This is a genomic window from Nonomuraea sp. NPDC052129, from assembly GCF_040680095.1.
Classification (GTDB): Bacteria; Actinomycetota; Actinomycetes; order Streptosporangiales; family Streptosporangiaceae; genus Nonomuraea.
This window is the reverse complement of sequence record NZ_JBFAVX010000030.1, coordinates 1-54,844: the sequence shown is the minus strand read 5'-3', so window position 1 is coordinate 54,844 and position 54,844 is coordinate 1. Positions and strand designations below refer to the sequence as shown.

The 54,844-nt window shown below is 67.3% G+C and carries 55 protein-coding genes and 5 tRNA genes (1 of these 60 cut by a window edge); 30 read left to right on the top strand and 30 right to left on the bottom strand.

The window, feature by feature from the left end:
• Positions 1-535 carry the 3' portion of an endolytic transglycosylase MltG gene (mltG, locus tag AB0L53_RS43830; RefSeq protein WP_364007885.1) on the top strand. Its footprint begins 410 nt before the window's first position, so 535 of the gene's 945 nt are visible here — the last part of the coding sequence; its start codon lies off the left edge, out of view; the stop codon is at positions 533-535.
• Positions 536-821: 286 nt separating this feature from the next.
• Here the strand turns inward: mltG and AB0L53_RS43825 are convergent, their stop codons facing one another.
• Genes AB0L53_RS43825 through AB0L53_RS43815 form a run of 3 tightly spaced genes read right to left on the bottom strand, consistent with a single transcriptional unit; the run spans position 822 to position 4,580 of the window.
• Positions 822-2,165, bottom strand: a complete 1,344-nt coding sequence (locus AB0L53_RS43825; protein ID WP_364007882.1) for an MFS transporter — start codon at positions 2,163-2,165, stop codon at positions 822-824.
• Between the two features lie 43 nt (positions 2,166-2,208).
• Entirely contained in the window at positions 2,209-3,972 is a 1,764-nt protein-coding gene (locus AB0L53_RS43820) for a sulfatase (RefSeq protein WP_364007879.1), read from the bottom strand.
• Positions 3,969-4,580: a PadR family transcriptional regulator gene (locus tag AB0L53_RS43815; protein WP_364007876.1), complete on the bottom strand. Its 612-nt coding sequence runs from the start codon at positions 4,578-4,580 to the stop codon at positions 3,969-3,971. Before AB0L53_RS43815 ends, AB0L53_RS43820 begins: the two co-directional genes overlap by 4 nt.
• 241 nt (positions 4,581-4,821) lie before the next feature.
• On the opposite strand from AB0L53_RS43815, the gene AB0L53_RS43810 reads away from it, so the two are divergent.
• Positions 4,822-5,370, top strand: coding sequence for a hypothetical protein (locus AB0L53_RS43810; RefSeq protein ID WP_364007873.1), 549 nt, complete (start codon positions 4,822-4,824; stop codon positions 5,368-5,370).
• Positions 5,371-5,595: 225 nt separating this feature from the next.
• Here the strand turns inward: AB0L53_RS43810 and AB0L53_RS43805 are convergent, their stop codons facing one another.
• Entirely contained in the window at positions 5,596-5,790 is a 195-nt protein-coding gene (locus AB0L53_RS43805; RefSeq protein WP_364007870.1) for a hypothetical protein, read from the bottom strand.
• A gap of 359 nt (positions 5,791-6,149) precedes the next feature.
• Between AB0L53_RS43805 and AB0L53_RS43800 the strand changes: the two genes are divergently transcribed.
• The 3 genes from AB0L53_RS43800 (at position 6,150) to AB0L53_RS43790 (ending at position 10,879) form a co-directional block, all read left to right on the top strand.
• A complete protein-coding gene (locus AB0L53_RS43800) occupies positions 6,150-6,680 on the top strand; it encodes a pyridoxamine 5'-phosphate oxidase family protein (protein WP_364007868.1) in 531 nt (176 codons plus the stop codon).
• Positions 6,681-6,827: 147 nt separating this feature from the next.
• Positions 6,828-9,356 carry an excinuclease ABC subunit UvrA gene (locus tag AB0L53_RS43795; RefSeq protein ID WP_364007865.1) on the top strand — a complete coding sequence of 843 codons (2,529 nt, stop codon included), beginning with the start codon at positions 6,828-6,830 and terminating at the stop codon, positions 9,354-9,356.
• A gap of 119 nt (positions 9,357-9,475) precedes the next feature.
• The gene (locus AB0L53_RS43790) at positions 9,476-10,879 is read left to right on the top strand and encodes a M1 family metallopeptidase (RefSeq protein ID WP_364007862.1); all 1,404 of its coding nucleotides are present in this window, start codon (positions 9,476-9,478) and stop codon (positions 10,877-10,879) included.
• On the opposite strand, the gene AB0L53_RS43785 is transcribed toward AB0L53_RS43790, so the two are convergent.
• Positions 10,851-11,108 (bottom strand): hypothetical protein, encoded by a 258-nt coding sequence (locus tag AB0L53_RS43785; RefSeq protein ID WP_364007859.1) that lies wholly within the window; start codon positions 11,106-11,108, stop codon positions 10,851-10,853. The genes AB0L53_RS43790 and AB0L53_RS43785 overlap by 29 nt on opposite strands.
• Before the next feature lie 51 nt (positions 11,109-11,159).
• Between AB0L53_RS43785 and AB0L53_RS43780 the strand changes: the two genes are divergently transcribed.
• The 4 genes from AB0L53_RS43780 (at position 11,160) to AB0L53_RS43765 (ending at position 13,771) form a co-directional block, all read left to right on the top strand.
• Positions 11,160-11,510: a hypothetical protein gene (locus AB0L53_RS43780; protein WP_364007856.1), complete on the top strand. Its 351-nt coding sequence runs from the start codon at positions 11,160-11,162 to the stop codon at positions 11,508-11,510.
• A gap of 520 nt (positions 11,511-12,030) precedes the next feature.
• Positions 12,031-12,270, top strand: coding sequence for an SRPBCC domain-containing protein (locus AB0L53_RS43775; RefSeq protein ID WP_364007853.1), 240 nt, complete (start codon positions 12,031-12,033; stop codon positions 12,268-12,270).
• A gap of 44 nt (positions 12,271-12,314) precedes the next feature.
• The gene (locus tag AB0L53_RS43770) at positions 12,315-12,968 is read left to right on the top strand and encodes a DUF998 domain-containing protein (protein WP_364007850.1); all 654 of its coding nucleotides are present in this window, start codon (positions 12,315-12,317) and stop codon (positions 12,966-12,968) included.
• A 158-nt stretch (positions 12,969-13,126) separates the two neighbouring features.
• Entirely contained in the window at positions 13,127-13,771 is a 645-nt protein-coding gene (locus AB0L53_RS43765) for a DNA alkylation repair protein (protein WP_364008114.1), read from the top strand.
• Between the two features lie 161 nt (positions 13,772-13,932).
• On the opposite strand, the gene AB0L53_RS43760 is transcribed toward AB0L53_RS43765, so the two are convergent.
• From AB0L53_RS43760 to AB0L53_RS43750, 3 genes are all read right to left on the bottom strand, one after another.
• Entirely contained in the window at positions 13,933-15,384 is a 1,452-nt protein-coding gene (locus tag AB0L53_RS43760) for a sulfatase (RefSeq protein ID WP_364007847.1), read from the bottom strand.
• A 16-nt stretch (positions 15,385-15,400) separates the two neighbouring features.
• Complete coding sequence (locus tag AB0L53_RS43755; RefSeq protein WP_357939546.1) at positions 15,401-15,577, bottom strand: hypothetical protein; 177 nt, start codon at positions 15,575-15,577, stop codon at positions 15,401-15,403.
• A gap of 377 nt (positions 15,578-15,954) precedes the next feature.
• On the bottom strand, positions 15,955-16,155 hold the full coding sequence (locus AB0L53_RS43750) for a hypothetical protein (RefSeq protein WP_357653769.1): 201 nt from the start codon (positions 16,153-16,155) through the stop codon (positions 15,955-15,957).
• 62 nt (positions 16,156-16,217) lie between these two features.
• Between AB0L53_RS43750 and AB0L53_RS43745 the strand changes: the two genes are divergently transcribed.
• The 4 genes from AB0L53_RS43745 to AB0L53_RS43730 are packed head-to-tail and all read left to right on the top strand — an operon-like array spanning position 16,218 to position 19,870.
• Entirely contained in the window at positions 16,218-16,925 is a 708-nt protein-coding gene (locus tag AB0L53_RS43745; protein ID WP_364007842.1) for a DUF5994 family protein, read from the top strand.
• A 58-nt stretch (positions 16,926-16,983) separates the two neighbouring features.
• Positions 16,984-17,289: a circadian clock KaiB family protein gene (locus AB0L53_RS43740; protein ID WP_357653770.1), complete on the top strand. Its 306-nt coding sequence runs from the start codon at positions 16,984-16,986 to the stop codon at positions 17,287-17,289.
• Complete coding sequence (gene kaiC, locus AB0L53_RS43735; RefSeq protein ID WP_364007838.1) at positions 17,286-18,815, top strand: circadian clock protein KaiC; 1,530 nt, start codon at positions 17,286-17,288, stop codon at positions 18,813-18,815. Before AB0L53_RS43740 ends, kaiC begins: the two co-directional genes overlap by 4 nt.
• Entirely contained in the window at positions 18,815-19,870 is a 1,056-nt protein-coding gene (locus AB0L53_RS43730) for an ATP-binding protein (RefSeq protein WP_364007836.1), read from the top strand. Before kaiC ends, AB0L53_RS43730 begins: the two co-directional genes overlap by 1 nt.
• 469 nt (positions 19,871-20,339) lie before the next feature.
• On the opposite strand, the gene AB0L53_RS43725 is transcribed toward AB0L53_RS43730, so the two are convergent.
• From AB0L53_RS43725 to AB0L53_RS43715, 3 genes are all read right to left on the bottom strand, one after another.
• On the bottom strand, positions 20,340-20,543 hold the full coding sequence (locus AB0L53_RS43725; protein ID WP_364007833.1) for a hypothetical protein: 204 nt from the start codon (positions 20,541-20,543) through the stop codon (positions 20,340-20,342).
• A 302-nt stretch (positions 20,544-20,845) separates the two neighbouring features.
• A tRNA-Lys gene (locus AB0L53_RS43720) sits at positions 20,846-20,921 on the bottom strand.
• Positions 20,922-20,980: 59 nt separating this feature from the next.
• Positions 20,981-22,135 carry an acyl-CoA dehydrogenase family protein gene (locus tag AB0L53_RS43715; protein WP_364007830.1) on the bottom strand — a complete coding sequence of 385 codons (1,155 nt, stop codon included), beginning with the start codon at positions 22,133-22,135 and terminating at the stop codon, positions 20,981-20,983.
• 91 nt (positions 22,136-22,226) lie between these two features.
• Here AB0L53_RS43715 and AB0L53_RS43710 point away from each other — a divergent pair, with 91 nt between their 5' ends.
• Complete coding sequence (locus AB0L53_RS43710) at positions 22,227-22,526, top strand: PspC domain-containing protein (protein ID WP_364007827.1); 300 nt, start codon at positions 22,227-22,229, stop codon at positions 22,524-22,526.
• Here the strand turns inward: AB0L53_RS43710 and AB0L53_RS43705 are convergent, their stop codons facing one another.
• Both AB0L53_RS43705 and AB0L53_RS43700 read right to left on the bottom strand, forming a co-directional pair.
• Entirely contained in the window at positions 22,527-23,792 is a 1,266-nt protein-coding gene (locus AB0L53_RS43705; protein WP_364007824.1) for an MFS transporter, read from the bottom strand.
• Between the two features lie 109 nt (positions 23,793-23,901).
• On the bottom strand, positions 23,902-24,243 hold the full coding sequence (locus AB0L53_RS43700; protein ID WP_358532519.1) for a metallopeptidase family protein: 342 nt from the start codon (positions 24,241-24,243) through the stop codon (positions 23,902-23,904).
• A 42-nt stretch (positions 24,244-24,285) separates the two neighbouring features.
• Between AB0L53_RS43700 and AB0L53_RS43695 the strand changes: the two genes are divergently transcribed.
• The 7 genes from AB0L53_RS43695 (at position 24,286) to AB0L53_RS43665 (ending at position 28,810) form a co-directional block, all read left to right on the top strand.
• The gene (locus AB0L53_RS43695) at positions 24,286-25,848 is read left to right on the top strand and encodes a metallophosphoesterase (RefSeq protein ID WP_364007820.1); all 1,563 of its coding nucleotides are present in this window, start codon (positions 24,286-24,288) and stop codon (positions 25,846-25,848) included.
• Positions 25,849-25,921 (top strand) — tRNA-Glu (locus AB0L53_RS43690).
• A gap of 87 nt (positions 25,922-26,008) precedes the next feature.
• Positions 26,009-26,083: transfer RNA gene (locus AB0L53_RS43685), tRNA-Asp, on the top strand.
• 4 nt (positions 26,084-26,087) lie between these two features.
• Positions 26,088-26,164, top strand: a tRNA-Phe gene (locus AB0L53_RS43680).
• 737 nt (positions 26,165-26,901) lie between these two features.
• Complete coding sequence (locus AB0L53_RS43675) at positions 26,902-28,206, top strand: hypothetical protein (RefSeq protein ID WP_364007817.1); 1,305 nt, start codon at positions 26,902-26,904, stop codon at positions 28,204-28,206.
• A 290-nt stretch (positions 28,207-28,496) separates the two neighbouring features.
• A tRNA-OTHER gene (locus tag AB0L53_RS43670) sits at positions 28,497-28,569 on the top strand.
• 127 nt (positions 28,570-28,696) lie between these two features.
• Positions 28,697-28,810, top strand: a complete 114-nt coding sequence (locus AB0L53_RS43665; RefSeq protein ID WP_364008112.1) for a serine dehydratase beta chain — start codon at positions 28,697-28,699, stop codon at positions 28,808-28,810.
• 219 nt (positions 28,811-29,029) lie between these two features.
• Here the strand turns inward: AB0L53_RS43665 and AB0L53_RS43660 are convergent, their stop codons facing one another.
• Positions 29,030-29,410, bottom strand: coding sequence for a peptidase inhibitor family I36 protein (locus AB0L53_RS43660; protein ID WP_364007814.1), 381 nt, complete (start codon positions 29,408-29,410; stop codon positions 29,030-29,032).
• Positions 29,411-29,456: 46 nt separating this feature from the next.
• Here AB0L53_RS43660 and AB0L53_RS43655 point away from each other — a divergent pair, with 46 nt between their 5' ends.
• The 3 genes from AB0L53_RS43655 (at position 29,457) to AB0L53_RS43645 (ending at position 30,826) form a co-directional block, all read left to right on the top strand.
• Entirely contained in the window at positions 29,457-29,720 is a 264-nt protein-coding gene (locus AB0L53_RS43655; protein ID WP_364007811.1) for a DUF664 domain-containing protein, read from the top strand.
• A gap of 582 nt (positions 29,721-30,302) precedes the next feature.
• Positions 30,303-30,569 (top strand): type II toxin-antitoxin system prevent-host-death family antitoxin, encoded by a 267-nt coding sequence (locus AB0L53_RS43650; protein ID WP_363992925.1) that lies wholly within the window; start codon positions 30,303-30,305, stop codon positions 30,567-30,569.
• The gene (locus AB0L53_RS43645; protein ID WP_364007808.1) at positions 30,566-30,826 is read left to right on the top strand and encodes a Txe/YoeB family addiction module toxin; all 261 of its coding nucleotides are present in this window, start codon (positions 30,566-30,568) and stop codon (positions 30,824-30,826) included. Before AB0L53_RS43650 ends, AB0L53_RS43645 begins: the two co-directional genes overlap by 4 nt.
• Positions 30,827-30,874: 48 nt before the next feature.
• Here the strand turns inward: AB0L53_RS43645 and AB0L53_RS43640 are convergent, their stop codons facing one another.
• The 5 genes from AB0L53_RS43640 to AB0L53_RS43620 form a co-directional block, all read right to left on the bottom strand.
• Positions 30,875-31,864 (bottom strand): hypothetical protein, encoded by a 990-nt coding sequence (locus tag AB0L53_RS43640; protein ID WP_364007805.1) that lies wholly within the window; start codon positions 31,862-31,864, stop codon positions 30,875-30,877.
• A gap of 51 nt (positions 31,865-31,915) precedes the next feature.
• Entirely contained in the window at positions 31,916-32,779 is an 864-nt protein-coding gene (locus tag AB0L53_RS43635) for a bile acid:sodium symporter (RefSeq protein WP_364007802.1), read from the bottom strand.
• A gap of 67 nt (positions 32,780-32,846) precedes the next feature.
• Positions 32,847-34,166 carry a Dyp-type peroxidase gene (locus AB0L53_RS43630; RefSeq protein ID WP_364007799.1) on the bottom strand — a complete coding sequence of 440 codons (1,320 nt, stop codon included), beginning with the start codon at positions 34,164-34,166 and terminating at the stop codon, positions 32,847-32,849.
• Positions 34,167-34,187: 21 nt separating this feature from the next.
• Positions 34,188-35,204 (bottom strand): hypothetical protein, encoded by a 1,017-nt coding sequence (locus AB0L53_RS43625; protein WP_364007796.1) that lies wholly within the window; start codon positions 35,202-35,204, stop codon positions 34,188-34,190.
• 27 nt (positions 35,205-35,231) lie between these two features.
• On the bottom strand, positions 35,232-35,765 hold the full coding sequence (locus tag AB0L53_RS43620) for a hypothetical protein (RefSeq protein ID WP_364007793.1): 534 nt from the start codon (positions 35,763-35,765) through the stop codon (positions 35,232-35,234).
• A 159-nt stretch (positions 35,766-35,924) separates the two neighbouring features.
• On the opposite strand from AB0L53_RS43620, the gene AB0L53_RS43615 reads away from it, so the two are divergent.
• A complete protein-coding gene (locus AB0L53_RS43615) occupies positions 35,925-39,014 on the top strand; it encodes a BTAD domain-containing putative transcriptional regulator (protein ID WP_364007791.1) in 3,090 nt (1,029 codons plus the stop codon).
• Between the two features lies 1 nt (position 39,015).
• On the opposite strand, the gene AB0L53_RS43610 is transcribed toward AB0L53_RS43615, so the two are convergent.
• The 4 genes from AB0L53_RS43610 to AB0L53_RS43595 form a co-directional block, all read right to left on the bottom strand.
• Complete coding sequence (locus tag AB0L53_RS43610; protein ID WP_364007789.1) at positions 39,016-40,014, bottom strand: hypothetical protein; 999 nt, start codon at positions 40,012-40,014, stop codon at positions 39,016-39,018.
• The gene (locus AB0L53_RS43605; protein WP_364007786.1) at positions 40,011-41,504 is read right to left on the bottom strand and encodes an AMP-binding protein; all 1,494 of its coding nucleotides are present in this window, start codon (positions 41,502-41,504) and stop codon (positions 40,011-40,013) included. The genes AB0L53_RS43610 and AB0L53_RS43605 overlap by 4 nt, the downstream gene beginning before the upstream one ends.
• Before the next feature lie 250 nt (positions 41,505-41,754).
• Positions 41,755-42,948 carry a serine hydrolase domain-containing protein gene (locus AB0L53_RS43600; protein ID WP_364007783.1) on the bottom strand — a complete coding sequence of 398 codons (1,194 nt, stop codon included), beginning with the start codon at positions 42,946-42,948 and terminating at the stop codon, positions 41,755-41,757.
• A 40-nt stretch (positions 42,949-42,988) separates the two neighbouring features.
• Positions 42,989-43,366 (bottom strand): hypothetical protein, encoded by a 378-nt coding sequence (locus AB0L53_RS43595; protein WP_364007780.1) that lies wholly within the window; start codon positions 43,364-43,366, stop codon positions 42,989-42,991.
• 395 nt (positions 43,367-43,761) lie between these two features.
• On the opposite strand from AB0L53_RS43595, the gene AB0L53_RS43590 reads away from it, so the two are divergent.
• Entirely contained in the window at positions 43,762-44,544 is a 783-nt protein-coding gene (locus tag AB0L53_RS43590) for a hypothetical protein (RefSeq protein ID WP_364007777.1), read from the top strand.
• Positions 44,545-44,595: 51 nt separating this feature from the next.
• Here AB0L53_RS43590 and AB0L53_RS43585 read toward each other — a convergent pair whose 3' ends face one another.
• On the bottom strand, positions 44,596-45,609 hold the full coding sequence (locus tag AB0L53_RS43585; RefSeq protein ID WP_364007774.1) for a hypothetical protein: 1,014 nt from the start codon (positions 45,607-45,609) through the stop codon (positions 44,596-44,598).
• A gap of 166 nt (positions 45,610-45,775) precedes the next feature.
• Between AB0L53_RS43585 and AB0L53_RS43580 the strand changes: the two genes are divergently transcribed.
• Positions 45,776-46,165: a TraR/DksA C4-type zinc finger protein gene (locus AB0L53_RS43580; RefSeq protein ID WP_364007771.1), complete on the top strand. Its 390-nt coding sequence runs from the start codon at positions 45,776-45,778 to the stop codon at positions 46,163-46,165.
• A 15-nt stretch (positions 46,166-46,180) separates the two neighbouring features.
• On the opposite strand, the gene AB0L53_RS43575 is transcribed toward AB0L53_RS43580, so the two are convergent.
• Positions 46,181-47,368, bottom strand: a complete 1,188-nt coding sequence (locus AB0L53_RS43575; protein ID WP_364007768.1) for a hypothetical protein — start codon at positions 47,366-47,368, stop codon at positions 46,181-46,183.
• Here AB0L53_RS43575 and AB0L53_RS43570 point away from each other — a divergent pair.
• Positions 47,355-48,173 carry a hypothetical protein gene (locus tag AB0L53_RS43570; RefSeq protein WP_364007765.1) on the top strand — a complete coding sequence of 273 codons (819 nt, stop codon included), beginning with the start codon at positions 47,355-47,357 and terminating at the stop codon, positions 48,171-48,173. The two genes, AB0L53_RS43575 and AB0L53_RS43570, sit on opposite strands and share 14 nt — an antisense overlap.
• Before the next feature lie 47 nt (positions 48,174-48,220).
• On the top strand, positions 48,221-48,826 hold the full coding sequence (locus tag AB0L53_RS43565) for a hypothetical protein (RefSeq protein ID WP_364007763.1): 606 nt from the start codon (positions 48,221-48,223) through the stop codon (positions 48,824-48,826).
• 12 nt (positions 48,827-48,838) lie between these two features.
• On the opposite strand, the gene AB0L53_RS43560 is transcribed toward AB0L53_RS43565, so the two are convergent.
• Positions 48,839-49,426: an NAD(P)H-dependent oxidoreductase gene (locus AB0L53_RS43560; protein ID WP_364007760.1), complete on the bottom strand. Its 588-nt coding sequence runs from the start codon at positions 49,424-49,426 to the stop codon at positions 48,839-48,841.
• Between the two features lie 85 nt (positions 49,427-49,511).
• Here AB0L53_RS43560 and AB0L53_RS43555 point away from each other — a divergent pair, with 85 nt between their 5' ends.
• Complete coding sequence (locus AB0L53_RS43555) at positions 49,512-50,000, top strand: MarR family winged helix-turn-helix transcriptional regulator (RefSeq protein WP_364007757.1); 489 nt, start codon at positions 49,512-49,514, stop codon at positions 49,998-50,000.
• 239 nt (positions 50,001-50,239) lie between these two features.
• Here AB0L53_RS43555 and AB0L53_RS43550 read toward each other — a convergent pair whose 3' ends face one another.
• From AB0L53_RS43550 to AB0L53_RS43535, 4 genes are all read right to left on the bottom strand, one after another.
• A complete protein-coding gene (locus AB0L53_RS43550) occupies positions 50,240-52,279 on the bottom strand; it encodes a cellulose binding domain-containing protein (protein ID WP_364007754.1) in 2,040 nt (679 codons plus the stop codon).
• Between the two features lie 212 nt (positions 52,280-52,491).
• Positions 52,492-53,628, bottom strand: a complete 1,137-nt coding sequence (locus AB0L53_RS43545) for a CU044_5270 family protein (RefSeq protein WP_364007751.1) — start codon at positions 53,626-53,628, stop codon at positions 52,492-52,494.
• Positions 53,625-54,146, bottom strand: a complete 522-nt coding sequence (locus AB0L53_RS43540) for an RNA polymerase sigma factor (RefSeq protein ID WP_364007748.1) — start codon at positions 54,144-54,146, stop codon at positions 53,625-53,627. Before AB0L53_RS43540 ends, AB0L53_RS43545 begins: the two co-directional genes overlap by 4 nt.
• Positions 54,147-54,266: 120 nt before the next feature.
• A partial coding sequence (locus AB0L53_RS43535; RefSeq protein ID WP_364007745.1) for a sensor histidine kinase occupies positions 54,267-54,844 on the bottom strand: 578 nt, incomplete at its 5' end.

The window sequence follows — 54,844 nt, the reverse complement described above, 5'->3', positions numbered from 1 at the left end:
CTTTCCCGGGACCTACGAGGTCTCGCCCACGTCGAGCCCCGCCGAGATCCTCGCCGCGATGGTGACACGCTTCAATCGCGCCGCCGAGGAGAGCAACCTGGTGAAGGGTGCCAGGCGGGTCGGCCGTACGCCACTGGAGATCCTGACCATCGCCAGCATCGTCCAGGCCGAGTCGATCGACAAGCGCGCCATGCCCAAGATCGCGCGGGTCATCGAGAACCGGCTGAAGCACAGGCCCGAGATGGAGCTGCGGATGGACAGCACGGTCCTGTACGGCCTGAACAAGCTCGGCGCCAGCGCCTCGACCGAGGACCTCAAGAGCCGGTCGCGGTACAACACCTATGCGCGCCTCGGCCTGCCGCCCGGTCCCATCTGCAACCCGGGCGCCGACGCCATCGAGGCCGCCCTGAAGCCGGACGCCGGGCCGTGGCTGTACTTCGTGACGGTCGATCCGAAGACGGGCGTCACGAAGTTCGCCGGCTCCCCATCCGAGTACGACACGCTGGTCGAGGAATACAGAAAGAACACCGGGTGAGGAGCGTCACGTCAGCGGAGACGATGGCGGGCTCGGCTTGGGTCGGCGGAAGTAGTCGGCAACCAAAGGCCTAGGAGTTCGCCTTCTGGACCAGGGCGTCGATGGACGGTGGGAGTTGCCCGGTGGGAGAGGCGCCCATGCTGAGGAGGGCGTCCGCGACGGGGTCGCTGACGTACACCTGGAGGACCGCTCGACGACAGAACGTCCGTCGGTCATGTCGTGACCTTCCTGGTAGGGATTGCCGGGGGTGCCGCCGCCGCAGGAGGCGACGGCGCCCTTCTACGCGTCAGTCCGAGAGCGTCTGCCGGCGGCGGACGTCGAGCGTCTCGCTGACCCGGCCGACGTCTCGGGGATAGGTGAAGTACAGGACCGAGAGCAGAAGACCGTTGACGATCATCAGCACGACCAGGACCCAGAAGAACACGCCCTGGATGCCGATTGCCGCCGCGAGCGCGCCGGCCAGGAGCGAGAACAGCGCCCACCCGATCGTCTCGAACACCGTCAGCCAGATCGCGAACGCCTGGCCGCGCAGCTCGGGTAGTACGACGGCGGTCACGATGGGGCGGTTGACCGGCGGGTTCAGCCCTTGGCAGGCGCCGAGCAGCGCCCAGAAGACCGCGTAGACGGTGATCGTCTCGTACCGGAACTGAGTGCCGAAGAAGGCGATGACGCCGAACGCGATCTGCGCGAATTGCAGCATCATGACCCGACCTCTACTCGGCATGAGCCGGTCGAGGCGGGGGAGGATGAATCCGGCGCCCAGCGTGGCGACGCTGTAGCCGATGCCGAACGGCAGCGCCACCAGGATGGCGGTGGAGTTGGGGATGCCGCGCTCGGTGACGAGGAACTGGACGCCGAAGATGAGAATCAGCAGATGCCCGGACAGGAGCCGGCTCAGCATCATCACGGCGTAGGTGGGGATGCGGAACAGTCCGATGACGGAGACGAAAGTGACCTTCGCCTTCGCTCGGTCCTCACGCGTGAGGTCGGCGAGTTGCTGCTCGGCGGCCCCGATGCCCGGATCCTTGAAGAATGCCAGGACGACGAATCCGGCGACGATGCAGACGCCGCCGAGTGTCCACAGGGCCCAGCGCCAGCCGTCCGGCATCGCGACGAAGGCCGCCATGATGGGGCCGAGGACGATGCCGGCGAGCTGGATCGAGCTGAAGAAGATGCCGTTGGCCCGGGCGCGCTGCTCGTCGGGGAAGGAATCGGCGATGACGGCCATGGCGATGGGAGAGCCGCCGATCACGGCGGCGGACATGAGGGTGCAGCAGATCAGGAGCTGGACGAAGTTCTGCGAGAAGCCGGCGGCGATGCCGAACAGGCCGCCGGTCACCGTCGTGGCGGCCAGAGCGGCGCGTCGGCCGATCCTGCCGGACAGCCAGATCCAGAACGGTCCGGCGGGTACGCTTGCGATCTTGCCGAGGGCGGCGATGAGGCCGAGGTGTCCGCTGTTGAGCCGCAGCGCGGCTGCCAGCGTGGGGAAGACGGTGTTGATGAGGCCGGCTTCGGTGCCGTCGACGACGCTCACGCCGGAGACGACGGCGAGATTGCGCCAGCGGTGGGGGACGTTGGCGGCCTGAGCCGCTCCTGGCTGGACGGACGTGGTGGAGGCGCTGGCATCCATGGGGGGGTCCTGTCTGCAGTGGTGCGATAAAGCAAACGCCGTCTCAGGGGGCTGAGACGCCGGGTGGTGCCGTGAGAAGGGCGAATTGCTCGTCGATACGGCGCAGTACCGCGGCGGGTATGTAGCCGTAACGGGCGAGGTCCAGCAGGGTCATGGAGATGGGGGCTGACAGCAGCTCCGACTGCACCAGCGCGGGCGCCTCCTGCGCGAGGACGTCCTTGGCCCCCGTGATCCGCAGGAGCTCCAGGAGCGGGGCGCGGAGCAAAGCCGGGGCGCGCAGGTTCTCCATCGCGGGAAGGGGCGCGGCGACGGCCGTCGCGCGCTCGCGCTGTTCGCGGACCAGGAGGTGCTTGGGCTCGATGTCACCGTCGCGCGGGATGCCCAGGCGCTCGTACTGGCTGGGCGGCGCGTCATTGTCGAGCATGAGGCGGCGCAGCAGCTCGACCATCCGCAGCTCCACGTCGTCGTCGACGATCGGCGTTTCCTGCGCCGGATCCTCCTGGAGGTCGAACAGGAGGGTGCCGTGCTGCCACGGGTTCATCCACGAGGGCGAGGCGGGGATCCGCATGGTCCGCACACCCTTGGTGAAGGTGAACGGCTCGGCCGGTTCCCACTCCTTGAGTTCCTGCGTCGAGAAGCGGGCGCGCATGTGGGTGGGCATGAGGGTGAACTCTTCGAGCGGGCCGTTGGCCTGCTCCTTGGCGGCGCGCATGTAGACGTAGCGGCCGTCGGTGACGTTGACGTGTCCACCGTGGATGCCGAACAGGGCGCCCTCACGGACGGGCTCGTCCTGGGTGAGGTCCGCGCCTTGCATGTCAGGGGTCGGCTCGATGCCGAAGTAGCGCAGCACGGTCGGCGCGATGTCGATGGTCTGAGCGAGCGCGCCCCTGCGCTGGTCCCGGCCGCCGGCGCGTGGGTCCCACAGGAACATCGGCAGGTGCACCAGTTCGTTGAACCACGGCATCACCGACTTGGCCCACCAACCGTGCTCGCCGAGCAGGAAGCCGTGGTCGGTGTTGACCAGCAGGAGCGTGTCGTCCCACATGGCGTGCTCGTCCATGAAGTCCAGGACCCGGCCGAGCGAGCGGTCGCACATCGAGACCAGGGCGGCGTACTCGTTGCGGGCGTGCTCGACCTGGTCACCGGGTTCGAGGACCTTCTGGTACGGCGGCCAGTCGAACTCCGGGCCGTCGTAGTCGTGCGGGTAGAGGTCCTTGTAACGCTGGTGGGTGAAGAACGGCTCGTGCGGATCGAACATCTCGATCTGCAGCAACCACCGGTCGGCGTCCACGTTGGTCTCGAGAAAGTGCAGGCCCGCGTCCACGGTCCGGGTCTGCGAGTGCTCCGTCTCGGTCGGCATGTACGTGCGGTTGACCGCGTCCTGCCGCTTCATCGCGTCGCCCGGGCCCTTCGGGGGGTCACCGACCACGCCCTTCCACGGGTCGCCCTCCTGGCCGCGGAAGAACTCCCAGGTGCTGTAGCGGGTGTGGTAGGTCGCGCCGCCGTCTTCCCAGTAGTGCGGGTGGTCGGAGGCCAGGTGCGTGTGCACCCCTGCCTGCTTGAGCAGCTCCGGCATCGAGTCGTCGAACGGCTCCAGCGGGCCCCAGCTGCGGTGCAGGAAGTTGTACCGTCCGGTGTGCATCTCCCGGCGCGCGGGCATGCACGGCATCGAACCGGCATAGAAGCGGTCGAACGTCACCGCCCTGGACGCCAGCCGGGCGAAGTTCGGCGCGTCGATGAACGTGTCGGCGTACGGCGAGAGCAGGTGCCGGTTCAGGCTGTCGAACATGACGATGATCGCCCTCATCGCGACGTCTCCTCCGTCCGCACGATGGTGGGCGGGGCGTCCTGATTGAGCGGCTCCCCGTCGAGCAGGCGCCGGCGCAGCTCGATGAGGGAGGCGATGTGGTGGTCCATCGCCTCGGCACCGCGCCGATGAAGCCACTCGTCCATCTGGGCGCCGAGCTGGACGTCGTAGCCGGGCGGGGGCTCGTCGAACCGGGTGCGGTCACGGTGGCGGTAACGCGCCACCTCCGCCACCCGAGTGTTGATCTCGATCTCGAGCAGGGCTATCACCTGCTCGACCGTCATGAAGCCGGCGTAGCCGAGACGCGCGTGCAGGTCGGGATCTCCGAAACGGGTGGGCGGGTTGTATGGGCGCGTCAGCCAGTCGATGAAGACGGTGTAACCCTCTTCGGTCACGTGGTAGCGCTTGGCGTTGCTCGCCCCGGGGCGCTCCTCGATCGTGTGCTCGACCCAGCCGCGCTCCTCCATCGAGGCCAGCGTCCGGTACGCCTGGCTCATGGTCGTGTTCGAGCGCGCGAACCGGCCGTGCGTGTCGAAGAACTTCTTCAGCTCATAGCCCGTGCTGGGACGGTTGAGCAGCGCCCCGAGGAGAAGGATCTCAAGCTTCATCAAATGTGCCCGTCGTCGTAACGAAGTTAACCGTGCCACAAATGGAATGGTGATACCATGACATAAGTGTCATGCTCTGTCGAGAGTCTTCTTGCGCAAGATTTCGCCTGATCAGGCCAGAGCAGGAGATCTTCTGGACCGAGCTCGGCGGCTCGGCCACGATGAGGAGATGACGGGGAGTGGATCAACGCAGCCGCCGACGGCGGGCGGAGGAGCAGGCTCGCGCCTGAACTGGACGGCAGTGAGCGCTCTGGCGGCCGCGATCGCCGCCGTCGTCGCGCTGGCCGCGTACCTGGCGCCGCCGACCCCGCCTCAGCAACCCCAACCCCAGGCCCAGCCCGATACCGTGGCCCCCACCCCGGTCCCGGAGTCATCGTCACCAGAACCGGTCATTACCCGGCACGCACGACGGACCCCGAAACCATCGCCCGAGTCCAGCACGCCCGAACCACCGAACCCCACGCGAGAGGCCCCGGTTTCCTCTTCACCGCTGTCAGCGGTCCGGCCCGGCGGCTGCGACGAGGCGGCGGCGGCGCTGACCGCATACCGCCGGAACGCCGGGACCGTCCGCAGCAGTCAGACGGCCGCGGCTCAGCAGACGTACAGCGACCTGATGGGTGCGGCCTTCCACGCGGAAGGAGTGGTGGGGGCGAAGATCACTCTGCTGGCCCGCGAATTCCAGGAACTGAACTTTCGCCTGACCGGCATGACCGGCGGCGATCCCAACCAGGTGATCGCGGATATAGACACAGACGCCGCGGAGCTCAACAGGCTGTGCGAATCCCCCTGAGGCTGCTCGACCGGGTGCTGTGACCTACCTGCGCGATCACCGATTAATTTTTCCGGGTTATTGACGATATATCGCCATCTGGGAAAACTCACCCGCAAGCTGCGCACCGAACGGACCGCGCGCTGATGCGGAGGACGTAACTGATGACTGATTCCAACAACGGATTGACCGTCGGCCGACGCTCCCTGCTGGCGGGAGCCGCCGGCCTTCTGGGGGTCGTCCGATCTACGTCGCCACCGGCACCACCCGGGCGCCCGGGGTCGCGGCCGCCGCCCCGTGGAACGACGGCATCTTCATGTGGGTGTCCCCGTCCCTGCGCGGGCCGTGGAAGCTGGCCGACACCACCGGCATCCGCCCCGGCGCCGAGAAGGGCAAGGTCTGGTCGCCCGAGTTCGTCGACGAGAACCGGCCAGGCCGCATGGTGGTCGCTCCGTGGCAGGGGGTGGTCCGCGGGCCAGCGCAAGTGGCTCGCGCTGTCCAGCCGCAGCAAGCTGAACACGGCCACCGGCAGCGGCCACTACATCTACGTCGACCAGCCTGACGTCGCCGTCCAGGCCATCCAGCGCGTCACCTCGGCTGCGGAAGACAGCGCCTGAGCCCAGATCCACCGGATTCCCGCAACGATGCCGCGGAACCAGGTTGCTACTCGTCGATCCAGGTGATGTCCGCGCAAGCGATGAAAAACATGACACAAGATGTCGGGTTTTGGGACGAGCATGGTTTCGCCGGCCGGCGCTGATGGAGGACGTGGGCCGCGCCCTACATAGATGAGGACAGCAATGCGCGAAACCCGAGAAGATCTCAAAGAGCTGCAGGTCCTACTGGATGCTTCTCTCTCCGTTTCCACCTCGCATCTTCGCTCGATCATCAGTACCGAGCGCACGCTGACCGCGGAGCAGCTCACCGGCGTCCTCACCGGGATGTGCACCCTGGCCCTGTCCACCGTGACGGCCAAGGGCGAGCCGCGGATCAGCGGAGTGGACGGGCACTTCCTGCACGGCAAGTGGCACTTCGGCACGGCGCGCAAGGCCGCCAAGGCCCGCCATCTGGCCGCCCGCCCCGCCGTCAGCGCCGCGCACATGCGCGGTGAAGACCTGGGCGTGTTCACGCACGGCACGGTGGAGATCCTCAACCCCTTCGGTGGCGAGCCGGCCGTGGACTGGCCGGACCTGCTCGCCTACTTCAAGGACTTCTATGGCGCCGACTTCTTCGACTGGGACAACGAAGTGGTCTACTACCGGCTGCATCCGCACTGGATGAGCGCCTACGCCCCCGACGTCGCCAAGGTCACTGCGATGTCTCGGTCCTGATCCGCGGCACGTGCCGCATCGGGGGACCGGCCACGTGCTGAGAGACCTGGTGAGAGCGGCCGCCGCGTAGTGGCGTGATCGGTTCATTCGGCATGGGCGGGGCCTGTTCGCCCATGTCCTGCTGTGTTGCGAGAGGGTGGGCGAAGGTTGACGGCATTCGTACGGGACGTCGAGGGTATGGGGCGCGAGACCATCGACGTGGTGGGGGCTCGTACCAACAATCTGCGGGACGTGTCGGTGAGCATCCCCAAAGGGCGGCTCGTCGCGTTTACAGGAGTGAGCGGCAGTGGCAAGACCTCGTTGGCCATCGACACTCTGCACAATGAGGCCCAGCTGCGGTATCTGGAGGGGCTTTCGCCGTTCGTACGGCAGTACATCACCCAGCGCAATCGACCGAAGGTCGACCGCATCCTGGGACTCGGCGCGACGCTCGCGGTCGATCAGCGTCGCCTGAACCGCAACCCCCGCTCCACGGTCGCGACGATCACCGGCATCGACGGGCACCTGGGGCTGTTGTACTCGCGCCTTCCCGGGATCGGCGCGGACCCGGCGGCGGAGAGTGTGGACGGGCATCTGACGACCGCTCACTTCGACCGCAACACGCCGGAAGGGAGCTGCGCGGACTGCCATGGGGTGGGCGGGCGCTGGCAGGCGCAGGAGGACCTGGTCATCACCCACCCGGAGCTGCCGCTGTTCGAGGGGGCCTCGCCCTGGTACGCGAAGTGGCGGTCGGGAGAGCACGCGTTCGTACCGGCGCTTGCCGACAAGCGGGGCGTGGACCTCGGCCGGCCGTGGCAGTCGCTGCCTGAGGAGTTCCGTCACTGCGTGCTGTACGGCACGGGTGACGAGAAGATCGAGGCGACCGTTGACATGACGAACAAGAATGAGACGGCCCAGGTGACCTACACCTTGAGCGAGCCGCTGCGGGGGGCGCTCGCCGAGGTGGAGCGGGTGTTCATGAACGCCCAGACCTCCAGCGCCAAGCAGCGCTACCTGCCGTACATGCGCAAGCGGCCCTGTGGCACCTGCGGTGGCAGCGGGTACGACCAGGTGGCCCTGGCCGTGCGGCTCGGCGGGCTGACCTATCCCGACCTGCTCGAGGTGGAAGTACGGGAGGTTCGCAGGTGGGTGAGGCGCGTGGCGGACGACCTGGGCTCCCGGCAGCGCGAGGTGGGTGAGCCGCTGCTGCAGGACCTGGGCCGCAGGCTCGGCATCCTTGACCGGCTCGGCCTGGCCCATCTCCAGCCGGCCCGGAGCGCGGCGACGCTGTCCGGGGGTGAGTTGCAGCGGACCCGGCTCGCCGCGCAGCTCAGCACTGAGCTGAGCGGCATCATCTTCGTCCTGGACGAGCCCGGGGCCGGGCTGCATCCGGCGGACAAGGCACACCTGCTCGACATCGCCCTGGAAGTGCGCGCGGCCGGCAACACGGTGCTCCTTGTCGAGCACGACCCTGAGTTGATCGCCCGGGCCGACTGGGTGATCGATATGGGGCCGGGCGCGGGCCGTCTCGGCGGTGAGGTTCTGGTGTCGGGGCCGCCCGCCGACGCGGCCGCCCACCCGAAGTCGCTGACCGGGCGCTATCTGGCCGGTGAAGGTCCGCGGCTGCGCCGGACCCGCCGCCCCGCCGGGGACGACACCGGCTGGGTGGAGCTGCACGGCCTGCGTGTGCACAACGTGACCGCGGACCTGGTGCGTTTCCCCGCCGGTCGGCTCACCTGCCTGACCGGGGTGAGCGGCAGCGGCAAGAGCAGCCTGCTAGGCGTGCTCGGGACGAGCGTGGAGGCCGCCCTCAACGGGGCGGCGACCGACACGGTGCGGGAGGTGACCGGCTTCGAGGGATTCGGCTGGGTCGCCGTCGTCGATCAGGAACCGCTCGGGCGGACGCCGCGGTCGAACCCTGCTACGTATAGCAAGGCATTCGACATCGTCCGCAAGCTGTTCGCCGAAACCGACATGGCGCGCGAGCACGGGGTCAGTGCCTCCTGGTTCAGCTTCAACACCGCGGGTGGCGGCCGCTGCGAGACCTGCACCGGTTATGGTCGCAAGCTGGTTGACATGCACTTTCTGCCGGATGTGTGGGTCGTCTGCGACGCGTGCGAAGGGCGGCGCTACAAGCCGGAGGCCTTGGACATCAAGTATCAGGGGCTGGCCATCGACCAGGTACTGGAGCTGACCGTGGCCGAGGCCGTGGCGCGGTTCCGCGAGCCCCGGCAGCTCACGGAGACGCTGGAATCCTTGAACCAGGTCGGACTCGGCTATCTCCAACTCGGCCAGAGCGCCACCGAGTTGTCCGGCGGCGAGGCACAGCGGCTGAAACTGGCGTCCGCGATCCAGCGCGGTGCCGCGAGCCGCAAAGCCGGCCTCGTCGTTCTCGACGAGCCCGTCTCGGGCCTGCACCCGTCCGACATCCAGCGGGTGGTGGATGCGCTCGATGTGTTGCTCGACTCGGGCAACACCGTAGTCGTGGCCGAACATGACATCCCCGTCGCCGCGTCCGCGGACTGGGTGATCGACCTGGGGCCGGGAGCCGGTCCGGACGGGGGTGCGGTGGTCGCGGAGGGCACCCCGGACGCCGTCGCGACGGCGGACACCCCGACAGCCGGCTTCTTCCGCCGGTACGCGGCGGGCCTGCCGCTCCTGGAGATGCGAGAAGTCGTTTCGGCGTCTTGTTCGTGAGCGTGGGGTGTGGGCCGTGGTAGCGACGGTCGTCGACGCGGGTGCCGAATTTTGGGTCCGGACAAGTTCCGGTTTTTCCTTCACTCTCGGGCTAATGACCTACCCCACGGAGGCTTGCGATGGTGCTTGCCCAGATCGCTCGCTGGACCGCCGCTCTCAGCATGGCGGCGGCCATGACCTTCGCAGTCGCCCCGTCCGCTGCCGCGGCCGTGCCGCCCGACTCCCGGCCGGGTGCGCCCGGTCTCGGTGACCCCTACTTCCCCCTGGAGGGAAACGGCGGGTACGACGCCCAGCACTACTCCCTCAACCTTGGCTACGACCCTGCCACCAAGGTGCTCAAGGGCACGGTGCACATGCTGGCTCGAGCCACCCAGGACCTGTCCAGCTTCGATCTGGACTTCCAGCAGCTCACGGTGAGGTCGGTCACGGTCAACGGCCGCCAGGCGGCCTACGTGCGCGACGGCCAGGAGCTGATCGTCACGCCCAGGTCGGGCCTGCGGCGTCAGAGCGTGTTCGACGTAGGCGTCACCTACGACGGCATCCCGCAGCCGCTCGGCGGCCCGATCGTGTTCGGCCTGCCGTACGGGTGGATCGCCACGGAGGACGGCGTGCTCGTCGCCTGCGAGCCGAACGCGGCCAGCACCTGGTTCCCCTCCAACGACCACCCGAGCGACAAGGCGACCTACTCCATCTCGGTGACCGTCCCGAAGGGGCTCACCGCCGCGGCCAACGGCGTGCTGGCGGCCCAGGTCACTCACGGTGACACGACGACCTTCCTGTGGAACGAGCTGCGTCCGATGGCGTCGTACCTGGTCACGGCCACGATCGGCCGGTTCGACGTGCAGAAGGGCAGGACGCCGGACGGCCTGCGCGAATGGGTCGCCACCGATCCGACCGTGCCTGGGACCGAGGTCGTCTTCCAGCAGACCGCCGACATCACCGACTACTGGAGCGAGCTGTTCGGGCGCTACCCGTTCGAGGAGACGGGCGCGATCGTGGACAACGTCCCCATCGTCGGCTTCTCACTGGAGAATCAGACCAAGCCGCTGTACTCCGCCGTCCGCAGCGAGACCACGGTCGCGCACGAGCTGTCCCATCAGTGGTTCGGCGACAGCGTTTCGGTGCGGACATGGCAGCACATCTGGCTCAACGAGGGCTTTGCCACCTTCGCCCAGCGCTACTGGACCGAGCACACCGGCGGCGAGACCGTCCAGGCGTGGTTCGACCGGCAGTACGCCACCAGGCCGGAGGCGTTCTGGCTGTCGAAGGTTGCCGACCCGCAGCGCGACACCATGTTCGACACCGCCGTCTACAACCGTGGCGGCATGACGCTCCAGGCGCTGCGTGTGAAGATCGGCGACGAACCCTTCTTCCGGCTGCTGCGGACGTGGGCGGCCGATCATCGCTACGGCCTGGCCGACACTGATGAGTTCATCACGCTCGCGGAGAAGATCTCCGGCCGGGACCTGACCGAGTTCTTCAACGTCTGGCTGTTCACCCCGAGCAAGCCCGTGACGTGGTGACGACGTTCTGCTGAGCCTCTGAACAGTCCTTGCCCTCCGCGATCTCGCTCAGTACCTGCGCTGCGACCAGCTCGTCTCGCGCGGCGAGCTGGTCGAAACCGTTGACGGCGGGATAGGCGTAGGGGCCCAGGGACCCGATGAGGATCGCGCCGATGACGAGGATGCCCATCAGCACAGGGATGACCGGGTCGTACGAGCCCAGCACGTCGTACCCCAGGCCGAGGAGCAACGGTCCGAAAGCGGTGCTCAGCAGGAACGCGGCCTGGACCGCGCCGAGCGGTTGAACGATACGCCCGCGGAGATCGTCACTGAACTCGGCGAGACCCTGCGGCAGACCCCGATGGGTGTCGCCCTCAGCGGCGACACGACCCACTACACCGGACCGGCGCGCAGCACGGGGTACCGATGGTTCACCGACCCCGCCGCCTGGCAGATCTACGCGCCAGAAGAACATCCGCACGAGGTCAAGCACTTCATCCACCCCGAGGTCGGCGCCCTGGAGCTCACCTGCCAGAGGCTGGTCGATCCGGGCCAGGCGCACTCGCTGCTCGTCTACACCGCCATTCCCGGCAGCGAGAGCCACGAGAAGCTGCAGGTGCTGTCCGTCATCGGAACACAGACGCTTCGCTGACGCCCAATGTGCGGGTTTTGGCGCGGTACAGGGCCTGTCAGCGGGAGTGGCCGGTCGCCTTGCCCGCCTCGTTCATGAAATCGACAGGGAAGCCGACGATCGCCCCCAGGAGCAGCGCGTTCATCAATTGCAAGCCCACGAGGCTTCGGTTGACCTGCCAGGTGGACTGCGGGGTGACGGCGGCGGGGAACGGGGGGAGTCTGTCCAGTGATCGGCTCTGTCTCTCTTTCCGGCGGTAACGGAGCGTTAAGCCGCATGCCTGCCCCACCGTACGGGCGGAACGCTCCCGCCGAAGGCCCGTATCAACCTTAATAAGACTTGACTTATATAAGTACTGAGTGAAATTGTTGGCCCCGTTCACGCACTCGACGTGCTCGGCGGCGCGGTCGGCACCCGGCGCCTGGACGCGCTGGCACCGAACTCGCGAGCGCCGCCACCCGCTTGACGAGACGCCCCCGCTTGACGAGACGCCGCCCGCGGAGGAACGACCAGGCTCGAACGACGAGGAGGAAGAAGAGGAATGATCGACATCGTCAACCAGATCAACGCCACCCACCGGGAGATCGGCAACCAGCCGGTCGCCGCCGGTGCGGGACGCTCGCTGCTGCGGCGCACGTCCGACGCCTCGACCGAGGACGTGTGGAGCACCTGCACCGACCCTGACCGGATCAGACGATGGCTCGCCCCGATCGACGGCGACCTGCGGCTCGGCGGCACGTTCCAGCTCAAGGACAACGCCGGCGGGGACGGCAACAGATGACACGCCGCGCGGTGAATCGTCCCGTTCTCCTGAGAGAAGTACCGATGACCGACAGCCTCACTGGCGGGGCGACGCGAACGCTGTTGGGCTGCGGCATCGTCGCCGGCCCGCTCTACATCGTCGTGGTGCTGCTGCAGATGCTCACCAGGGACGGCTTCGACATCAGCCGGTACCCGGCCAGCATGCTGAGCAACGGTGACCAGGGATGGATTCAGATCGCCAACTTCGCGGTCAGCGGCCTGCTGTTCGTGGCGGGGGCGGTCGGCCTGCACCGGACACGCGGCCCGGCGAGCTGGGGAGGTATCTGGGGGCCGCGGCTGGTCGGTGTCTTCGGCGCCGGGATGGTCGCCGCCGCCTTCTTCTCCGCCGACCCCGCCGATGGCTTCCCGCCTGGGACGCCCCTCGGCCCGCCCACGAGCATGAGCACGCACGGGATGGTGCACTTCCTCGTCTCCGGGGTCGCCTTTGTCGCGCTGATCGCCGCGTGTTTCGCCTTCGGCCGACGGTTCGCGGCGGCCGGCCGCCGCGGCTGGGCCGCCTTCAGTACGGTGACCGGCACGCTCTTCCTGGCAGCCTGGATCTCGATCTTCGCGTCGCAGGGCTCACGGGTGGCCAATGTCGCCTTCGCCCTCGCCATCGCGGTCGTCCTGGCATGGACATCGCTCCTGGCGGCGCAACGGCTGACCACCGGCCGCTAGGAGTGAAGACAAGGGTCAGGGCGCGAAGATGCGGGATCCCGTGTCGGTGGCTGCCGCCGAACCAGCAGGTACGGTACGAAGCGGCCTCCCGTCTAGGCTGAATCTCGCAACGTGAGGGACAGGAGGCAGAGGTGGCCGAGACGACGCTGGGCCAGGTGATGGCCGAGCTGGCCGGATTGGAGGACCCGAAGGCACGCGAGGTGAACGAAAGGCACGGTGATGATCACGGTGTGAACCTCGGCAAGCTGCGCGCGCTCGCCAAGCGGCTGAAGACGCAGCAGGAACTCGCGTGCCGGCTCTGGGAGACGGATGACACCGCGGCGAAACTGCTGGCGATCCTGATCTGCCGCCCGAAAGCATTCGAGCGTGACGAGCTGGACGGCATGCTGCGCAAGGCGCGCACACCCAAGGTGCACGACTGGCTCGTGAACTACGTGGTGAAGAAGAACCCGCACGCCGAAGAGCTGCGCCTGGCCTGGTTCGCCGATCCGGACCCGGTGGCCGCGAGCGCCGGCTGGGCGCTGACCGCCGAACGTGTGACGAAGCAACCCGAGGGACTCGACCTCGCGGGACTGCTCGATGTCATCGAGGCGGAGATGAAAGACGCCCCGGATCGCCTGCAGTGGGCGATGAACAACTGCCTGGCTCAGATCGGGATCGAGCACGCCGAGCACCGCGCCCGTGCGATCGACATCGGTGCGCGCCTGGAAGTGCTCAAGGACTACCCCACTTCCCCAGGCTGTACGTCTCCGTTCGCGCCCATCTGGATCAACGAGATGGTGGGCCGGCAGCACGACAAGTAGGGAGGGCTTACACACCTCGTTCACACGCAGCCCCCACGAGAACCTGCAGGTGCTGTCCGTCATCGGAACACAGACGCTTCGCTGACGCCCAGAGCCGCGCGGCAGAGGCGCCCGGCCAGGGGCGGCGGATGTCGCGCTGCCCCTGGCAGGGATTGCCCGGGTCAGAGGCGGGCCGCGGTCCAGCAGTCCGGGGCGCCCGCCTTGCCGCACTTCGCCAGTGCGTCGAGGACCTTGGCCAGGTCGGCGGTCTTGGCGTTGTCGGGGTCGTTGGACTCCTGCTTCGGGTCCGACACCGTGTCGTAGTACTCGGGCTTCGACGCGCCCTCGTATTCGACGTACAGGTCCCCGGCAGTACGTACGGCCGCGTAACTGGGGGGCTGGGAGTTGCCCGCCTGGAGGGGTTCGGCGTCGGGATCCGGCTCCGGCTCTCCGGGTGCGGCCGGGTTGGGTTTGACGTGCTCGATCAGGGCCGACTTACGCCAGTCCCCGACCTTGTTGCCCTGGATGAGCGGCAGCAGGCTGCGGCCGTCGCGGCTGTCGCGGGTGGCGGCGCCGATGCCGGCCATGTCGAGGAAGGTCGCGAACAGGTCGACGTTCTGGGCGATGGCGCTGGTCACGAGGTCGCCGTGCCGTCCCGCTGTAGGACGCTTGACCAGCAGCGGCACGCGTACATCGTGGTCGTAGGCGGTGCTCTTGCCGCGTACCAGGCGGTGCTGGCCGAGGTGGAAGCCATTGTCGCTGGTGAACACCACGTACGTGTTGCGCTTCTCGGCGGCCGTCAGCGTGCCCAGGACGCGGGCCACCATGTCGTCCACCGACTGCACCATGCGGATCCGGTCGCGGAAGTCCGTACGCAGCTGCTTGACCAGTGCGGGAGCGAGCGGTTCGCGGCGTACCCAGGAGGGCTTGTCGGCGGTGTCCTCGTCGAAGGTGGGCAGCTTGCTCACGTCGATGTCATTGCAGTCGGGCCCGCCGCAGTCGCCGTTCGGGAACTCCCCGGCCGGGAACCGGGTCTTTGGCCGGTCGCGGCGGGCGGGCGGGAAGCGCGGCTCCTTTTCGCCCGGCTTGACGTTGAGCCTGGCGTGCGGCGCGAACGGCGCGACCTGCAGGAAGAACGGCTTGCCCGGGGCGCGCTCGCGGGAACGTGCGATGAAGTCCGTAGCCCGCTTGCCGAGCAGGTCCACCAAGTACGTGCCGTCGGAGGAGTCCAGGCCGGGCGTCTCCCCCTTCACATAGTTGGTGAGCTGGTACTTGAACTCGCTGTAGCCGCTGCCGGTCGCCACGTGCCACTCGTCCCAGCCTGCCGGTACGTGATAGTCGGTGCCTGTCACCGGGTACTCGTTGATGTACTTGCCGAGATAGCCGGTACGGTATCCGGCCTTTTCCAGCGAAGCGGCGTACGTCCTGGGCTCGTACGGCGCGAACGCCTTGTAGCCGCCGCGGTCGGAGTTCAGGTTGGTGGCCACGCCGGTGTTGTGCGGGAACTGGCCGGTGAACATCGAGGCGCGCGACGGGCAGCACAACGAGCGCCCCGTCGCCCTGGTCTGCTCGGCTTGTCCCGGGTCGATGGCGGGCGGGATGATCAGGCTTCCACCTCGGCCATCTACGGCCATCCGGTCTACGCGGCGATCATCCCGGAGCCGGAGCGCCCCCGCCGGAGGCGGGCCCTTTACGCTGCTCCTGGTAGAACTCAGTCGCGTCCCGCATGCTGCACTCGAACAGTTGCATGGTGAGCTGAATGCTTCGGATGATCTGCTCATGGGCGATGAGGTCGTCAAGCTGGGCTAGCTGCTCCTCGTCGGTCATGGCGGCATCCTGGCAGGCGGCGGCGTGTCGGCGGTCGGTGAGCTGGCTGGGTGTGGCGCGGTGTGACTACGGCGATGCCCGCGCGGCGCCCGCGCCGTGACCGGCCTCCAGGCCGCAGCGCGGCGTGGCGCATCACGGGCCTGGACCGCGTTGCCGTGCCGACCGGCGTCACGGTGAACATGGGCTCGCTGGACGCGAAAACGACCCCGGCGTGTTCGCGCCGGGGTCGCCCCTTCCAGGCCGTTGCACATGAGAGTGCACGACCTTCATACAACACTACAGCCGACCGAACCCGATTCCTCGTCAATCGAGTTGCCGATTCCAGGACGGCCGCAAAGGTGCCAGGAGTGGTGTCAATCGCGGGGCCGGCTTCCCCGCTACAGGTACTGCCCCGCCTCAGCGCTGTCTGTCTTCGACACCCGCACCAAAACCACGTTGGCCAGGTTGATGACCACGCCGTTCGTCTCGGTCTCCCGGTCGTACCTAGCGCGGGTCAAAACCAGGCTGCGCTGCTCGTCAAGAGCGCGAGCGATCACCTCGAGCGCTCCCTGCTCTCCGTCGAAATCTCTACTGATCATGGAGATATCTTCACCGCTTAGTGAGTGAAATCGAATGATCAGTACGCAGTTGTCAGGCACTGTTGGCCCCTTTCACCAGAACCGGATTCAGGCAGCGGCTCAAGCCTGGGCTCTGTGCGGTCCTGCGGGCGATCTCCCCAGCGGGACAATGCCCGTCCAAGGGGGCCTCCTGGCCGCGCGCAGGTCCGAGGCTCAGCCGTAGGGCTCGCGTCCCTCCCATACCTCCGGTTCAAGCATCCGCCGTACGGCTGACCCTCGCAACTGCGCGTGGCCACGTTGGGCCAGTGGACACGACATGGTGGCTCCGCTCGACCGACGCGGCGGCCGAGCTTCCGGCCCTCATCGCAGCCGTCGACCAGCGCCTCGGGGAGATGACCCTCCGAGTCGGGCTCCACGTGGACGCCTGGGACGACATCCCGCACCGGATCGCGGCTCCCGGCCGGGCGGTCAGGGTGGGACGGTTCCGATCCATGGACGGCCGACTGGTCACCCTGAGCCTCAAGGGAAAGCCGGAGGTGATACCGCCACAGGCCACGGCGGCGAGGGCCGCGTTCGCAGCGACCGGCACGAGCATGAACGGCGGGTGCTCCAAGCCGCCGGTCGACATCGACGGGCAGATAGCGGGCGGTCAGCGGGGGTATACCGGGGTTGATGGGGGCCGACTGGCGCCGGTGGGGGGCGACCGGCCGCATAGGCACCAGGCGCAAGCGGCCAGGGCCGTGATGAGCGTGTCGGCCGTCACGGGTCGGCGCGGCGAGGGGGCGTCATGAATGGGAGTCCGGCCGGGTCGGAACACGAGTTCCTGACGGCACGGCGGTGTTGACGCCGATGGCGACCTACTCGTTCAGGTTGTACGTGGTAGGGCAGACACCGCGGTCGCTGGCCGCGGTGGCGAATCTGCGGGCCCTGTGTGACACCTATCTTCCCGGCTGCCATGAGATCGAGGTCATCGATGCTGCCGAACAACCGGATCTCGCGGAGGAGGAGCGGATTCTGGCCATCCCAATCGTGATCAGGACCAAGCCGCTCCCACGTTTCCGGGTTATCGGAGATCTGTCCGATCAGGCTCGGGCTGCAGCTTTGCTCGGCCTTCCTGAGGTGGGCAGATCGTCCCCAGAAGGGCAGGCGCAATGATGGGCAGTGCCACGGTCGGGCGGACACCGACCGGTATCAATGGCTTCGACGACATCGCCATCGGGGGGCTTCCTGCCGGTCGGTCCACCCTCGTGGCCGGCACGACCGGCACCGGGAAGACGCTGTTCTGCCTGGAGTTCCTCGCCCGGGGCATCGCCGGTTTCGGTGACCCCGGCGTGTTCGTCGCCTTCGACGAGACACCTGGGAACCTCCGCCGCAACGTCGGCTCCCTGGGCTTCGACATCGCACGCTGGGAGGCCGAGGGAAAGTGGACGTTCGTCGACGCCTCGCCGGAGGCCGGTGAGCAGACGCCCACCGTGGGGACGTACGACCTGGGCGCGCTGATGGCCCGCGTCGATCGCGCCGTGCGTCAGATCGGCGCCAAACGTGTCTCCTTGGATTCGCTCGGCGCGGTCTTCATGCGTTTCGACGATCGGGAACTCATTCGCCGTGAGTTGTATCGGCTCGCCCGGGTCTTGGAGTCGCTCGAGGTCACATCGGTCCTGACCGCCGAACGCGACGCAGAATACAACCACATTACCCGGCAAGGCATAGAGGAGTTCGTATTCGATAACGTCATGATCATGCGGAACGTCATGCGGGACGAAAGACGACACCGGACGATCGAGATTGTCAAGTTCCGCGGCACCACTCACCGCACCGGGGAGTGGTTGTTCACCATCGACCCGAAAGACGGGCTGGTCATCATCCCGGTCGCGTTCCTCGTGCCACGTGACCGGGCATCGCAGGAGCGGGTCTCTACCGGGAACATCGAGCTGGACGCCATGGTGGGCGGTGGTGTCTTCCGGGACGCGGTCGTCCTGCTCATCGGGTCGTACGGCGGCGGAAAGACCCTGGCGGCTCTGCAGTTCGCCGATGCCGCGTTCCGGGCGGGCGAACGCTGCCTTTTCCATGCCTTCGACGAGACTCGCGGGCAACTCGGCCGCAACGCCGCTGGCTGGGGTCTGGACTTGGACGTCATGGAAGCGTCGGGACTGCTCCGAGTAACTGCCACGTACCCGGAAGTGGCCTCAGTGGAGGATCATTTCCTGCGTATCAGGAGGGACACCGCGGACTTTGCCCCGGCTCGGCTCATCATCGACGGTCTCTCCGCCCTTGAGCGGAGAGCGACGCCGCGGACACTGCTGGATTTCGTCATCGCACTGGGCGGGGTCGTGCGGCAGCACGAGATCACGACCCTGTTCACCTCCGCACCGACCGGCGGGGGAACGTCGATGTTCACAGCGCCGATCATGGACGTCGCCAGCATCGCCGACGTGACGATCCTGCTGCCCTACATCGAAGGAGCGGGTGTGGTCCGGCGTGCCATCGCCGTCCTGCAGACGCGCGGCTCGGCACATGACCACACCATCCGGCAGGTCGCCATCGACGGTGCCGGTATGCACATCGGTGACCCCTATACCGAAGCCTTCCACATGCTCTCCGACGCCGTCGTACTGCCACGCCACCCGGAGTGGCCGACCGACCCAGACCGCGCAACGGCCGGGGACCAGGATGAGAGCTGATGGGTGAGCCCCGCGACAGCGCGGAGAGGCCGAACGCCGAACCGATGCGCCTCTCCGATCCCGGGCGCGACGCCGGACGTATGGTCATGGCGGCGCTGGCGGACGGGATTGTCGGGGTCGACGAGGACGGTGTGATCCGGATCTGCAACCCCGCCGCCGAGGAACTGCTCGGCCGGCCCTCGGACGAACTCATCGGCACCCCGTTCGGTTACCCGGTCGTCAACGGCGAATCGACCGAGATCGACCTGATGCTGCCCGGCGGCCAGACGCGAGTGGTCGAGATGCGCGCCACCACCGCGACGGTGGCAGGAGAACACCTGTACGTCGCCGCGTTGCGCGACGTCACTCTCCGGCGCGAGGCCGAACAGCAGCTCGAAGCAGAACTCGAACGCCACAGCCGGGTGATCGCCGTGGTCGCCCATGAAGTCCGCAACCCGCTGGCGGGGATCGGCCTGCTGGTGGACATGCTGCGTGAGCCCGAGGAGAGCTTTTCCGACGAGGAGCGTGCCGACGTCCTCGACCGCATCGCGGTTCGCACGGCGAATCTCCAGGCACTGGTCAAGAAGCTGCTCACCGTGGCGAAGATCGATGCGAACGCCGTGCGGGTCTCTGTGGAGCCGGTGCCGGTGCTGGAGGTGATCCTCGAACGGCTGGCCGAGTTCGCCGATCGGCCCAAGGACGTGTACGTGTCGTGCGATCCCCAAGTCCGGGCTCTGGTGGATCGTAGCGAGTTGTCAGAGATGTTGATCAACTATCTGGAGAACGCCTTCCGATACGGAGCCTCGCCGTTCGAGGTACGGGTAGCCGAGCAGCCCGACGGCGTGGAGATCCGGGTGTGCGACAACGGGCCCGGCGTGTCCGAAGAGTTCCGGCCGAGCCTGTTCGAGCGGTTCAGCCGTGAATCGCGCACCCAGCGGGAGACCGAGGGCTCGGGGTTGGGTCTGTGGATCGTCCAAAGCCTGGCCCAGGCCAACGGTGGCGACACCTACTTCGAACCAGGCGAACAAGGAGGCGCTTGCTTTTGCCTGCGTCTACCCCAGGCACCGCCGTTCTGAGCGTTCGCCTGTGGGTGCCAAGAACTCGGCCACCCTATGCAACCTGCGCGTATTCGTGGATCAGCCCGCCAAGGCGGACACGTCGGATGACCTTGATATCGTCCTCGTTCCCGGCCCTCATGGAGCAGATCCTCACCGACGCCCGATATCCAGATGGTGCTCACCGGCGTTCGCATGTCTCGTATGAACTCGGTCATGGAGCGGTGGGTGCAGTCTGCCTGCTCTGGAATGAACGCCACGTACGGAGTATCTCGGCCTCCCCGCGAAGCCCCGAGAATCGAGAAATCGCAGGTCGGATGGGGTGTGGAGTAGCAGGGCGCCCGGGGCTCGAACCCGGAACCTACGGATTAAAAGATCCAGTTCGAGCCGTTCTGAATCGTTCAATGCAGGTCAGGAAGCATGGGCGGTCCATCCTGAACGGCTGTGAACGGCCTCGTACTGCAACCCGAAATGCAACCCAGGCCCTCGCTCAGGTGTAGACGCCTCGCCCGTACTCCTCGCGAGGCTTCGTGAAGTCCTCGGACCGCACCCCTCGAAGGTGCTCGTAACGTTCGCTGAATCTGTCGACGGCTTCGTGGATGGTGTCGCCGAACTGCTCACGCATGATCATCATTGCTGGAACGATGCGCTCAGCAACGATGAGATCGTCGATGGCTACCCATGCGTCCTCCATAAGAGCATCTTGCCTCAATGTCAGCTTGGGAACTGCAACGATCACACCCCTCCAGCGGTGCGGCCATGGCAACGGTGAGCAGCCACGTTCCTCGGTGAGCCAGGGTGAGGAACGAACCCTGGATCGTCGATCGCCCCCAAGCACGCACGGCGTCTCGACCTGCGTAAACGCGCCAAGATCCATTCCGCGTATATTCCGGGAAGGGTGGCAGACGGCTGCTTTCGGTGGCCTGTGGCTGCCTGTGAGGCTCAAGCCTTGTCGGAGCGAAACCCCAGCTCAGAGCCAAGATTCGAGGTAGAGGATGGTAGGGCGCCCGGGGCTCGAACCCGGAACCTACGGATTAAAAGTCCGCAGCTCTGCCAATTGAGCTAACGCCCCCTAGCAACAGCACAAGGGTACAGAGATTACCGCCCCCCACGCGACGCCCTTAAGCCCCCTCACCGGTAAGCCGGGAGCCCCGTCAGCGCTTCCCCCAGCACCAGCGTGTGGATCTCCTGGGTGCCTTCGTAGGTGAGTACGCTCTCCAGGTTGTTCATGTGCCTGATCACAGGGTACTCCAGCGTGATCCCGTTCCCGCCCAAGATCGTCCTAGCCTGACGGGCGATGTCCAGCGCCGCCCGTACGTTGGCCAGTTTGCCGAAGCTGATCTGCCGGGGCTCCAGCTTCCCCGCGTCCTTCAACTCGCCCAGGTGCAGGGCCGTCAGGCCCGCCTGGGCCGTTCCGACGTACATCCAGGCCAGCTTCTCCTGGGTCAGCTGGAAGGCGCCGATCGGCTTGTCGAACTGCACTCGCGTCTTCGCGTAGGAGACCGCCGACTCCAGGCAGGCGCGGGCGGCGCCCACTACGCCCCAGATGATGCCGAAGCGGGCCTCGGAGAGGCAGGAGAGCGGGCCTTTCAGGCCGGAGACTTCCGGGAGTACGGCCGAGGCGGGCAGGCGTACGTCGTCGAAGTACAGGGACGAGGTGACCGAGGCCCTAAGGGACAGCTTCTTGTGGATCTCAGGGGCGGAGAAGCCCGGCGTATCGGTCGGTACGACAAAGCCGCGGATGCCTTCGTCCGTCTGCGCCCACACGACGGCCACGTCGGCGATGGAGCCGTTGGTGATCCACATCTTGGAGCCGTTCAGGATCCAGTCGGAGCCGTCTCGCTTGGCGTACGTGCGCATGTTGGCGGGATCGGAGCCGTGGTCGGGCTCGGTCAGGCCGAAGCAGCCGATCGCCTCACCGGCGGCCATCCGGGGCAGCCATTGCTCTTTCTGCTCGGAAGACCCATAACGCCAGATGGGGAACATGGCCAGCGAGCCCTGAACCGACACGAAGGACCGCAGACCCGAGTCTCCGGCTTCGAGTTCGCGGCAGGCCACACCGTACGAGATGGCGTCCGTTCCGGCGCAGCCGTAACCCTCGAGGTGCATGCCGAGCAGGCCGAGCGAGCCGAGTGCGGGCGCGAGCTCGCGTGCGGGGAAGGTGCCCTGCTCGAACCAGTCGCCTACGTACGGCAGGACGCGATCGTCGACGAAGGACCTGACGGTGTCGCGGATCAGCCGCTGCTCGCCGTTGAGCCGGTCGTCCAGGCGCAGCAGGTCGTCCATCGAGCGTCCTTCCGTCACGTAAGGGCCTACCAGGGTTCTACCAGGGGGAATCCTGATGTGCGAACGCCGGGTCGCCGGGCAGTCTTGAGACATGAGCGAATACAACGTCAAGCAGCTTCGTCGGACCAACAACGGCCGCGTCATCGCGGGTGTCTGCTCGGGCCTCGGGGAGTACCTGGGCATCGACGCCAACCTGATCAGGATCGGCCTGGCGATCGTCACGCTGTTCGGTGGGCTCGGAGTCGGCGTGTACGCCGTCGGCTGGCTGCTCATGCCGGACGAGGACCGCAACACCTCGATCGTCCAGGACCTCCTCAGCAAGCAGCAGGCCAAGTCCACCTGGCAGGACAGCACCGACTACTACCGCGGCGAGCAGAAGCCGCAGCAGTGATCAGGCGGGGGCGGGGGTCTCGACCCGGGACTCGGACCAGAGTATGGCGAGCACGGCCGCGGCCGTCACACCCGTGACGCCGGCCAGCGCGACCACCGGCTCCGGTCCGAGTTTCTCGGCGGCGAATCCGCCGATCAGGATCCCGATCCCTTGTACGGCCAGAAGCCCCGACTGCACCAGGCCGAACGCCTGGCCGCGTTGGTCGGCCGGTACGCACTGGACGAAGGCGGCATTGGCCGCAAGCTGGTACGCCCCACCCACCCCCGACAGGAACCACGCCCCCAGCACCACGGCCAACGGCGGCTGCATCGCGGTCACGACCAGCGGCAGACAGCTCAAGATGGCCAGCCACCCCATCATGCGCAATCGCCGCGGCGGCGTGACGAACCTACTGAAGAAGAACGCCCCCACCGCGGTCCCCATCGGCATCGCCGCCATCAACAGCCCGGTGACCACCGGGACCGACAGGGTGCCGGTGCTGAGCTTCGCCGCGTAGGGGACGGCCAGGCCCTCCGGCAGGATGTAGAAGCCGCAGAGCCAGGCGAAGAGCACGAGAGTGCGGAGTTTCCGGTCGCCGAAGACGAGCCGGGATCCCGCCCTGACCATGGCCCACATCGACGGCCTGCCGCTGTGGTGGGCGGCCCCGGGGCGCCGATGGACGCGCGCGACCAGGATCAGCGCGGAGCCCAGGAACGTGGCCGCGTCGACCGCGAGCGCGCGATAGGGGCCTATGGCGGCGATCATCGCGCCGCCGGCCGCGAAGCCCAGCATTTGGATGCCCTGGTTCGTCATGTTCTGCAATGCGGACCCGACGAGGTACCGGTCACCTTCGAGCACCTCGGGTAGCAGCGCCGCGCGCGCGGCCGAGAAGGGCGCGCTGAGCAGCACCACGAGGAACACCAGCCCGCACAGCACGGGGAACGGCACCCCCGGCAGTGCCATCACGCTCACCAGCGCCGCGCGGATCAGGTCGCACGTGATCATGACGCCCCTGCGCGCGAACCGGTCGGCGAGGCCGGCCAGCAGCGGGCCGCCGAGGATCGTCGGGAGGTAGGTCAGCGCGTAGACGGCCGCGGTCGCGAGCGGTGATCGCGTGCGGTCGTAGACGAGCACGGCCAGCGCCACCTGGGCGAGTTGGTCGCCGAGCAGGGACAGGCTCTGGCCGTACCAGAGCGCGCGGAACTCCCTGATGGCGATTACCTCGCCGTATGTGACTTGGCGCGGGAGGGCACGGCGATGCCGTCCCAGCAGCCGTCGCGTCCGCATGGCCCCCATTGGACTCCGCTGTGCCTGACTCAGAGTGTTCGCTATGTCACCTAAGGTGCCCGATCATTTGACAGGCCGCAACCCAAAGCAGCCAACCCATTGCGAACGGTTACCAGCCTAGTTCATGGAGCCGCGCGTCATCGATGCCGAAGTGGTGCCCGACCTCGTGCACGACCGTTATGCGCACTTCGTCGATCACGTCGGCCTCGGTATCGCAAATCTGACATATCGGATTGCGGTAGATCTCAATGCGGTCGGGCAAGACTGCGGAGTACCAGTCGCCGCGCTCTGTGAGGGGGATTCCGGTGTACAGGCCCAGGAGGTTGGGTTCGGGCGCATCGTCGACCACCGTGACGACGACATTGCTCATCGCCCGGGTCAGACCTGGGGGAATCACGTCCAACGCCTCGGCTACGAGCTCCTCGAACCTCTCCCGCGAAACCTCGATCACCCTTGCCATTCTGCCTCGCAGGTTGGGTAAGCAAGAAACCGTATGAAGTTCGTCGACAGATTGAAGACAGTCCTCCAGTCGCGGGTGTCCAGGGTCGTGGCCGTACTCATCGTGGCCGCCGTGGGCGCCTGGCTCGGCATCTTCCTCAGCGGCACCGTCAGGGCTCAGGTCGGTCCGGTAGAGACGGGTATGTCGCTCCGACCCGCCTGGAACGGCGAGACGATCGTGGACGCCAGCCCGCTGGGCACGCTCACGTTCCGCACCCATGACGCGCCACTCAGGCTCCGCATCTCCCTCGAGAACATCGACCAGGAACGCGCCAAGGCGATCATCGAGGACCCACGGCTGGCGGACCGGCTGCCGGAGATCATCGAGCGCGACCTGCTCGACGGTGTCCGCGCGCTGCTGATCCGCTCGCTGCTGTGCGCGGGGGCGGGGGCGCTGATCGCGAGCCTGCTGGTGTTCAGGCGCCCCAGGGTGGCGCTGCTGGGCCTGCTGGTCACCTCGGTGGCACTCGCCGGCACCAGCGCGCTGGCGGCGCTCACGTTCCGCCCCAATTCGCTCGTGGAGCCCAGATACTCGGGGCTGATCGCCGCCGCGCCATCGCTGGTGGGCAGCGCGGAGTCGATCGTGACGAAGTTCGAGTCGTACCGGTCGCAACTCACCAAGCTGGTCACGAACGTCTCCAAGCTGTATGACACGGTGTCGACGCTGCCGTTGTACGACGCGGACCCCAGATCCATCCGTGTCCTCCACGTCTCGGACATCCACATCAACCCGATCGCCTGGAACGTCATCCGCTCCTTGAAGGACCAGTTCAAGGTCGACATGATCATCGACACCGGCGATATCTCCGACCATGGCACGAAGACCGAGAACAAGTTCGTCGACGAGATCGGCACCCTGGGCGTCCCGTACGTCTACGTTCGCGGCAACCACGACTCGATGATCACTCAGAAAGCGGTCGCCAAGCAGAAGAACGCCGTAGTCCTGGACGACAAGACCCAGAAGGTGGCGGGCCTGAACATCTACGGCCTAGGCGACCCCCGCTTCACCCCCGACAAGACCGTCGCCGTGGACTCGGACCCGGCCGTCCTGGCCCAGTTCGGCCGCTCGCGTGTGCCGCGGATGGGGAAACCGGACGTGGTCGCCGTCCACGACCCGGAGGTCGGCCGCGGCTTCTCCGGCGCCACGCCGATCATCCTCGCGGGTCACACCCACGATCGATCGACGACCATGCTGCCTTCGGGCACCCGCCTCCTGGTCCAGGGCTCCACGGGCGGCGCCGGCCTGCGCGCCCTCGAACACCCCCAGCCGACCCCCGTACAGGCCTCGGTCATGTACTTCGACAAGGAGACCAGACGCCTGCAGGCCTGGGACGACATCACGCTCGGCGGCCTCGGCGAGCAGTCGGTGTACATCCAACGTCACGTGGAACGTGAACCGGGACGTATGATTTCTCCAGAGCCAACGAACGCCCCGTCGCCAACGGGATCGATCACTGGCACGACGTCGCCGGCCGCTGGTCCGCCACTTTGGCATCAAGGGCAATCGTCCCCTATGCTTCAGAGGTCTCCAACGGAAGACGACAGGGAAAGTTCCTGAGCCCCCATCGTCTAGCGGCCTAGGACACCGCCCTTTCAAGGCGGCGGCACGGGTTCGAATCCCGTTGGGGGCACGGCGAAGCGCCTAGCGCACCGCAAAACGGTTGGTCGAAAGCCAACCGGGAGCTGGTAAGCTAAGCGAGTCGCAAAGCAAGACGCAAGGTCCTGTAGAGCAGTTTGGAGTGCTCGCCACCCTGTCAAGGTGGAGGTCGCGGGTTCAAGTCCCGTCAGGACCGCTCGGGTCAGGTAGCTCAGTTGGTACGAGCGTCCGCCTGAAAAGCGGAAGGTCGGCAGTTCGACCCTGCCCCTGACCACCATTATTTACCAGCACGAATGCCCCGTCCGTGATCATATGGACGGGGCATGTTTGTGTCTGCGTGTCTAACTGCGTGACTACGGTTCCGGAGTGAGCTGACCAAGACGGTGTTCGAGCGCACCGGCCTGGACAGCGGCGGACCAATGCTCCGCCGACGTGCTGGAGCTGCGTCCCCAAGGCCCTGGAGCAAGGCCCTGGAGCAATGCCCCATGCTCCAGGCGGACTTCACCTTGTACACCGTAAGTGCAGTCGAGGCGGTCAGTGTCCCTGCTGTCCCCGCCGTCTCTGAACCTGCGGTGACCTTCACAAAGGCGGGCGGAGACGAGGGACAGTCCACCTGGGCGGTTGCCCCTACTGTCCCTGGTGATGATGACTACACCGATCACGAGGCGAGAAGCTGAACGGTGCTTCGTACGCCCTTCTAATGCGCTTCGCGCTGAAGATCGGCTGTAACACTCGGCGGGGCGTCTCCTGAGTGTTACAGCATGTCCATGTATATGCGTCGATGAAGGCTCGTCAAGACGCTGAAAACATTGCTGAATCGCCCTTCTATGACCCCTTGAGTTCTATTGTCGCGCTCCAATGCACGCGTTTGTATCTAAGGGGCGATCTTCTGGGGTGTATCCCCAAGCGGTGGGTTCCGAATGCGTCCCAGTGCCGCCGCCTGTCCTGCCCCAGTGCTCTCGTCGTGGGCGGTTCGCCGGCCTGCGCCGTTCCCCAAGAGAAGGAGCCGTGATCATGACCGCGCTGACCTACACCATCTTCACCGAACCGGCGTCTTTGGAGGCGTCAGACGCCAGACGGAGGTCTAAGTCCACAGGGACGGTGTACCTGGTCGTCACCAACACCTCAAGGAGGACGGACTGGTCCAGGATCGAGGTGAAGGTGCCCGTGGGCGACGGCCCCGGGCATCTTGGCCCGAACATCACGGAGCTGAAGGGCGAATACACCGACAACCAGTGGGGAGCCCAGGCGACAACTCGGGGGGTGAAGGTTGAGCGCCAACAGGGCACCAACGTTTTCGAAGTCACTCCCCAGGCCGGGGGCGTTGCATCTTTCAGACCTGGCGACTACATGGTGCTGACGCTGGAGAACATCACCATCGCCTCGGCCGCCGGGCCGGCAGTACTGACGGTGAGGGAGAAGACCGAGGACGATGACGGGGAGCACACTCGCTACACGTCGGTAGCGCTGGTGAAAACCGCCCCGAAGGAGATTCCGGCGCCGCGTGGCTTCCATCCGGACAAGGGCATGATAGGCGCCGGTGAAAACCTGACGCTGAGCTGGGAGGGGTCCGCCGAATTCGACTACAAGATCCTGTTCCCCGGCGGAGAGGACACCATCCCTCCGGGGATGCGTAGCTGGCCGCTGGCCGACGCCCCGAAGCGGGCTACCACCTACACTCTCGTTGCCACTGACCCCGTCACTAAGCAGCAGCATTTTCTCACCACGACCGTTCAAGTGCGCTATCCCGTCCTAGAAAGACTCACCGCCACCACCGGCATTGACTCGCCCTGGGTCCAGGGCACGTCGGAAGCGACCAAGGGGCGTATCACCTTCACCGGCACAGGGGTGGAGATCTCTAGCAACTCCGGTGCGAAGGGGACCGTGACGGCCGACAAGGCCCATCTAAACGGCGTCAACACTGAGTGGGTGCAGGGGAGAAGCGCCGACGATGGAAAGATCACTTTCCCCAAGGACGGGCTCAACGTCAGCCAAGGGAGCGGGTCATGGGGAGCCGTGCACGCCGACAAGGCCGATCTAAACGGCGTCAACACTAAGTGGGTGCAGGGGAGAAGCGCCGACGACGGATGGATCACCTTCCCCGTGGAAGGGCTCAAAGTCAACCGGAAAGACGACAACCATCTGACACATCTGGTTGTTGGTTATGCGACCCACGACATCGTGAAGACCAGAATCGTTCGGGGGCCAAAGGACGACGATGGATGGATCAGCTTCCGTAAGGAGGGACTGAATGTCCACCGGGAGCGCGGCACAGAACGGGGAACCGTGTACGCCGCTGATACTGACCTGAAGGGATGACTCTAAACGGCGTCCAACACAATGCCGAATTGATCTCATAGGTATCAGGGGTGGCGGCGCTGGGCGCGGCCACCCTGCCCTGCGCCTGCTGCCCACTGGGCATGCAGTGTGGGGCCGGTCCCGGAGTGCGGCAGCTCGTTTATGCAGGTGCGCAGCACTGCCCTTGATGTGCGTGCGAAGCTCCTCTTTGGTGGAGTGACTGCGTGACAAACTGAGTGACAACCGGGGCAGACGATCACGGACGTTGACGGACGCTTGGGGATGGTCAGGGCCTGGTCGGCGCCGTCATGAGCCCGGTGGGAACGGGTGCTCGGCTTGTCGGAAAGCGGAAGGTCGGCAGTTCGACCCTGCCCCTGACCACCATTATTCACCAGCGGGAATGTCCCGCCCATGATCACATGGACGGGGCATATTTGTGTCTGCGTGTCTAACCGCGTGACTACGGTTCCGGAGCGAGCGGGAAGATCTCGTCCATCACCGTCGCGCCCTCCTGGCGGAAAGCGTCTTCGACCCGTTGAGGGTCGCCATCGGTTCGTCCAGTTCCCTCATGGTCGGGCCGATGGCCGCTGCCCACCGGTTCGCCTGCGGTCTCATTGGGCGCTGAAGAGCGGCTGCTACACGTTGCAGCGCGCTTCTCCCCGCGCAGCTCTCCTTGTAAAGCCTGCGGCGCTCCTTGACGAATGTGACCATTGGTGCATGGCCCGGCCTCTTGGGCGCGGGCCGCCGCGTTAGAACCGTGCCCCATAGCCGAACAGGCATGCTGGTTCCTCCAGCCGGCTGGGAGGCGTGTAACGCCGACAAGGTCACCCGCCTCTTGGGGGCGCTACTGGCTGATGCCCTTGATAGAGCTCGTCTTGTTGTCGAATCCGTTGTTCGTCAGGTCCTTGTCCTCGCTTCGTGGCTTTGCTGCGTAGCCCGATGCCCCAGCACAGTTGGCGCGGTCATAGAACAGCACCCTCTTCTTCGAGGTGTTCTTCATGGAGCTTGCCTTGTTGTCGAATTCGTGCATGTTGTGGCACTTGGGCCCAATGCCGAAGTCGACCCCCAAGGTCATACCGCCTTCGAAATCATCGTGCTCGTACAGGCAGAGGTCGTAGTTACAGGGGCCGAGGTCATTGGTGCCGGCTTCCGCGGTGGAGCCGACCCCAAGCAGGGTGGTCAAGGCGGTCGCTGCGACCACCACGCGCATGATCTTGTTCCGCATGGAGCAACCTCTCAGCTCAGAGTGACGTCCTCAAAGATACACAATTATGGAGCACATGCTCTGTTATTCTCCGGATGAGAGTCGCGCTCCTGCTGCAGCGCCGTTTTCAGATCTGGCCACCCTGACCGCCGAGCAGCACGCCGCCCGCCAGGCCACCGCGGAGATGCCACTCGATGCGATCTTCGCCAGCCCGCGCTGGGGTCCGATGCGCCTGCGACGGGCCTTCGTCCACATGAACGGTGAATACGCCCGCCACAACGGCCACGCCGACATCTTGCGCGAACGAATCGACGGAAGCGTCGGGACCTAGTAGGCCATCGAGGGGGGTCATCGGCCGCGCATCAAACCCCGGATAGTCCCTGTTGGCCCTACTGTCCCTGAGCCTGCTGCGACCAGCGCTAACGCAGTTCAAGGCGAGGGACGGACCTCCTGAAAGGCTGTCCCTGGTGTCTCTCTGAATGGTGCTTCGCACGCCCTTCTGAGCGCGCTGCGCGCGGAAGACCGGCTGTAACACCCTGGGGCAGCGTCCACCGGTGTTGCAGCGCTTCTCTGTGCGCAGCACGGCCCTAGACGAGAGTGCGAAGCCCCTCTTCGGCGGAGTGACCGCGTGACAAACTGAGCGGCAACCGTGGCAGACGATCACGGACGTTGACGGACGCTTGGGGATGGTTGGGCCTGGTCGGCGCCGTCATGAGCCCGGTGGGAACGGGTGCTCGGCTTGCCGGAAAGCGGAAGGTCGGCAGTTCGACCCCGCCCCTGATCAGCTTTTTGAACAGTAAGAATGCCCCGAACGGATCATCGTTCGGGACTTTTGCTCTTTTGCTGACGGCAACGTCACCATGTGTGGATTTACTGCCATGCCTTGATGTACATCATCACGTACACTGATGACATGAAGGTGATGACCATGTCCGAATCGCGGGCCAACTACGCCGCCACCCTCGATGCCGTCATCGACGATCAGGAAGAAGTCCTCATCACCCGTCCCGGCGGGGAAGGCGTCGTGATGGTGTCGCAGCGCGAATACGAATCGATGCGCGAGACGCTCTACCTCATGGCCTCTCCTGTCAACCGCAGACGGCTGTCGGAGGCGGTCGCCCGTCTGGAGGCCGGAGGCGGCGCCGTCCGCGAACTGGCCGATGAGGACACCACCTCGTGAAGATCCTTTTCGACGAACTCGCCTGGGAGGACTACTGCGACTGGCGGCGAGAAGATCGACGGATCCTCAAAAGGATCAACCAGCTGATCGCAGACGTAGCCCGGAACGAGAATGAAGGCATCGGCAAGCCAGAGCCGCTTAAGTATGAATGGTCCGGTTACTGGTCCCGGCGCATCACCTCAGAGCACCGGCTCGTCTACCGCGTCAACGACGACACCATCATGATCGCTGCCTGCCGCTATCGCTATGAGAAGTAGCGTCCGTCCGGCTGCCTATTAGAGAAGCGCTCCTTAAACGATTCGCTTTTACCGCGTTGGCGTAAAGGACGAGACGACCAGCCAGACCCCGGCGGCCATGATCACAGCTGCGACAGCGAGTTCCTTCGTTCGTCCGCCGATCATGCTTCGCGCCACATGGGCGGTCCCGGCCCAGGAGATCCGCACCCAAGTGCGCCAAACGGCCGACGCGACGAGGACGGCCGCGAGAAGCAGGGGCCACCGTATCGAATCGGCGAAAGGTATCTCCCAGTCGCCGCCGCACTCGCTGATGTACGTCGCGACGTCGAGCAGCGGGAAGAGGAGAAGAGCCGTCGCGGCCGCGGTGCCGGCCAAGCGTTCCCAGCGGGTGGAAGCGGTGGCTTTCGCGGCCGCCGCCAATGCGACGAGAACGACCGGCAAGCCGATCCTGTCGGCCGTACCGGACCACCACGCGAGGCCGTTCCAGGACGACTCCGAAATCATGAAGTAGGTGGCGCGAAACTCCCTTGGGTAGATGACCTTGAAGCGGGTGAACATCGCCGCCAACGCTGCCGCGCCGACGGCGCCCGCCCACAGGATGGCCCCATGCTGTCTCCGGGACAGAGGTGACCGGGCCGCCAGGAGCAGCGCCCAAGCCGCCACCGGATAGCAGACGATCAAAGGCCAGGGCAGTACGACCGCACGTTCCTGCCCGGTGCATGGGTCGGGGCCCGGCAGCAGAAGCGCGGTGACGAGCCCGAACGCGAGTACGGTGCCGACCGCGGCGACGGCGGTGAGCACGGCCCGACGTGACCCGCGCAGGAGAAGGCCGGCCACGACGACCGGCAGCAGAAGAACCCCCCAGAACAGCAGTTCTCCCGGTACGTACTCCAGCGTGTACGGACCTTCCATCGGAAAGGGAGCCGAGCTCGTCGCGGCACAGAACCAGCCGACGCTCTGCCTGCCGGCCCCGAAGGCCGTCAGGATCACCGGCCCGGACGCGGCCAGGACCGCACCTAAGCGCAGCACCGCCGCTACCGGGGCCGTGGGTTCCCGCATCACGACACCTCCGAAGTGATCAGCCCGGGTCAGGGTAGCGGCTAGCGATCTTCATGTGGAGGCCCGGTAACGGTTCAGCACCGCCGCGATGGGGACCGCCGCCGCCAGGCCGCTCAGCAGTACGGCGGCCAGCGCTCCCAGGATGGACGGCGCGTTGTCGAAGGCGAGACCGACGGCGGCGAGTGCCGGGCCCGCGTTGCGTACCGCGGCGACTCCGCCCATCGTGGTACGGCGTGCCGGTGGTCCGGTGGCCAGGGCCGTACCGAGGGCGAAGGCGAGGGCGGAGAAGACGAAGCCCGCGAGCAGGCTGAGTGAGCCGATCAGCGCGACCACGTCACGCCAGTTGCCCCCGAGCATGCCCACCAGCACGATCAGGAACGTCACGTTCGACGTCTTGGCGGCCGCCGGCTGCCATGCCAGTGCCGTGGGCGGAGTGTAGTGCCGCACGATCAGGCCGACGGCGAACGGCACGAGCTGGAGGACCACGACGGTCAGCATCAGCACCGGGACGTCGAGTGCGACTCCGCCGCCCACGTCGGCCGCCTGGAGGATGAGGTTCGCGGTGGGGCCGAAGGTGATGCTGCCGATGGCGGCCAGCAGGACCTGCATCGCCGCCCCCGCGACCACGTCCCCGTTCTGCACCATGCCGAGTTTCGCGCCGAACGGGCCGCCAGGGGAGGAGGCCGTCAGGAGCAGCGCGATGTACGCCGCCGCAGGCAGGCCGAACAGGGCGGCGACGCCCCAGCCGAGGAGCGGGATGGCGACCAGGTTCGCTACCAGCACCAGGACGAGCAGCAGGACGTTCGCGAAGACGGCGCGCAGGGCCGGCAGCGTCGCGCCGAGACCGGCGGCGAACATGGTGGCCGCGATGAAGACGACCGTGACGGCGTTGAACAGCAGATGCAGCGTGTTCATAGAGGCTCCTGGTCGTCATAACGGAGCGGCGTCAGTGGTGTCAGTGGCGTCAGTGGTGTCAGTGGCGTCAGCCGGTCAGGTCGCCCAGCCAGCGCAGTGCGGTCAGTCCTGGCATGAAGCAGTATTCGCCGCCGCGTGTGACGACGAATTGGGGTAGGGAGAGCAGGCGTCGCCGTACGGGACGCCGGGGGATGGTGAAATCCCCGGGGCCTGAGCCGACGATCGGGTCCTTGGCGTCGCCCGCGCCGAAGAAGACGCCGTCGTTCATCCATTCGGACTGGACGAACTCGAACTGCCGCCCCAGATGCGCTCCCACGAAGGCGAACATCAGCCCCCGGTCGGCCCCGTCGTCTTCCAGGACCCCGTCGGGCAGCGGCGGGCCGTACGCCGTGCCGCGCCTGATCATGCGGTGCAGCCGCGGCACTCCGGCGACCGCGGCATCACGAGGATTGCCCCGGCGGATGTGGCACCCGCCGGGGGTCGTGAAGCCGGCCGCGTCGTCCCGCTCGAACAGGAACATGTTGTTGCGCGTCCGGTCGGCCCCGAGAGCGGGGTCGTCGTGCAGAGAGCTGAGCGCCAGCGGTGCGCCGCTGCGCCAGCGTCCCATGATCTTCGCCGCCAGCACTTCCTCGTCCGACGAATCGGTGGAGTTGTCCCTCAGGTACCGCCGGAACAGGGCGACGCGCTGGTGGAGTTTGCGGAAGACCACGTAGCTGCCGTTGCGCCCGAGCACGTCGGGTTGCGGGGTCTGGATGCCGCCGAGCTCGTCGCGGTAGCCGAGAACGAACTCGCCGGCCTTCAGCGGCGTCTCCAACGGGTTCGTACCGGCTATGCCGCTGCCTTCGACGGCGGGATGGCTGATGCCGTCACGGTAGCCGAAGGGTTCGGTCTCGGTGGGCAGCGCGTGGCAGTTCTGGCGCCAGATCGCCGTCACGCCGGGCAGGGCCTCGTACGCCGGCCGGGCGCGGTCGATGGCGGCCTCCAGCAGCGCGCTGTCCGGCGCGAGTGCCACCAGCACCACGTGGACCTCAGGCGTGCCGAGCGGGGACTCCCAGTGCTCGGGGCTGCTCTCGCCGGTGTCGCCCAACGCGTTGGCCCGCGCCGCCATGCCCTGCCGGAACTCCCAGGCGAAGGTGTCCAGCCATTCCAGCGGAACACCGAGCACATTGAGACCGTGATAGGTGAGTGCGACGCTGACCCAGGTCTCGCCGAGTGGGCTCACCGTGTCGGCGGCCGAGGTCACCACGGTGCTGACCCGCCGCATCAGCTCCCGCCCGTGGTCGCGGTCGTCGATGCGGAACAGGATGTAGGTCGCCGCGTACGGCGTCGGCCGCGGGCTGAGCACCCCGCGCTGGATGTCGTCGAGCTCCAGCTTGACGATGGTCACCTGGACCCGCCTCCCCGTGCGCTATTTCGCCGAGACGATGTTGTTCCAGAAGGCGCGCAGGCTCTCGTCGACGCCGAACAGCGAGCTGAAGATCGTGGTGTCGGCGAAGATCACGTCACCGGCCCGGTCACCGCTGGGCGGCATCCACAGGAACATGTTGAACTCGGTGTTGCCGGCCTCGGTGAACGGGTGCGGCCTGGACATGTCGATCGGCTGCCTGCCCAGCACGTGGATGACGTTCGGGTCGTCGGTGGTCACGGCGTAGTGCGGCAGGTGCATGTGGAAGTTGAAGCTGGGCACGCCTTCCAGCCACCTCTTGGTGTCCAGATCCCTGGCGATGGACAGTGGGGCGCTCTTGCCCCCTTCCGTCACCGCGGGACGCAGCCCGTAGCGGTTCTCCACGGGCACCCCCAGGCCCGCCATCAGCGATCGGGTGTACCTTCCGAAGCGTTGCTGACGGGGCACCAGTGCGTCGCCGTGATGGTGATACTCCATGTCGCGCACCGCCATGTCGTCCGACGCGCCGACGTCGTGATGCGGTCCCAGGGCCAGGCAGGTTCCCTCGCGGGTGAGGAACTCGCGCACCGCCTCGATCTCCGCGGGTGTGGCGTCCTGTCCGGTGATCATGTGGTCCAGCCCCCACACGAACAGGGTGTCGGTGTCCGCCAGCACCCGTTCGTCCAGCGGGGTGTGGAAACCCGCCTGATCGACGCGTTGGTACACGGGCACGGGGTATCCAGTAGTCTCCTCGACGAACTGCTGGAAGGGCAGCCAGCCCCAGAAGAACAGCTCCAGCCCGCCCGCGATGCCCTGCTGGAACCGCAGCGGATCCGACCATTTCGGGTCCTCGTAGGCCGGCCACGTCACGCGTCGCACTTCGGTCATCGTGGAGAACCGGTTGTCCAGCTGGGTCACATCCCGGCCTGCCTCGGCGGGATAGCTCCACGCCACATAGATGCTCAGCCGGCGCCGACCGGGGCTGTAGGGGCGCGGCACATGGTGCTGATTGTAGGTGCGCGCGGTTCTGGACTCGCTCATCTCTTCTCCAGGATGCGCTGGTGGGCGTCACTGCAGCTGGTCGAGCATCTCCGACATCGCGCTCTTGATCCGCAGAGCCTTCTTGATCTCGTCGGCGGTGACGTACGGATACTCGCCGTACTCGATGAAGCTCGGGCAGTGGTGCTCACGGACGAATCTGACGAAGGCTTCGGGGTTGGTCTTCCAGTCCTCGGGGAAGCCCTCGAGGTTCTCGAAGACCGTGTTCACTCCCGCCCGGGTGAACAGGGCGATGGCGTCTTCGGTGTACTTGTCGAAGTCGGTGTCGAAGATGCCCTGGTACATGAAGCGCGTGTCGTCGTCGAAGAGCACCCAGCGCAGGTAGTGCAGCTTCAAGGGCGCGAGCAGGTTGGGGTCGGCCTCCAGCGCCTTGGCGAGGGTGTAGCCGTACTCGCGGATCGCGTCGGCGCGGCCGGGTTTGACCTTCGCGATGATGGTGAACCCGTAGCACGCCGGGGTCCGCGGGTAGACAGGGCCGTATTTACCCTGCTCCAGGTGGTCGGTCTCCTTCGGGATGACAGCCGCCTGCGGCCTGATCTCCATGCCGATCCCCTCCGTCGTTCTACTGCTGGGGGAAGGCTAAAACCGGCTGAATGTCCCAATTATCCCATAATGCGGCTTTTCGAGCCAGTCTGGGCAGCGAGATCAAGCTTGATCCACATGGTATCAATGGACGATTCTTACGCTAGGGATCTCTCCTAGGTGTCGCTAGGGATTGGGCACTTCATGGTGTACCACTTCGCCGTTCTGGGCTCCGTTCAGGTCTACCCGGAAGGGACGCCGCAGACCCCGATCCATCTTCGTGGCAGGCCTCGGGCCGTACTGGCCACGCTGCTGCTCAACGCCAACACGGTGATCTCCCGGGACGCTCTGGTGGCCGCTCTGTGGGATGAGCCGCCGGCCACGGCGGTGGCCAACATCCAGACCCACGTATGGCAGCTACGACGGGCGATTCCTGGCGGGGACCAGATCGTCAGGACCGAAGGGTCCGGCTACCTGCTGCGCGTCGAACGCGATCAGCTCGACGCGCTGATCTTCATTGACGCGGCGCGCGAAGGGCGGCTGGCCGTCCAGCGGGGTGAGCTGGCTGTCGCCGAGAGGGCCTTCGGTCGGGCGGTGGCGCTCTGGCGGGGCCGGCCCGCCGAGGGCCTCGTGCTCGGTGACATGGTGACGCCCCGGATCGCCGAGCTGGAGGAGGAGCTGTACCAGGCGCGTTCCGACTGGATCGACGTCCGGCTGGCCCTCGGGCAGCATGACCAGCTCATCGGTGAGCTGCGGAAGATCGCGGACGCGCAGCCGCTGCGCGAGCGTTTCTGGGGCCAGCTCATGCTCGCCCTGCACCGGGCCGGGCGGCGGGGTGAGGCGCTGGACGCCTACCGGCGCGTACGGACGCTCCTGGTGGAGGAGCTGGGCGTCGAGCCGGGCGCCGAGTTACGCCGACTCCACGCGAGCCTCTTGGAGGACCATGAGGCACCGGCCGCGCCCGTCTTGGGGACAAAAGTCTCGGGGACAAAAGCGGTGCCCGACTCCACGACGTGGCACCACATCTGCCAGCTACCCGCGGACCTCGCTGATTTCGTGGGCAGGAGCGCAGAGTTGAAAACGATTACCTCGATTGTGCGCGGCAGGGACCCCGCGGCCTCCGCACCCATGATCGTGACTCTGTCGGGCGCCCCTGGACTCGGCAAGAGCACCCTCGCGATCCACCTCGCGCATCTGCTCCGGCCCGCCTTCCCCGACGGCCAGCTGTACGTACGCCTCGGCGCGGCCTCGCCCGCTCCGCGCGATCCCTGGCGCATCCTCGGGGAGCTGCTGAGAGCGCTCGGAGTGGACGGAAGCGCGCTCCCCGACACCCTCGAAGAGCGCGCCACCCTGTACCGGTCCCGCCTCGCGGACCGCGAGATCCTCATCATCCTCGACGACGCGGCGGACGAGGCGCAGGTGTCGCCCCTGCTTCCGGGCACGGCGCGTGGCGCGGTCCTGGTGACCTCCCGCGCGCAGCTCGCCCTCCCCGGCGCTCAGGCGATCTCCCTGGACGTACCCGGCGAGGACGAAGCGGTGGAGATGCTCGAACGTACGGCCGGACAGGCCCGCGTGCGCGCGGAGCCGCAGGCGGCGGCGTCGATCCTGCGCGCCTGCGGCCGCCTGCCGCTGGCCATCCGCATCGCGGGGGCAAGACTGTCCGCGCGGCCCGCCTGGCCGTTGTCCGACTTCGCGGCCCGCCTGGAGGACACTCGGCGGCGCCTCGACGAGCTGGCTCTGGGCCAGCAGACGGTTCGGGCCAACTTCGCCGTGAGTTATGACGCCCTCACCGACGTGGCGCGGCGGACGTTCCGGCTGCTCGGCCTGTGCGGCCTGGAAAGCGTGCCCGAGTGGGCGGCGGCGGCGCTGCTCGGGGAGTCCCGGGATGTGGCGGATCGCGCGCTGGAAGCCCTGGTGGTCGCCGGTCTGGTAAATGGGCCCGAAGCCTGTGCCGCAGGCGGTCTGCGATACCGCCTGCATGATCTGTTACGGGCGTTCGCATGGGAACAGGCCGAGGCGGAGGACAGCGAGACGCAGCGGCGCGCGGCCCTGCTCCGGCTCGTCAGCGAGAGCCTCGACCGGGTGACGGCGGCCGTCGGTGACCTCCCCCTACCCTGCGCGCCCACGCCGAGCGCCGGCGAGTCCCGCCCGGCGGCAGGGGAGTGCGACTCCGGGTGGCTGATGGAGGAGCGCGGGAACATGGTGGCGGTGGTCGAGCTCGCCGCCGCGCTGGACAGACCCGCCCTCGCGTGCGAGCTGGCCTACTATCTGACGGCCTATCTACGGATCCACGGCTTCTTCGACCAGGCCACCCGGGTGCACGATGCCGTCATCGCCGCCGCGACCCGGCTGGAGCTCACCCCCGCGATCTTGACCACCCGACTGCTGCGGGCGGATCTCATGGTGGAGCGTGGGATGTTCGGCGACGCGCTGGGGGAGTTCCAGTCCTTGCTGGAGCCGTTCGAGCGCTTGGGCGACCGGCACTCCACCGCGTACGCGCTCAGCGGGCTCGGCATCTGCCGCCATGTGTTCGCGGACTTCGAGGAGGCTCTGGACCGCACCACGCGCGCGGTCGACCTGTTCGAGGAGCTGGGCGATCATGGCGGCCTGCTCAGCGCGTTGATCCACCTGACCTCGATCCACCTTGAGCTCGGCCACCACGACCAGGCCGCCGAGGTCTGCCATCGTGGGCTGGAGCTGGCGCGCGGCGCCCGCACCGCGTACCCCCGCGCGATCCTGCTCCGGGCCCTGGGCATCACCCACTACAGCAAGGGCGAGGTGACGGAGGCGATCCGGCGCTATGAGGAGAGCCTTGAGCTCAGCCGCAGGCACGGCTATCCGATCATCACCACCTTGACCGAGCGCCGGCTGGGGGAGGCTCTGGGCGCGGTGGGACGGTTCGACGAGGCGGTGCGGACGCTCACGCACTGCGGGCGCAGCTTCGCGCGCTTCGGCGACACGTACGGTGAGACGCTCACGGCGTACGCCCTCGGGGAGGTCGCCTTCCGGCGCCGTCTTCCGCGAGAGGCGCTGCGGCACCTGACGCACGCGCTCGACGTGCTGGGAGTACGGGAGATGCCGCTCTGGCGCGCCCGAGTCCTGCGCGAGATCGGCCGCGTCCATGCCGATCTCGGTGCCCCGGACGCCGCCGTGGCCGTCTGGAACGAGGCGCTGGCCATCTTCCACAGCGTCGACTCCGGGGAAGCGTCGGAGGTGAGCGCCTTCCTCGCCACCTTGCGGACACACCCACGCCAGGTGCCCGCCAGGTGACTCAGCCGCCCGTTCCCCGGACGACCGGCACGGCTGTGACGCCTGCCTGCCGCGCCGCCCGCCGGGCCGCACCCGGCCCGGCCCCCGTCGCGACGACCGCTCCTTCGTGCAGCGCGACCCAGGAATGTGCGTCGGCGGGGAGATCCTCCAGCGCCCGGGCGAGCTCGACTCGCCCCGGTCCGGCGCGCAGCGCGCGAGCCCGCTCGCGGCGCCGCCAGAACAGGTGCTGTCCCACGATCAGCGGCCCCAGCGGCAGGAGCAGCGGTACGAACTCCAGCTCGGTGAACAGGACGGCGAGCGTCAGACCCAGCAGCAACGTCCCCTCGACCACGGCGGCCCACCAACCGGCGGTCCTGCCGTACGCCTTGGCCGCCACCAGCGGCCACACGGCCAGCATCAGGCAGTCGCCGAGACCGGCCAGGCTCGACACCGGCCCGTAGCCGGTGGCGAGTATCGGGGCGAACGGCAACCCTTCGACCCGGGACACGAAATCAGCCGTCAGAGAGCTCACCCCCGTGGCAAGGGCGTCATAGACGGTCAGGGCAGCGGCCAGCCCCGCCACGTGGGCGGCCCGCATCCCCGTCTGCGCCCACATGTTGGCGACCCCGACCGTGAGCAGGATCATCGTGAGGTCGTTGACGACGAGCACCGCCGTCGGCCATTGCGCGAAGTACGCGGCCACGTCCGCCGCGCACAGCAGGGCGGCCGCCAGCGCGGCGTTCCGGCCGCCCAGCACCGGCGACAGGACGAGTTGCGACACGGTGAAGACGACCACACCGAAGATCGTGACGATGACCCCGGTCGGCATGTGCATATAGGCGAACGGCATGGCGATGAGCGCCACGACCATGATCCAGATGTCGGTCCAGACGAACCTGCCGACCGGCGGGCGCGGCATCGTCGCCCTGGCGAAGTAGAGCGCGGCGACACCCATGGTCAGCAGGATGAGCAGGTAGAGGACCAGTCCGCGCAGGACCGCCTCGGTCATCAGGCCGCTCATCGGACTCCCATCTCGGCGACCGCCTCCGCGGCCGCCCGCAGGGCCGACTTGCCCGTCCGGGCGGACTCGGTGGCCGTGAAGTGCTCGAACGTGTGCTCCCGCAGGTCCGCGCGGACCCGGCAGAGGCCGGGAAGCGCGGCCGGATCATCGACGAGCTCAATACCCCGCAGCGGAAGCCTCAGGTCGGCCGCGCGCTCCTCCAGCCGGGACACCAGCGCGCGGCTCACGTTGCCGGCCACGGCGTGCAACACCGGTCCCGACCGGGTCTCCTCCAGCACGTATCGCGTCGGGAGCGGGATCTCGCGCTCCGCTTGGAGGAGGTCCAGCACGTCGCGCGTGGTGACGGACGAGGGTGACAGCCGGCCGAGGACCCGCGAGGTCGCCGGTACGGCGGCCAGTTCGCAGGCAGGCTGCTCGCTCTCGGGCAGCACTTTGACGATGTCGCCGGTGACATAACGGAGCAGCAGGGTCGTGTCGCGGTACGTGGTGTACGGCGTCACCACCAGCACACCGTGCGCCCCTGGAGCCGCCGGCCGGAAGGTCTCGGGGTCGAGGACCTCGACGTGCCCCTGGTCGGTAGGGAGATGCAGGTGTCCCTGCCCGCAGACCTGGCCGCCCACGGGGGCGATCTCCGTCATCGAGTAGCTGTCCAGGACGCGAGCCCCGAACGTGGCCTCCGCCCGCTCCTTCAGCGCGTCGGTGAGGACCTCGCCACCGGAGTGGATCTCTTCGAGGCCGAAGTCCTTCGCGTCCCAGCCGCCCCGCTCGGCCTCCTGGACGAGAGCCGCGAGATACGAGGCCGTCGTGTTGAGGTGGGTCACCTGTGGCCGCTTGCCCGGAACGTGCAGCGGGACCGCCAACCGGTCCAGCGTGGCGCGGGGGTCCACGAGACCTACGTGGGCGAAGGCCGCCCCGGTCATGGTCGCCGCCCGCTCGATGAGGATCTGGGCGATGGAGCGCGAGGTGATGCAGTTGGCCCAGACATGTTCGGAGCGGAGTCCACCGGCGAGCATCAGCGCCAAGGCCGACATGCCCGACATCAGGTCGATCTCGTAGCGGGAGAACCAGACCATGGTCGGCACACCGGTCGTGCCCGTGGTCTGGGCGAGTACGGCCGGGCGGGCCCCGTCCGCGACGAACGCGGACGGCAGGTCACGCAGCGCGGCCTTCGTCGTCGGCTCGATCGACGCCATGGACTCCAAGGTGATGGATCCAGGGTCGATGCCGTGTTGCTCGAACCACCGCCGGTAGTAGGGGGTGTCGCGGGCGGTCAACCGTACCGTCCGCCGGAGCCGGCGCGAGGCGAGGTCGCGCTGCATCTCAGGGTCGGGCGCGGTCAGCATCTCGCCCGCGCCTTCCCCGGGGGAGCCGAACTCCTCCAAGGTCGCGCGGAGGTCTTCGACCAGCGCGGTCACGTCCTTCACCCGGAACCGGCGGCCCGCCAGCATCGACCAGGCGTACCCCATCTGCCGGGCGGCTGTCCCGAACATCCTGTCCCATCCTTTGCGCGGTGGTCATGGAACACGACGGTCCCTGGGAGCGGCACGAAGCCGCTCCCAGGAGCCGTCAGGAGGGACCGAGCCTCAGCCGTTGAGGCTGAACACGGCGGTGGAGAGGGCGCTGACGACGTAGCGCGCGTAGAACCTGGCCGTCTTGACCATGACTTCTCCCTTCGTTCCTGCCCCGGTAAGGGCCAGGAACGACTGTCGTCGGGGGGCCTACACGATCGCTACACGGCCACTATCGGCGCAGGTCAGCGCTCTCCATCGCGCGCTGGACCGCGTCGAGGAGGGTGGCGGCTCTACGGTCAGGTGTTCCTTCCTGAATGTGGTTCATGACATAGCCGAACGCGAGGCCGCTCGCCGGGTCGGCGAAGCCGAGCGATCCGCCCATGCCGGGAAACCCGAAGGCGGTCGGGCTGTACCAGAAGGCGTCGGGTGTCGGCAGGCCGAAACCGGTGCCGATCCGGACGGGTACCCGAAGGATGCGGTCGACACCACTGACCTGCTCCGCGGTCGCCGCCGCCAAGGTCTCGGGGGAGAGGATGCGCTGCCCGTCGACCTCGCCGATGAGCGCGGCGTAGAAGCGGGCCAGCGCGCGGGCCGTGCAGATGCCGTTGGTCGAGGGCATCTCGGCGGACTGCTCGTCGGGATTGTTGTGGTCCAGCGCGGGCGTGATGATGGTCATCAGGGACCGCACGGTCAACGACGTCGGATCGGTATAGACCGCCATCACCTCGCGCATGGGCTCGGGAAGGGCGTCCAGGTCGATCCCGGCCAGCGCGTCCAGACCGAGCGGGGTGGAGATGATCCGGCTGACCCGATGCCGCTCGGCTTTCGGCAGCCCGATCCACAGGTCCAGGCCGAGCGGCCCGGCGATCTCCTCGGCGAGGAACGTGCCGAGGCTGCGGCCACTCACCCGGCGGACGACCTCGCCGACCAGCCAGCCGTAGGTGTGCCCGTGGTAGCCATGGTCGGTACCCGGCTCCCAGGATGGGCGCTGGGCCGCCAGCGCGGTCACCATCGGGTCCCAGGCGATGGCTTCCGCCGGGGTGATCGGGTGGTCGATCGTGGGCAGTCCGGCCTGGTGGGTGAGCAGCCAGCGGACGGGGATGCGGTCTTTGCCGTTCGCCGCGAACTCCGGCCAGTAGTCGGCGACGGGTGCGTCGAGGTCCAGTTCGCCGCGCTGGGCCAGCAGGTGCGCGCAGACGGCGGTGATGCCCTTGGTGGTGGAATAGACGACTTGCAGGGTGTCGCGCTCCCAGGGACGGCCGGTCTCGGGATCGGCGATTCCGCCCCACAGGTCGACGACTTTCCGGCCGTGCAGGTAGACGGCCGCCGCGGCGCCCACCTCTTGGCCGCCGGCCAGATTGGCGGCGAATGCCGTACGCACTTCTTCGAATCCTGGTGCGGTGCTGCCGCCGATTTCGGGCATGTGTCATCGCCTTCCGGTCTTGTGGCGTCGCCGGGAAGTGCTAGTCGCGCCACTTCTCGATGAGCCAGGCGCAGACTTCCGGCTCGGTCATCTCGGGAAACTCTTCGGTGAACGCGAGGAGAGCGCGCAGCGCCTCGCCCCGCTCCAGGCCGCGCGCCGCCGCGTGCCTGAGGTACTCCTGACGTGCGGCGGAAGGACGGCCCCCGCCCGCGCCACGGCCAGGCAGGCCGTTGCGCCACCGCACTATTTCCGCCAGTCGATCAGCCCGCCAGCCGGGAACCCCGTCGATCTCGACGTCGGGCTCGGGAAACGGATGAGTCGAATCGCTCGGATAGCGGGAGCGCCATTTGTGCACCGCGTGCCGGCTCACTCCCAGCGCTTCGGCGATGCCGATACCGCCGAGGTAGTGCTCGGTCATGATGCACCAACTTCTCTGTCCGGCCTCCTTCGTGGATCTCATGACTACCACGCCCGAGGTGCTGTACCGGGCGCGGCCTAACCTTGTCTCTGTCGTAGACAACGATAGACCGGTGCGAGGAACATCGTCAACGGCGGAGACGAAGTTTCCGCTGGGGCCTGATTATGGCGACTTCGGGGATAGATGGGAAAACCTTACGAAAACCAGGAAGAAGCGAGCGGGGCGGGCTGTCCGTGAAACGCGGCAGCTCTTGATACTTTCGGCTTATATGGTGCCGAAGATCACGGAAATTCGGGATGGAAGTCTTCGGTCGCATATGAGGCATGACATTCGCGAGCCAATGGAACCGCTGTCATTGCCGTAGCCGGAACAATCGCACGTCAAGGAGGTCCATCATGGACTGGCTGAAGACCGCCCTATCTGTGGGTACGACCATCGGCAAGATCGCGGGAATGCTTCAGGGTGCCAATGGCACACTCGTTCACCTCGGCCCAAAAGGTTCCGGAGTGAATCCCGAGATCGGCCAAGCCATCTTCTTCGTGGGTGAGAACGGAAAACTTTACGCGGCCAATCAAGGGGACGTCCCGATGGGCATCCACTTCCCGGCCGGCCGAGGCGAGGTACCAGCCGCCAACACTTATATGATCCCGCGGCGCGAGCGGTTCAACATAACAGAGGCGTTCAATGTGTACGCCCAGGCGGAACAGGACCAGCTCATCATCACCCCTGTGGAGGTGATGTCCGCCCCAGGCGCACGTGCGAACACGCATGCCACCATCCAGGCGCAGGGGACCAACGTTCCCGCGGGTGTGACGGTCAAACTCGGCCCCTACATCGAAGTGACGGTGAACGCGTCGGACAGGACGATCCTGGTCACCGTCCTCGGCGGTCTGGCCCTGCTGGGGATCGTCCTGCTCAACATCAACGGAGCCGGTGACACCTTCGCCAATCTGGCCAACCTCGCCTTCCCCAGCGAGCATGACGGGGAGACGAAGAGCATGACCGTCCCGATCCCGGCCGGCGTCGAGGCGAGCCGGGGTCTGGAGTCCATCGACATCACCGTGGCGATCGAGGACCTGGAAACGCTCCTGGAGCGCTTCTCGCAGGAGCACGCCGGCCTGATGGAGCCGCTCTCCGAGAAGGACTGCCAGCGGATCGCCGCGTACACGGGCGCGTAACGGCGCCAACGTACGTGCCTGCGCCGACCGCGCAGGCACGTACACGTGGGTTCAGAAGCCGATGATGTTGCCTCCCAGCGATACCCATTCGGGCGACCAGGATCCGTCCGCCTCCTGCCACTTGTGCCACAGGACGTAGTCGCCCAGGTAGAAGGCCTCCAGGCGGCCGTCGTAGGTGGCGGCCAGCTGCGGGTTGCTGTCCAGCACGCCATCGAGGCTGCTCCACGGCCCCCAGCCGCCGGTGGCGGTCTGGCAGATCTGCCAGGCGGCGGAGTCGGTGCCCCGGGTGAGGACGACGAGGCGGCGGTGCATGTCCTGGAAGACCGCCGGGGTGCCGGTGGTGCTCCCGCCCTTGAGCCACTGCCAATCGCCCCAGTCGCCGTTGGCGGCGGTCTGTCCGATGTGCCACAAGGCGTCGCCGGAGCGGCGTACGAATACCTCCAGCCCTCCGTCGGCCCGCTGGAACACCGCCGGAGTGTCGACCAGGCTGCCGCCGAGGTCTTTCCAGTCGCCCCAGGCGCCGTAGCGGTTGGTCTGGCAGATGTACTGCAAGGTGTCGTCGCCGCCTTGTACGAAGGCGGCCAGCCGGCCGTCGGCGGTCTGGAACACAGCCGGGTCGCTGCGGAGTTCGCCGCCCAGGTCCTTCCACCCGCTCCATTCGCCGTACGGCATGGTCTGCCAGCAGTGTTGCAGGGTGCTGTCGGCTCCGCGCATGAACAGGGCCAGTCGCCCTTCGGCGTTCTGGAACACCGCGATCTCGCCGCCCAGACACTGGCCGCCGAGGTCGTTCCAATGGTCCTCCCAGTCGCCGTTGGGGGACTCCTGCCGCTTGTTCTGAACACGGCCTTCGGTGTCCGGGGCGAACACCTCCAGACATCCGTCGGCGTTCCGGAAGACGGTCGGAGGGGTGCCGAACGTGCCGCCGAGGCTGCGCCATTCGCCCCAGTCGCCGTTGAGGGTGAGCTGCCAGACGTGCTTCACCGTGCTGTCGGCGCCTCGGGCGAACGCCTCCAGGCGTCCATCGGCGTTACGCGCGACGCGGATGCTGGCGAGGGTGAGGTCCATGAGCAACTGCTCCTTACGCAGAGTGGTCGTTTGGTAGCAATAAGTCAACCACAGCGTATTTCGCCAGCCTAAGGCGGCACGATGGAGGCGTGGCGCAAGCCTTTCGGCCTTCACGTATGGATGTGCGACACCGCGCGTACCCTGGAAGTGAAGGTGAGGGACCGTGATGACCACACAACACCGGGACGCCGCGCTTTCCCCCTCGGAGCAGGCGACCATCCGACAATTGCTCGACGCCGACCGTCAAAGGACCGAAACCCGCATCGTGGTGCTGGGCCATGATCGGGACGAGATGGTCCAGTCGGCGGCGCAGTCGGCCGCCGACGACGAGCACGACCCCGAGGGGACGTCCACCGCCTTCGAGCGGGCCCACGTTGAGGCCCTGCTCGACCAGGCCCAGACGCACCTCGTCGACCTGGACCTGGCCGTCGAGCGGCTGCACGACGGCACGTACGGGATCTGCGCGAAATGCGGGCAACGCATCGCCATCGAGCGCCTGATGATCCTGCCGGCCGCCAAGATGTGCGTCAGCTGCGCCGCCCACCACCGCCGCTGACCAGCGCCTGGTGGCTCAGGTCCTGCGTCGCCAGAGTTTGCCCGTCGCCAGGTCGAAGTAATAGACGCGTTCGCTGTAGCCGCTGCGGACCAAGAAGGGGCCCTCTTTCGACCAGCCGAGGGCGACGTCAAGGAAGTCGTCGCCGGGGAACCTGAGAGGGACGCTGGCCAGCCGCTTGCCGGTCTCTGGGGCGAAGGTGTCGACCCGTGTGCCCTGGCCTCCGATGATCACGAAGCGACTGCCGTCCGCCCGGAGGTGGTAGCTGTCGTCAGGCCCGAGGGGAAGGGTCATCCGCGTCCGTCCGCGGTGATCGAGAACGAGCACCTGCGATTGCGTCGTCACCACGATCCCGCTCTCGTTGAGGTCATGGACCTTCCGGGCGCCGGGGAGTGACACCGTGGTCCAGGTCTTGCTGTCGGTGACCTGGGCGCCGTCCTTGGCCAGGGCGATGTACCTGCTCTGGCCGGCGAACGTCGCCGTCGGCACCGCCGTGTCCGGGAGAGCGGCGGTGAGGTAATGAATGCCCTTGGCGTCCTGATACACCATGCGTCGATCGTTTCTGTCCAGGTAGACGACGGCCTTCTTGTCGGAACTGCGCACGAACGGTGCCGCTTGGGGCGCGCCGCCTTTCCTGATGATGTACGGCGCGGCCTGCGGGAATGGCTGCTTGTTCACCATCCACGTGCGGCAAGGGTCGTCCCTTTGGTCTGTCCACGGACAGGTGGGTCGCTTGTATTCGCTCACCGTCCTGAACTCGGCCCGATAATCCGGGAACGACAAGGGCGGCGTGTATTCGGGCAGTTCACCCTGTAGCGGGTGCCCAGGAGTGAGCAGCGTGGCCGAAAGCACGATTGCCGTTCCCGCCAGATAGACGCTCCGCGTCGACCATTCGCGGATGGTCCGGTCCGCCTCATCCGGTGCTTCGGGCCGGGCGCTCAGTTTTCCAGCGGCGCGGGGTACGGCCGCCGCCACGATAATCACGATGGCGGCATGGGTCAGCCGCGCCGGAGTGATGTCCTGGCTCGCCAGCAGATAACCGCCCGCTACCACGGCGCCACCCAGGCCGAGCAGCCATGCCGTTCGATACATGTTCGCGTCGTCATGGGCAGGGAGCGTTGGGGCCGGTGGTCGTACATCGCGGAAGACGGAAACGGCGCACCAGCCCAGCACCAGATAGAGCGGGTCATTGGTGAAACAGGCCAAGGGAACAGCCGGGACGAGTGCGATCAGCCGCCGTCGGCGCAAGTCGGCGAAATGGTCGATGACCTGGCGGGCGTTGGCCGCCGTGACGGAAAGGCCCATCAGCGTGGCGAACCTGGTGAGCCGCTCCGATGTGACCGGTACGGCCGCCATCAGCACGGTGACCACGGCGACTACCCAGGAGATCATCGGAGGTACCGTCACGAAGTGCCACCATATATGGTGCTATATCGTGAGTTCGGATGATATATGGCGGCAATTTGGCATCGCTACGTGGCGTGCTCAGCGTTCGCGATTATCGGCTATGGCGGCCGGCGGCCTGACGCTGGTGATTGTCGCGGCAGTCCTCTGGGGAACCGGGTCGATAACTCCGCGTGTGCAGTGGAGTCTCGAGGCTTTGTTCCTCCACGCGGAGGTGGACCAGAATGGCGTCCTGTCGACGCCCGTGTATATCGAGCTGGAAAACGAGGGGATGGCCTCGTTCGTTCTCACCGGCATCTCGGCGGAAATACCTGGGCTCCGCCTGCTACCTGCTGATCAGGCGAAAGGGGAGAGTTCCGTGGTCGCCGTGGAGGGCGATGACCGGCAAAGCGTGGAGAGGCGCATCGTCATCACTGACTGCGCGGCGGTGCCCCACGAGCCCCAGCCGATCCGCTTCACCTACCGAACCTGGCTGGGTCCGGGCTCGGCGGAGGTGATGGGCAACTCATGGGGGCTGCCAGGACTCACCGGAAGTGTCCCGGTCGCCTGGCAGAGAGGTCTCGCGGCCGAGGTCTGCAATGACGCGGTGAGTCCAGATTGGCCCTGACAGGTAGCTCATCCGTGGGTAACGGCCAGCCGGGAGGGTCGTGGGGCATGCCTCCTGCCGCGATGATCGCCACCGGTTTCGTCTTCACGTTCGGTGCCCTCAGTTTCAATGGGTTCGACCTGCTGTTCGACCCCGCCGGATGGTTATTGTGCGCGTCCGGGCTGTCTAAGCTGCAGCGGTCCGTCGACGACCCCTTCAGCCGGGCCAGGTCCATGGCTGCCGCCATGGCCTGCGTCTCGTTCATCGCCATGATCGCGTCCGGTGAGCGCCCGAGCCGTAGCCTGGCTGTTTCCCCCATCACGTTCACGCAACTGATCGGAATCGCCAACACGCTCGGCGCCCTGCTCGCGGTCTGGCTGATCGCTGAGGCCATCGTCAGACGGATCCGTCCCTGCGGGGACATTTCAGGGGCCGCCCTCCTCGACGTGCTGCGCTGGGCCGTGGCCGTTCTGGGAGTGCTCGGCACGCTGGCCGGGTACGGCTACGCCGACCTGGGACCGATCACGGCCATCGCCTGGTTCGCGACTGTCGTGGTCCTGGTCGTCGTGCTCTACCGCTCGGCGCATTCGCCGTACCTCTCCCCGACATGGGAGGACCCTGTCCGTGAGAGCGCGGGGACCGCCGGTGAGGGATGGCCCTCGGGCGCTGACTAGCGCGACAGGACCTCAGGCCGCCGCGCCCGTCTCCGGCCTGGCCTCGCGCACTCCGCGCAACGCGTCGGCCCAGGCGATCACCTGGTCGAGCATGCCGTGGACCGCGGCGTCGAGACCCTCGCCGGGGACGAAAACGCCGGTCGCGAATGAGGGGAGCAGGGGGACGGCGGGCTGCGCGCGGACCGTGGCCACCTGGAGCTCGGCGAGCACGAGCCTGAGGGCCTCGGCGGCTCGGACTCCGGCAGCCCATCCGCCGTAGCTGACGATGCCGGCGGCCTTGTCGTTCCACTCCCGGTACACGTAGTCCAGCGCGTTCTTGAGCGCGCCGGGGAAGGAGTGGTTGTACTCCGGGACAAGGAACACGAAGCCATCGAAACCGTCGATCAGTGCGGACCATTCGCGGGTGTGCGCGTGCTCGTACTGCTGGAGGTTCGGATTGCCGCCCTCGTCGAGGTTGCCGAGGGGGTGGTGCGCGAGATCGACCAGCTCGTAGTCGGCGCCACCGTGAGCGCGCGCCGTGTCGAGCACCCAGGAGGCGATCTGCTCGCCTCGGCGTCCGGGTCGGGTGCTGCCGAGGATGATGCCAATGCGGAGTGCCATGACGCCCTTTCGAGAGAGTTGACGCGTCAACTCTAGGACCGGCAGAGTTGACGCGTCAACTCTCTTGGTCGGTATGATTTCCGCCATGGCGGAGACCCGTACGCTGGAACCCGAGGAGTGGGAGCTCTGGCACACCTGGATGCTCGCGCAACGCCTGCTTGCCCGGGAGTTCGAGCGTGGTCTGCAGCGCGACTGCGGCATCTCGAAGGCTGAGTTCAGCGTGCTGGTGACGCTGTGGAAGGCACCCGGCCGCGAGATGCGCGTCGGGGAGCTCTCCGAGTCGCTCGCCTGGGAGAAGAGTCGTGTCTCGCACCAGCTGACCCGCATGGAGAACCGCGGCCTCGTCGAGCCGACCCAGAGCGGGGCCGGCGGCCGCCGCACGGGGATCGGGCTGACCGCCAAGGGCCGCGAGCTCGCAGAGAGTGCCATTCTCGGGCATGCCGGCAACATCCGCCGTTACTTCCTCGACTCGCTCACGCCCGAGCAGGCCGCGGTTATGCGGGCCTGGAGCGAGCAGGTAGTCGACCGTATCGAGCCGCGCCGCGGCGAGGCCGCCAACGACCACGTCTTCTAGAGCAGGCCGGACGCTGCCCCTCGGAGGGAGTGTTCCTCCGAGGGCCCCAGCCACTACGGGCCGTCATCCTTCGCTCCCCCGGAGGGGGTAACCCTCCGAGGACCCCCAGCCACCACGGACTGTCTTCTTCCCCACCCCCGGAGGGGGTTTCACTCCAAGGGACCCTAGCCACCACGGACCGCCACAGGGATAGAGACGGTCCGTGGGACGAAGCACCTGGGGGACCTGGAGTCACCGCCCTAGCGGGTAGTGCAGACGGTTCCGTTGAGGGTGAAAACGCCCGGCAGGACGTTCGGCCCGCTGTAGTTGCCGACGAAGCCGATCGTGGTCGATGCCCCGGTCGGTAGCGAGCCGTTTCCGGGTTCGTTGACGGCCTTGACGTCCGGCCCGTTCTGCGTCCAGGTGGCGTTCCAGCCGCTGCCCAGGCTCTGCCATGTCCTGGGCCAGGTGAAGGCCAAGGTCCAGCCGTTCATCGGCGCGCCGTTGTTGGTGACGTCGATGGCGCCGACATAGCCGCTGGCCCAGTCGGTCTGGACGGTCAGTCGTACCGTACAGGAGCTCGAAGCGGGGGTGCCGGTGGTGAAGGTCAGCGGCGGGGAGGCCCACGAGACGCCGCCGCCAGTGTCGCGGGCGATCACGTTGAGCGTGTAGCGGGTGCCCGGCGTGAGGTTGCTCACCGTGAGCGAGGTTCCGGTGGTTTCGCCGAGTTGCTCGCTGATGGCTCCGTTCTGGCGGTGGAGCTCGTATTTGGCGATCGGGCGGGCGCCGGGGGAGGCGGCGGGCCAGGAGATCGTGGCGGCCCGGTCCGTCACGTCGGCGGCGGTCGGCTGTCCCGGCGCGCCCGGGCGGCCGGTCTGGGGCGTGGCGGGGTGCAGGACGACGGTGGTCATCGAGAGCGGCGGCAGCGTCTGGCTGGTCGCGCTGCCCGCGGTCGAACCGGTGATGCTCGTGGCACCGTTGGTGTGGGTCAGTACGGTCGGCGCCCCCGACGCCGGGCTGAAGCCGGAGTAGCCGATGGTGACGGGGTAGGAGGTGTCGGAGGACGTGTTGATCAACAGGACGGCCAGGTCACCGTCGGGGCGGCGGGCGGCGTGCGCGGTGACCTTCGCCTGGCCGGTCGCGGCCCGGATGAACTGGTCGCCGGGGCGGGCGAACTTGCTCATCATCTGCAGGGCGTAGTAGGGCGCGAAGGGAGTGTTCAGCTGCGGCTCGCAGACGCTTCCGTCGGAGGTGCACGTACCGCTCGACAGCAGGCCGAAGTCACCGTAATCGGTCTGTCCTTCGACCTGAGTGATGTTGCCGATGCCGTTGCGGACGTTCCACCAGTCCACCGTGAAGATCCCGTTCGCCAGGAGCGTCGCGTAGGCGTCGGCGGCGGCCAGCGCGCCGGGCTGGGTGGTGATGCCGCCGCTGCTGGATCCCGTGTTGAACTCGGTCATGGCCATGCCGATCCGCTCAGAACCGGGCCCGGCGTACTTCGCGATCTGCTGGCGGGTGAGTTGAATCATGTCGGGGACGTGGGCGGCCTTGTCGAGGGCGCCGGGGTACCAGTGCAGGATCACGAAGTCGATCTTCGGTCCGGCGATCGAGAGGACGGTCTTGTTCCAGGTGCCGTCGTCGCCGTCGGCGACTATGGCGTCGGGCCAGTTGGCGGCCGTGGTCAGCACCGCGCCGATCTTGATGGTGGGGTCGACCGCCTTCATGGCGTCCGCGTACGTCACGACATGGCGGGCGTACTCGGCCGGACTCTTGTCGGCATGATCGTCCGCCTCCCAGGCGGAGCCGTAGTGCCCGTTGCCGTAGTTCTCGTTGCCGATCTCCCAGTATTTGACGCCATAGCCTTTGGTGATATTGGCCTGGCGTACCCAGGCCGCGGCCTCGTCGGCGGTGCCGGTGCCGTAGTTGGCGGTCACCATCGCCTGCGCCCCGGTGCGGCGCACACCACTCATGAAGGTGTCGAAGTCGGTGTTGGGCGCCACATAGCCGCCGGGGGCGGTGTGAGTGGCCCAGTGGTAGATGTCCGAATAGGAGCCGCCGGGATAGCGCAGCAGCTTCACCCCGGCGTCCTTGAGCAGGTCGGCGGTCGCGTTGGTGCCCAGGTTGGTGTCCCAGATGGCATGGTTGGTGCCGATGCCGGTCTCCGGGACGGTGGCAAGCGCGGCGCGGGCGTTGACGGTCACCGCGACCGGGGTGACCTCGTCGGCATGCGCCGCGGGGACGTTCAGGGCGGTCAGCGTCAGCAGGACGGCGGACGCGGCTCGTAATGCGAATCTCGGCATCGGTGCACCTCGCCATGGGTAGCGGCATTCACTCGACGCCCCCTCCTGCCAGGCGGCAACATGATCATGGGGTGTGGCGTCATGCCCGTCAACCAACGGTGAAACTTTCACGCCGACCGGCCGCCGACCCGCGGATCCGCCCCACACCATCATCCGGCCTCCGCATGTTGACCGCCCCCACCCAGCGGGCAGGGGCGGTCATGGCGGCGGAGTCAGGAGGACGGCTTGTGGTCGGTCCAGCCGGCTTCCAGTACGGCCTGCGAACTCCACACGGTGCCGGCCGGTAGGGCGGTTTGGCGGCCGCCGGGCTTCACCACGACGCTCTCGTTCCCGAGCGCCCGCCCGGTCGCCTGGTCGAAGATCAGCCGCCGCTCCACGACGCCGGAGCCCTTGGTGTGCTCCTCGATCGCCACGGCCGAGCCTTGGCGGCCCTCCGCGTCCGTGACGCCCTCGATGACGTCGACGGTGTCGAGGCCGGCGAGCATCCGGAAGGCGGCACCGCGTACCTGGGGAGTGACCGGCATGTCGGTGATCAACCCCACGCTCACGTCGAAGAGCCACATGTCGGCCGGCATCGGCTCGTCGGCGGACTCGGTGTCATGCCCGTCGTACGAGCGCAGCAGCCACGCCTTGAGCTCGGCCGAGTCGGAGGGCAGCCCGAGCAGATCCTTCATGGTGACATTCCGGCCGAGCCAGAACACCTTGTCCCCGTCGGTCAGCGGGCTGTGGCCGGTCTGCGTCCTTCCCGGCGTGGTCGAGAGGGTCATCGGCCGTGATTTGCCCGGCACCGAGACCTGGATCTCAGCCGGGGAACCGGCCCGCTTCCACGCCTGCTCGTCCGCGGCGGTGGCCGGTCGCGCGCCGAGCGGCTTGGCGCTGCCCCACTGGTCCCCGCCGGTGGCGCGGGGCGTCCAGCCCTCGCTCCGCTGCCGGTCCATGACCAGGTAGCCCGCGCCCACGGCCGGGAACAGGGTCCGCCGCACGGACACCGTGTGCCAGTAGGCGCCCGTGCCAGCGGGCTGGCGGTCCGCCTTCTCGGCGGCGGCCAGCAGGATGTCCCGAGCCGAGAGCCGCACCGTGGAGGTGGACGCGGGAGCCGGCTCGGGTGCTCGCGGCGGCGTACCGCCGCTGCCGGAGACCGCGACGGCCACGACAGCCACGGCGGTTACGGCCGCGGCGCCGACGAGACCGAAGCTCCACAGCGGCCGGGCGGCCCCGCGCCGGGGCAGCCGGGCCGACCGGGGCTTGGACATGGCGTTCGAGAGCTCCCTGGTCCTGGTGCGCGTGTCGACCGGCGCGTCGCCGAGGTGCGCGGGCCGGGCCGCCCGTAGTTCGTCGATGGGGTTCATGACCACTCCTCACTGAGGTTCTTCACCCGGAGCCGGGACCGTCCCGTCGGTTCCATCGCCTGCTTGAGCCGCTTGCGGGCCCGATGCAGCCGTACGCGGAAAGCGGCCGCCGAGCAGCCGACGACAAGGGCCGCGTCCTTGGGGGACAGGCCCTGCCAGGCGATGAGGATGAGGATCTCCCGGTCGTCCTCCGGCAGTTCGGCCAGCGCGCGCAGTACGCCGAGCCGCTCGGTCACCTGGTCGGCCACGTCGCCCTCGGTCCAGGCCCGCAGCTCCGCGTTCAGGGCCTCCCGCCGGGTCTCCGCGCGGATGTTGTCACGCAGGACGTTGCGCGCGACTCCCAGCAGCCAGGGCAGGGCCGGCTCCGGTACGTCGTCCAGCCGCCGCCAGGCGATCGCGAACGTCTCGCTCACCACCTCGTCCGCCACCTGCCGGCCCGCGCGACTGACCACGTACGCCCACACGCGTTGTCGGCATTCGTCGTACATGCTGGTGAACCGGTGCGAATCATCCGTCACCGCCTCAGCCCCTTAATCCCGGACATGGTTCTTCTGACACCAGGAAGTGGTCTGAGCATCTTCGTTGTTACGCCAGTCAAGAAATATCCGGATGACCTACCGCTCAGGCAAAGAGGGCACCTATGACCGCCCTCGTGCGCGGCCGGCGGTCACGTGAGCCGCGCCCGCCAGCCGTACGGTCACCGCCAGGCCGCCTTCCGGCCGGCCCACGGCCGTCACCGTGCCGCCGTGCGCCCCGACGATGGCCCGCACGATCGACAGCCCCAGCCCCGCGCCACGCGCCGACCGCACCCGGTCGCCCTGCAGCCGGCGGAACGGCTCGAACAGGTCGTCCACCTCGTACGGCGAGACCTGCGGCCCGGTGTTCTCCACCACGACCACCGCCTCGTCTCCCTCCTGCCGCAGGCGCAACCACACCTCACCCCCGCGGACGTTGTACTTGATCGCGTTCTCCAGCAGGTTGAACACACAACGCTCCAGGAACAGCGGGTCGCCCACGGCCACGGCCTGCCGCACATCCTGGTGCACGGTGATGTGCCGCTTCGTGGAGGCGAGCTCGATCTGCTCCAGCACGGTCCGCACGATCTGCGGCAGCTCCACGGGCTTGCGGATGGCGAGCTCCTGCTCCGACTGGGCCAGCAGCAGCAACCCCTCGATCAACCGCTCATAACGCGCGTTGGTCCCCAGCAACGCACGAG

What these genes read in the sequence shown, in the direction of transcription:
- AB0L53_RS43650 (WP_363992925.1), top strand. Translation starts at nt 30,303, where the DNA reads ATGAAGGTGATGACCATGTCCGAATCGCGGGCCAACTACGCCGCCACC.
- AB0L53_RS43580 (WP_364007771.1), top strand. Translation starts at nt 45,776, where the DNA reads ATGACCACACAACACCGGGACGCCGCGCTTTCCCCCTCGGAGCAGGCG.
- AB0L53_RS43550 (WP_364007754.1), bottom strand. Translation starts at nt 52,279, where the DNA reads ATGCCGAGATTCGCATTACGAGCCGCGTCCGCCGTCCTGCTGACGCTG.
- AB0L53_RS43695 (WP_364007820.1), top strand. Translation starts at nt 24,286, where the DNA reads ATGAAGTTCGTCGACAGATTGAAGACAGTCCTCCAGTCGCGGGTGTCC.
- AB0L53_RS43725 (WP_364007833.1), bottom strand. Translation starts at nt 20,543, where the DNA reads ATGGAGGACGCATGGGTAGCCATCGACGATCTCATCGTTGCTGAGCGC.
- AB0L53_RS43610 (WP_364007789.1), bottom strand. Translation starts at nt 40,014, where the DNA reads ATGAGCGGCCTGATGACCGAGGCGGTCCTGCGCGGACTGGTCCTCTAC.
- AB0L53_RS43730 (WP_364007836.1), top strand. Translation starts at nt 18,815, where the DNA reads ATGGGTGAGCCCCGCGACAGCGCGGAGAGGCCGAACGCCGAACCGATG.
- AB0L53_RS43705 (WP_364007824.1), bottom strand. Translation starts at nt 23,792, where the DNA reads ATGCGGACGCGACGGCTGCTGGGACGGCATCGCCGTGCCCTCCCGCGC.
- AB0L53_RS43765 (WP_364008114.1), top strand. Translation starts at nt 13,127, where the DNA reads ATGGCCGAGCTGGCCGGATTGGAGGACCCGAAGGCACGCGAGGTGAAC.
- AB0L53_RS43800 (WP_364007868.1), top strand. Translation starts at nt 6,150, where the DNA reads ATGCGCGAAACCCGAGAAGATCTCAAAGAGCTGCAGGTCCTACTGGAT.
- AB0L53_RS43770 (WP_364007850.1), top strand. Translation starts at nt 12,315, where the DNA reads ATGACCGACAGCCTCACTGGCGGGGCGACGCGAACGCTGTTGGGCTGC.
- kaiC (WP_364007838.1), top strand. Translation starts at nt 17,286, where the DNA reads ATGATGGGCAGTGCCACGGTCGGGCGGACACCGACCGGTATCAATGGC.
- AB0L53_RS43655 (WP_364007811.1), top strand. Translation starts at nt 29,457, where the DNA reads ATGGAGCACATGCTCTGTTATTCTCCGGATGAGAGTCGCGCTCCTGCT.
- AB0L53_RS43660 (WP_364007814.1), bottom strand. Translation starts at nt 29,410, where the DNA reads ATGCGGAACAAGATCATGCGCGTGGTGGTCGCAGCGACCGCCTTGACC.
- AB0L53_RS43555 (WP_364007757.1), top strand. Translation starts at nt 49,512, where the DNA reads ATGGCGGAGACCCGTACGCTGGAACCCGAGGAGTGGGAGCTCTGGCAC.
- AB0L53_RS43605 (WP_364007786.1), bottom strand. Translation starts at nt 41,504, where the DNA reads ATGTTCGGGACAGCCGCCCGGCAGATGGGGTACGCCTGGTCGATGCTG.
- AB0L53_RS43675 (WP_364007817.1), top strand. Translation starts at nt 26,902, where the DNA reads ATGACCGCGCTGACCTACACCATCTTCACCGAACCGGCGTCTTTGGAG.
- AB0L53_RS43740 (WP_357653770.1), top strand. Translation starts at nt 16,984, where the DNA reads ATGGCGACCTACTCGTTCAGGTTGTACGTGGTAGGGCAGACACCGCGG.
- AB0L53_RS43625 (WP_364007796.1), bottom strand. Translation starts at nt 35,204, where the DNA reads ATGAGCGAGTCCAGAACCGCGCGCACCTACAATCAGCACCATGTGCCG.
- AB0L53_RS43710 (WP_364007827.1), top strand. Translation starts at nt 22,227, where the DNA reads ATGAGCGAATACAACGTCAAGCAGCTTCGTCGGACCAACAACGGCCGC.
- AB0L53_RS43600 (WP_364007783.1), bottom strand. Translation starts at nt 42,948, where the DNA reads ATGCCCGAAATCGGCGGCAGCACCGCACCAGGATTCGAAGAAGTGCGT.
- AB0L53_RS43595 (WP_364007780.1), bottom strand. Translation starts at nt 43,366, where the DNA reads ATGACCGAGCACTACCTCGGCGGTATCGGCATCGCCGAAGCGCTGGGA.
- AB0L53_RS43750 (WP_357653769.1), bottom strand. Translation starts at nt 16,155, where the DNA reads ATGATCAGTAGAGATTTCGACGGAGAGCAGGGAGCGCTCGAGGTGATC.
- AB0L53_RS43755 (WP_357939546.1), bottom strand. Translation starts at nt 15,577, where the DNA reads ATGACCGACGAGGAGCAGCTAGCCCAGCTTGACGACCTCATCGCCCAT.
- AB0L53_RS43760 (WP_364007847.1), bottom strand. Translation starts at nt 15,384, where the DNA reads ATGGCCGTAGATGGCCGAGGTGGAAGCCTGATCATCCCGCCCGCCATC.
- AB0L53_RS43635 (WP_364007802.1), bottom strand. Translation starts at nt 32,779, where the DNA reads ATGAACACGCTGCATCTGCTGTTCAACGCCGTCACGGTCGTCTTCATC.
- AB0L53_RS43815 (WP_364007876.1), bottom strand. Translation starts at nt 4,580, where the DNA reads ATGAAGCTTGAGATCCTTCTCCTCGGGGCGCTGCTCAACCGTCCCAGC.
- AB0L53_RS43590 (WP_364007777.1), top strand. Translation starts at nt 43,762, where the DNA reads ATGGACTGGCTGAAGACCGCCCTATCTGTGGGTACGACCATCGGCAAG.
- AB0L53_RS43715 (WP_364007830.1), bottom strand. Translation starts at nt 22,135, where the DNA reads ATGGACGACCTGCTGCGCCTGGACGACCGGCTCAACGGCGAGCAGCGG.
- AB0L53_RS43545 (WP_364007751.1), bottom strand. Translation starts at nt 53,628, where the DNA reads ATGAACCCCATCGACGAACTACGGGCGGCCCGGCCCGCGCACCTCGGC.
- AB0L53_RS43620 (WP_364007793.1), bottom strand. Translation starts at nt 35,765, where the DNA reads ATGGAGATCAGGCCGCAGGCGGCTGTCATCCCGAAGGAGACCGACCAC.
- AB0L53_RS43825 (WP_364007882.1), bottom strand. Translation starts at nt 2,165, where the DNA reads ATGGATGCCAGCGCCTCCACCACGTCCGTCCAGCCAGGAGCGGCTCAG.
- AB0L53_RS43805 (WP_364007870.1), bottom strand. Translation starts at nt 5,790, where the DNA reads ATGCGGCCTGGCCGGTTCTCGTCGACGAACTCGGGCGACCAGACCTTG.
- AB0L53_RS43640 (WP_364007805.1), bottom strand. Translation starts at nt 31,864, where the DNA reads ATGCGGGAACCCACGGCCCCGGTAGCGGCGGTGCTGCGCTTAGGTGCG.
- AB0L53_RS43560 (WP_364007760.1), bottom strand. Translation starts at nt 49,426, where the DNA reads ATGGCACTCCGCATTGGCATCATCCTCGGCAGCACCCGACCCGGACGC.
- AB0L53_RS43790 (WP_364007862.1), top strand. Translation starts at nt 9,476, where the DNA reads ATGGTGCTTGCCCAGATCGCTCGCTGGACCGCCGCTCTCAGCATGGCG.
- AB0L53_RS43565 (WP_364007763.1), top strand. Translation starts at nt 48,221, where the DNA reads ATGCCTCCTGCCGCGATGATCGCCACCGGTTTCGTCTTCACGTTCGGT.
- AB0L53_RS43585 (WP_364007774.1), bottom strand. Translation starts at nt 45,609, where the DNA reads ATGGACCTCACCCTCGCCAGCATCCGCGTCGCGCGTAACGCCGATGGA.
- AB0L53_RS43820 (WP_364007879.1), bottom strand. Translation starts at nt 3,972, where the DNA reads ATGAGGGCGATCATCGTCATGTTCGACAGCCTGAACCGGCACCTGCTC.
- AB0L53_RS43775 (WP_364007853.1), top strand. Translation starts at nt 12,031, where the DNA reads ATGATCGACATCGTCAACCAGATCAACGCCACCCACCGGGAGATCGGC.